This is a genomic window from Paraburkholderia sp. GAS41, assembly GCF_050436545.1.
Lineage (GTDB): Bacteria > Pseudomonadota > Gammaproteobacteria > Burkholderiales > Burkholderiaceae > Paraburkholderia.
The window spans coordinates 227,325-284,995 of sequence record NZ_JBNDMK010000006.1 but is presented as its reverse complement, the minus strand read 5'-3'; the positions used below and the strand labels follow the sequence as shown (position 1 = coordinate 284,995).

The window sequence follows — 57,671 nt, the reverse complement described above, 5'->3', positions numbered from 1 at the left end:
GCGCTCGTCGCGCTGGCTCAGGAGACCGGTCCGGGTCTCACCACCTTCAAGCCGGACCGCGATGCCCTCGGGGCGCGCGTGGCACGCTCGCGCCGCACGATGGAAGACCAGGCGGCTCCGCATGAGGCCGGTTATTTCTTCGTCATGGAAGACACGGCAACCGGCGATGTGGCGGGCGTGTGCGGCATCGAAACGTCGGTGGGTCTGGAGCAGCCGTTCTACAACTATCGCGTGAGTACGGTCGTGCATGCGAGCCAGGACCTGGGCATCTGGACCCGGATGCACGCGCTCAACATTTCGCACGATCTGACCGGCTACGCCGAAGTGTGCTCGCTGTTCCTGAGCCCGCGTTATCGAACGAGCGGTGTGGGCGGCCTGTTGTCGCGCTCGCGCTTCATGTTTCTCGCGCAGTTCCGCGAACGCTTTCCGCAGCGTCTGTGTGCCGAATTGCGCGGCCATTTCGATGCGAACGGCACGTCGCCGTTCTGGCGCGCAGTCGGCTCGCATTTCTACCAGATCGATTTCAACGCGGCGGACTATCTGAGCTCGCATGGCCGCAAGGCCTTTCTCGCCGAGCTGATGCCGCGCTATCCGGTCTACGTCGAACTGTTGCCGCAGGAGGCGCAGGATTGCGTGGGCCTCACGCACAACGACACGATCCCCGCGCGCCGCATGCTGGAATCCGAAGGACTGCGCTACGAGAACCACGTCGATATCTTCGATGCGGGCCCGGTGCTGGAATGCCATATCGCCGACTTGCGCACGGTGCGCGAAAGCGTGGTGGTGCCGGTGGAAATCGTCGCGCTGGGCGCCGCGCCCGCGCCGCAGGATGGGCCGAAATCACTGGTGTCGAACACCTCGCTGGGCGATTTTCGCGTCGGCGCTGCCGCGGGCGTGCCGCAGGACGGCGTGTTCCGGCTGACGGCGGAAGAGGCCGCGGCACTCGACGTGAAGGCCGGCGACCCGGTACGGGTGCTGCCGCTGAAACACAATCAAGGACGATCATGAGCGAGCTTTTCATCGACGGCGAATGGGCCGCCGGCACAGGACCCGTATTTTCGTCGCGCAACCCGGGTACGGGCGCGACGGTATGGGAAGGGCACAGCGCATCGGCGGACGACGTGGAGCGTGCGGTGCGCAGCGCGCGCCGCGCGTTTGCGATGTGGTCGGCGTTGAGCCTCGATGAGCGCTGCGGCGTGGTGCGCCGTTTCGCGGCGTTGCTGACCGAACGCAAGGAAGTGCTGGCCGAGGCGATTGGCCGCGAAACCGGCAAGCCGCTGTGGGAAGCACGCACGGAAGTGGCGTCGATGGCGGCTAAGGTCGAGATTTCGATCCAGTCCTACAACGAACGCACCGGCGAAAAGCGTGCGGCGATGGCCGACGGCACGGCCGTCTTGCGGCATCGTCCGCATGGCGTGGTGGCCGTGTTCGGGCCGTATAACTTTCCGGGACATCTGCCGAACGGGCACATCGTGCCGGCGCTGATCGCCGGTAACGCGGTCGTGTTCAAGCCGTCGGAACTGGCGCCGGGCGTGGCGCGTGCGACCGTCGAAGTGTGGCGCGACGCCGGCTTGCCGGCGGGCGTATTGAACCTCGTGCAAGGCGAGAAGGACACCGGCATTGCGCTGGCGAATCACCGGCAGATCGACGGTCTGTTCTTCACCGGCAGCTCGGACACCGGCACGCTGCTACACAAGCAGTTTGGCGGCCGGCCGGAAATCGTGCTGGCGCTCGAGATGGGCGGCAACAACCCGCTCGTGATCGGACCGGTGGCGGATCTTGACGCCGCGGTGCATCACACGATTCAATCGGCGTTTCTGTCGGCGGGGCAGCGCTGCACCTGCGCGCGGCGCATCTTCGTGCCGAACGACATTGCCGGCGATCGTTATATCGAACGCCTCGTCGAAGTGACCTCGCGCATCGCCGTAGACGAATACAACGCCGAGCCGCAACCGTTCATGGGCGCGGTGATTTCCGCGCGGGCCGCACAGCGCCTCGTGCAGGCGCAGGTTCAACTGCTCGAAGCCGGCGCGAAGTCGCTGCTGACGATGGAGCAGCGCGACCCGCAACTCGGCTTCGTGACGCCGGCGATTCTCGACGTGAGCGGCGTGCAGGATCTGCCCGACGAAGAGCACTTCGGGCCGCTCGCGCAGATCGTTCGTTATACGAACTTCAATGACGCCATCGAGCGCGCCAACGACACCGAGTTCGGTCTGTCCGCCGGCCTGCTCGCCGACGACGAAACCCTGTGGACGCATTTCCAGCGCGCGATTCGCGCTGGCATCGTCAACTGGAACCGGCCGACCAACGGTGCGTCGTCCGCGGCGCCGTTCGGCGGCACTGGACGCTCGGGCAACAACCGCCCGAGCGCGTATTACGCAGCCGACTATTGCGCCTACCCGATGGCCTCCGTCGAAAGCGCGCAACTGCAAATGCCCGCGAGCGTGTCGCCGGGCCTTCATTTCTGAGGATCGACGATGCAAGCCACTGAAGCCAATTTCGACGGGCTCGTCGGCCCGACGCACAACTATGCCGGCTTGTCGTTCGGCAACGTGGCGTCGCAGAACAACGAGAAGTCCGTCGCCAATCCGAAGGCCGCTGCGAAGCAGGGTCTGCGCAAGATGAAGCAGCTGGCGGAACTCGGCTTTCATCAGGGTGTGCTGCCGCCGCAGGAACGGCCGTCCATGCGCCTGTTGCGCGAGCTCGGCTTTTCCGGCGACGACGCCACGGTCATCGCCAAGGTCGCGAAGGATGCGCCCGAGCTGCTCGCCGCCGCCAGTTCCGCCTCGGCGATGTGGACCGCGAATGCCGCCACGGTGAGCCCGTCCGCCGACACCCACGACGGCCGCGTGCATTTCACGCCGGCCAATCTGTGCAGCAAGCTGCATCGCGCGATCGAACACGAGTCGACGCGGCGCACCCTGCAGGCGATCTTCGCCGACCGCCAACGTTTTGCCGTCCATGAAGCGTTGCCGGGCACGCCGGCGCTCGGCGACGAAGGCGCGGCCAATCACACGCGTTTCTGCGCGGAATATGGTGCACGTGGCGTGGAATTCTTCGTCTACGGTCGCAGCGAATATCGCCGTGGACCGGAGCCGAAGCGCTATCCGGCGCGTCAGACGTTCGAGGCGAGCCGTGCGGTTGCGCAGCGTCATGGGCTCGCCGAAGCGGCGACCGTCTATGCCCAGCAAAATCCCGATGTGATCGACGCGGGTGTGTTCCACAACGACGTGATCGCGGTCGGCAATCGCAGCACGCTGTTTTGCCATGAACTCGCGTTCGTCGAGCAAAAAGCCGTGTACGACGATCTGCGCGCGAAGCTCGGCAAGCTCGATGCGAAGTTCGACGTGATCGAAGTGCCGGACGCGCAGGTGAGCGTGTCGGATGCGGTGACGTCGTATCTGTTCAACAGCCAGTTGCTGACGCGGCCGGACGGCAAGCAGGTACTGGTGGTGCCGCAGGAATGCCGCGAAAACGAGCGCGTGGGCGCGTATCTGGAGGGGCTGACATCGCATGGCGGCCCGATCGACGACGTGCTGGTGTTCGATCTGCGCGAGAGCATGAAGAATGGCGGCGGGCCCGCTTGCCTGCGTCTGCGGGTGGTGTTGAGCGAGGCGGAGCGCGCGGCGGTCACGTCCGGTGTGTGGATCGACGACACGGTGTTTGGCCGCCTCGATGCGTGGATCGAAAAGCACTACCGCGATCGTCTCGCACCGGCTGACCTGACCGATCCGAGCCTGCTGCGCGAATCGCGCACGGCGCTCGACGAACTGACGCAGATTCTCGGTCTCGGTTCGTTGTATGACTTCCAGCGCTGAGCGCGGCATGAGCGCGTTACTGGGCGATTTTCTCGGCCACACGCTGGCGGGCACGCGTCCGGCGGCAGGTGACGCGCAGGGCGTATGCGCCAATGGCGTGCACTGGACGTGGCTGGATGAAGGCATTCTGCAACTCGAGCCGGAGGCGGTTGCGGTTCCGGCGAGCAGCGGGCGTTGCCTGCGTAGCGTGCTGGCCTCCGCCGGCGTGCATGGCGATGAAACCGCGCCAATCGAATTGCTGTCGCGGCTGGTGCGCGATATCGCGGAAGGGCAGGCTGCGCTGACGTGCCGGTTGCTGGTGATCCTGGGCAACGTCGACGCAATGCGCGCAGCGTGCCGCTATCTCGACGATGACCTCAATCGTCTCTTCAGCGGCCGGCATGCACACGTGCCGAACAGTCACGAGGCGCCGCGCGCGGCAGCCTTGGAACACGCTGCAACGCAGTTTTTTGCCGACGCTTCGTCTGCGCCTGGCGCGCGCTGGCATATCGATATGCATACGGCGATCCGTGCCTCGGTGTTCGAGCAGTTCGCCCTGCTGCCGCATACCGGTGCGCCGCTTTCGCGCGCGATGTTCGAGTGGTTGCGCGATGCATCCATTGCGGCTGTATTGCTGCACACCACCAAGGGCAACACGTATTCGCATTTCACCGCCCAAGCGTGCGGCGCCGAGGCATGCACGCTGGAACTCGGTAAGGTGAGGCCGTTCGGCCAGAACGACCTGACGCGTTTCGCCGGCTCGGACAAGGCACTGCGACATTTGCTGGCCGGTGTCGAAGGCGATGCGGCGGCGCCGCTGCCGCGTGTGTTCACCGTGATCGATCAGATCACGAAACAAAGCGATGCGTTCGAGTTGCTGGTTGCCGCGGACGTGGCGAATTTCACGCCGTACGAGCAAGGTACGTTGCTCGCGCGCGATGGCGACTATCGGTACGCCGTGCGTCATCCGGAAGAGCGCATCGTGTTTCCGAATCCCACTGTCAAGCCGGGTTTGCGTGCCGGGTTGCTGGTGGTGGAGACGACGCGGGAAACGCTGGCTGGGCTTGCGTGAGCTTGCCTGAGCGTCCATCAGTCCGGCTCCCCCTTGCGCAGCGTCTGTCCATTGAGCCTGTACAATCCTGCCCTCGCAGCGGCTGGGCGACGCCACGTCAGTTGCGCCTGAGGTGGCTGTGCGTGGCCGGTTGTAGCTAAGCGGTCGCGCGTGGCCGGCCGCATCTGGCCGGTCATACCTCGCCGGCCACACCTGGCCGGTCGCATCTAGCCGGTCGCCACAATTCACATCGCAGTTTGGGTGCAGCAATCACGCGGCGCAGATCCAGCTCTGTCTGATTTCAAACGAGTAGAAGAGGAAGGCAAGGAATGAAAATGAATTGGCGAACCACGGCCGCGCTGGCAGTTTTCGCGTCGGCAACCGTGGCGGCAGGGAATGCCTCGGCAGCCGACATCAAGGAAATCCGCTTTGGCGTCGAAGCCTCGTATGCGCCGTTCGAATCGAAGACGCCCACCGGCGATCTGCAAGGCTTCGACATCGATATCGGCAATGCGGTGTGCGCCAAGCTCAAGGCGAAGTGCGTGTGGATCGAGAATTCCTTCGACGGTCTGATCCCCGCGCTGCAGGCACGCAAGTTCAATGCGATCAACTCGGATATGACGATCACCGCGCAACGCCGCGAAGCGATCGACTTCACCGATCCGATCTACACCATCCCCAACCAGATGATCGCGAAGAAGGGCAGCGGTCTGCTGCCGACTCCGGCGTCGTTGCAGGGCAAGCATGTGGGCGTGCTGCAGGGCACGATCCAGGAGACGTACGCCAAGGCAGTGTGGGCACCGGCTGGCGTCGACGTCGTGCCGTACCAGACCCAGGACCAGATCTACGCCGACCTGGCGTCGGGCCGTCTGGATGCGGCGTTCCAGGACGCGGAAGCCGCATCGAAGGGCTTTCTGAATCGTCCGCAAGGCGCAGGCTTCGAATTCGCAGGGCCGGCGGTCAGCGACGCGAAGTTGCTGGGCGGCGGCGTGGGCTTCGGCATTCGCAAGGGTGACAAGGCGCTCAAGGATGCGATCAACGAAGCGCTCAAGGAATTGAAGGCGGATGGGACGATTGATCGCTTTGCAGCGAAGTACTTTAGCGTCAAGGTGGTGCTGAAGTAAGCGACACGTGCATGTGTTTCGCCCGACGCCTGTCGCCAGAAACATGACACATGGCTTCGCAATCACACAGCAGGATAAACGGCCGCCAATGCGGCCGTTTGCACCTGGGCTTGCGCGTGGCTACTCCAGATAATCAAACGCCACTTCCCCCAACCCAAGCGTCAGATCAGCCACCAGATGACGTGCCTCGACGATCTCCAGCACCGGCAATTCGGCCACCGGCGCGAGCGCATGCGGCGAAAGTTGCAACGAAGCGGGGCCGGTCCATGCGCCCTTGAGATCGATGTCCTGCAGGTAATAACGCACCAGTTCGCAGATGCGCGGCGTACCGTCGACATGCGGCATGACCTTCAGCAGGAAGTTCGGCGCTTCGAGGCGCTTCTTCTGTTGCGCGAGATCGAGCTGGCGATGCTTGTAGCCCATCGTGCCGGTGGCGATGCGCACGGGGCCGTAATCGAGCGTACCGACCAGCGTATCCGTATGCACTTCGAGCACCGGTTTGGCGAGCTTCTTGGGAAAGCCCCACAACTCACGGCCGCCCGCGATCGGCGGATGGTCGTCGAGATACATCGCCAGCGTATAGCTGCCGGCGACACCGTCGTAGGTCACCGGAATCACCTGACCGCTTTCCGTGTAATCGCCGAAACCGGTCGAATCGGGCATGCGGATGAACTCGTAGTGCACCAGCGGCTCGCCGACCTGCAGCGGCTCGGGCACGACGGCGCGCAGTTTCGCGGGGTCGGTGCGGTAGGTGATGATCAGGAATTCGCGGTTGATGAACCGGTACGGGCCGATCGGAAATGCCGGGCTCGTAATCGGCATGGCGAAGGCATTGTCGAGCACGCTTTTGACGTCCATGGTTTTCCTTGAGGGTTAAACGCGGGTTGGAACGCTTCTGCACTGCACAAGAGTATCGTCGATTCGCCGGCCGGCGACAGCGTCGGTTTGGGAATTGAATATTTTCCAAAAATGGCGGCGCGTCACGCCTGATCGCGAGCGCCTGCGCTAAAATCTGTGAACGTCGCAAAGCGGCGCCAGGCGGTGCTTGCAGCCGGGCACCGGGCCACATTTCGGGCGCGATCACGCAGCATGTCAGAACAGAAAACAGCATCAAGCGCCGGGGCGCTAATCGGGGGAGTGGAATGACCACCATCGCAGTCGACGATCCTAACCGGGGTGGCGTTACACCCGGTGGGACGGACGACACATCAGTCACAGCCTGTTTTTCCCGCCAGCCGATTCTCGATCGGGACGGGATGCTATGCGGCTTCGAGCTCAAGCTGCATTGCGTCGAGGCCGCGCCGGCAGACGAGGATCCGGCCAGCACGCAAGGCGGGCAACCGGCGCACGCCGCGTCGAACCTCACAGGCGCCGACAGCGAGGCACAGCCCGTTCAACCCACCTTTACGCAAACCGTCGTCGCCGCACTGCTGCAACCGGGCATGCGGAGCGCCTTGAACGGCCATCCGGGCTATCTGGACGTGAGCCGCGAGATGCTGTTCGACGAGGCGCTCGAACTCGTGCCGGCCGAACGCTTCATGTTCGAACTCCAGCCCGATATCGAAGTGGACGATGCCCTGATTGCGCGCATCATCGTGCTGCACGCGCGGCGTTACCGCTTCGTGCTCGACGCCGTGCTGGTGCCCAACGATACCTTTGCGCGCCTGCTGCCGTATGTCGAAGGCGTCAAGATCGACTTTCCGCGCATCTCGCGCGCGTTGCTGCCGAAGCTCTCCACCGTGCTCAAGTCGGCGGGCAAGTTGCTGATCGCCTTGGGCATCGACGCGCAGGCGGATTTCGAAACCGCCCACAACCTGGGCTTCGACAAATTCCAGGGCTATTTCTTCGCTCGCGCCCAGCCCTCGAACTCGCGGCGCATGAGCGCGCCGCGTCACGCATTGCTGAACCTGCTGCAATTGCTGGCCGGCGACCCCACGGTCGCGCAGCTCGAAGCGGAACTGAAGCTGAATCCGGTGCTGGTGATGCATCTGATGAAGCTGGCCAATTCGAGTGGCCTCGCAGTCGGCCACAAGGTGACGACGCTGCGCGAAGCGATCAATGCGACCGGCACGAACCGGATCGCCCGTTGGACCCAACTGCTGCTGTATGCAGATGGACGCAAAGTCGCACTGGAAGACGATCCCTTGCTGCAACTCGCGGCCACTCGCGCACGCTTCATGGAACTGGCGGTGCTGCGCCTGCCGGAAGCCGGCCGCGACGAGGCCGACGCGGCGTTTCTCACGGGCGTGTTTTCGTTCGTCGAGGCGGTGTTCGGCGGTTCGCTGGAAAACACGCTCAACGTGTTGACGTTGTCGAAGCCGATTCAGGCGGCGATCGTGCGGCGTGAAGGCGCACTCGGCTTGCTGTTGTCGGCGGTGGACGCGCTGGAACGCGGCGCGTGGACGGAGATTGAAACGGTGTGTGCGCAGTTGACGCCGCTCACGGTAAGCGACGTCGCCGAGCTGGGGCTGATTGCGGCGGCGTGGGCAGGCGTTGCGGATCGCAGCGCCGAGGCAAGAGGCCTGGAGCGTATCGAGGATAACCCGGAAGACAACCCGGAAGACTAACCCCCAATGAGCCGGTGAAGGGAGGCCGCGTACGGTATGCCGTGCGCGGTGGCTTCAGCCCGGTGAATACCGGACTGCTTACCCCTTCACAGCATCTCCATCTCCTGCATCGGCGCGTGGGAAAAAAAACGTCCTAACTCCCGCGCCAGTTCATTCAACGCCGCCATCTCGCCCTGCGAAATCCGCCGCGGCTCGTCGGCCTGCGACCAGTCGCCGTACAGCAGCGCGACGGTCGACTGATTCTCGCCGATCACCGGCAGCAGCACGAACGAACGGGTATCGAAGAAGCTGCGCCGGAACCATTCGGGCAGTCGTGCCACCATCTTCGGATCGCGGGCATTTTCAATAAAGATGCCCACGGAGTTCGCCACGGCGAGATGAAACACGTCGGGCTCGAAGGCGGTATTGAACGACAGGTTGGGCAGGGCGTCGTCGATCTTCGGTCCGAAGCCCATGCGCGCCCTGAACATACCGCTGCTATGCCGGACGAACATCACCGTGCGCGCAAAGCCGAGGCCCGCGTGCACCGTTTCGGCCGCGAGCGCCAGCGCCGCCGCGAGCGCGCTATCGGATTTCAACGCGCGCAGGTCTTCGACCCCCGCGCCGATGCGCGCCTCCGGAGCGAGCGCTTCGCGTGCGATCGCGTCGGCGTCGGCACGCAGCTCGACGATCTCGCGCATCACCCCTTCGCCGTCTTCCTCGCGCGCGAGCGCGATGCTCATTTCCATCAGCACGTCGGGGTCGGTGTTCAGCGCACGGCCGTAGCGCTGCGCGAGCTCGGCAATGCGCGCTTCGCGCTGCCACTCGGGCAGGTTCGGCGTGGTCAGGACGCTCGCGACGTCGGTCGAGTAGTTGGTGATGGCGCGCAGCCACTGCACCTGGCGCGGCTCTTCGGTGTCGTGCGGATCGAACTCGCCCATGCCCTCGCGGATCATGTCGGGCAGGCGCCAGCGTACTGCGGCTTCGGCGCCGATTTCGTCGAACGTGACGCCGAGCACGGTGCTGCAGGCTTCCACTTCGTCGATATTGGTTTCAATCAGGCGGCGGATCTGGTCCCACTCGGTGTCGAGATAGAACACCACGAGCAGCTTGCCGATCTGCCGCATCAAGGTGCAGACGACCGCCTCTTCGCCCGCGCGCAGGTCGCCGCGCTCGGTCAGTTTGCGGGCCACGCAGCCCGACAGCAGCGTGCGGTTCAGTTCGAGTTTCGCGTCGATGCGGCGCGGCACGCTGTGATGGAAGTGATCGACGATCTTCAGACCGACCACGAGATGGCCGACCGCGTCCATGCCGAGCACCATCAAGGCGCGCGACACGGTGGTGATATTGCCGCCGAAGGCCATGTACATCGCCGAGTTGGCGAGACGCAATACCTTCTGGGTCAGCGCGAAATCCGACAGCACGACCTGCACCAGACCGGAGAAGTCGAGGTCGTCATTGTTCATTGCTGCCATGGTTGTGCGCAGCGATTGCGACAGCATAGGGAAATCGCCGCGCTCGCTCATTCGAGACCAGAGCCTGTCGAGCACCGCTGCCTTTACCATGTGATTCCCGCTAAAGCCATACCTGTTCCAGTGAGTGGCAGACCGGCCTGAGGCCGATGTGCGATGCGCAAACGCCTGTTCTGCCGGGGCTTCATCAGGCCGCTTCGTGCAGATGCAAGGTGCGCGCTTCGAAGCGCTGCGCCAGTTCCTCGGACGGCAGCGCCTTGCAGACGAGCCAGCCCTGAATATGACCACATCCCATTTCTGTCAACAGTGTGCGCTGTGCTTCCGTTTCCACGCCTTCCGCGACCAGTTCGAGGTCGAGTGTTTGCGCGAGACCCACGACAGCGCTGACGATTGCCTGATCGTTCCGCGAGGTTAGCAGATTCTCGACAAAACTCCGGTCGATCTTCAGTTTGGCTAGCGGAAAGCGTTGCAGGTAGGCGAGACTCGAATAGCCGGTGCCGAAGTCGTCGACGGCAAAGCGGATGCCCATGGCCGTCAGCTCTTCGAGCAATCCCTTGGCGTGCGCCGGGTCGTGCATCAGCAGGCTTTCGGTGATCTCGAACACGAGGCGGCGCGGGTCGATCCCGGTCAGTTCGATCGCCTCGCGCACGCTGTCCTTGAAACGCGGGTCGCGAAACTGCTGCGGCGACACGTTGACGGCGACGTACTGGAGCGTGATGCCGCGCGTGTCCCACTGGATCAACTGCATGCAGGCGATCTTGAGCACCCAGTTGCCGAGATAGTTGATGAGCCCGACGGATTCCGCGAGCGGAATGAACATCGAGGGCGGCACCAGACCATGCACCGGATGCGACCAGCGGATCAGCGCTTCGACGCCCACCACGCCGTGGCTCTGGCTGCTGGTGATCGGCTGGAAGTGCAGCGAAAACTCGCCGTTGCGCACGCCGTCGTACAGGTCGGCCTCGAGCTTCAGGCGTTCGGCGTCGGCGGGATTGTCGTCCGGCACATAGAACGCCAGCGTGTTGCCGCCAGCCGCCTTGGCTTGCAGCAGCGCATGGTCGGCCCAGCGCAACAGGTGATTGTCGCGTCCGGCGACATCGTTCACGTGATGTACGTCCGGATACAACGCAATGCCGATGCTGGCCGACAGGTGCACCTGCTGGCCGTTGAAGACATACGGCTGCTGGATCGCGGTGAGCAGGCGCCGAGCCAGCGCCTCGGCGGCCGTGGCGGCATACGTGCGGGTCGTGGCGGTGGGCACCAGAATGGCGAATTCGTCGCTGGCGACCCGCGCGATCCGCTCGCCCTGGGTTGCGGTGTTCGACAGGCGCCGCGAGGTTTCGCGCAGCATTTCGTCGCCCGCGTCGTAACCGAGCGCGCGATTGACCCGCTGATAGTCGTCGATATCGAGCAGCAGCAGAGCGGCGGGCGTGCCGTGCTCGTCGGCCTGCTGCTGGGCGGCGAGCATGGCCGGCATCAGTGCCGACTGATTGGGCAGGCCCGTCAGGCGGTCGTGATGCAAGGCGTGCGTCAGGCGCTCTTCGGTGGCGCGCCAGGCCGACACGTCGAAACCGGCAATCGCAAAGCCTTCCACGCCGTCGTGGCTGCTGCGCACGACGCGCAATTCGACGGTGACCGGATAGGTCAGCGACTTGATCAGGTCGAGCGTGGTCTTTTCGATGGCGCCGGTCGCCGAGGCGCGGGCCAGCAGGGCCTCGAGCCGCTCGACGTGGGCGGGCGCGACGAGGTCGTGCAGCGTGACGGTTTGCAGGTATTCCCGGTGATAGCCGATAAAGCGCAGGCTGGCCTCGGACACATAGAGGAAGTGCTGATCGAGGCCAATGTGGGCAAGCAGGTCGACCGCACCGACGGACTGCTCGAGGGGCGAGCGGCTGGCGCTCGACTGGGGTAAGCCATCCGCGCGGCGGCCCAACGCACGGACCCGGTCAATGACCGTGCGCAAGGAGCCCCGGCGGGGCGCGGTGATCCTGTTCGCTTCCATGTTTCTCGCTGGCAACCTGGTTCGTCTGCAGGCGGCACGGCTCGCTCCGACCTGCGTGGCGCAGATGACCGAGAGCTATGAAGCCGCCTATCAGAACAAGATAACGACCGGCGCGGCGAAATCTTTAGCGGTTACTGCAAAACTAACTGAAAAAACCCGCTGTAATGTGAGGCGGGCGCGGCGCCTGCGCTATGCTTTGCGGATTCGGTTAAAGTGGCGGCGGTCGCTGACCGTTATTGGTAGCAAGCCTGACACTCGAGGCGACCGCGGCAAGGCGCGTCCGCCGCGCAGTCTTTATGAATACATGCACCGATGAGCCATGTCTGAACCGTTTTCTGCCCGCGCCAAGCCCGGGCCCGTCGAGGTGCTTGCACACCCTGCCCAGGATGCCGACGGGGCGGGTGAGGCCCCTTTTGTCTATCTGGGACGCCAGCCCATCCTCGACCGTGACGGCGCGCTGAACGCGTACGAACTGTTGTTCCGCGCCGGTGCGCACAACTACGCCGAGGTCAGCGACGACGCCCAGGCCACGGCTCAGGTGGTGGCGCGTACGATCGGCGGGATCGGCGTGTCGGCGGTGCTCGGCCATCACCGCGGCTATGTGAACATCGGCCGCGACCTGTTATTCGACGATATCGTTCATCTGATGTCGCCCGAGCGCTTCGTGCTGGAAATTCTCGAGACCGTCAGCTTCGACGAGCGGCTGGTGCGCCGGCTCGGCGAGTTGCGCCAGGCCGGCTTCCAGGTGGCGCTCGACGACGTCAGCGAGCTCACGGATGGCTTGCTTGCCGTGTTGCCGCATACCGACATGGTCAAGATCGATTTCCTCGTGACGCCGCGCGGGACCCTGCCGCGGCTGGCTGCGGCGGTGCTTGCCGAGGGCAAGACACTGATCGCCGAGAAGGTCGAGACGCGGGAAGACTTTGCGCTCGCACGCGAGCTCGGTTTCCACCTCTTCCAGGGATACTTCTTCGCCCGCCCACAGGTGCTGGCCGCGCCGCGCCACCGCTCGTCGCGTCCGGCGCTGCTGCGCCTGCTGGCGCTGCTCGCCAGCGACGCCGGCCTGTTCCATCTCGAAGCCGAATTGAAGCTCAACCCGAACGTGGTGGTGCAGCTGCTGCGCCTCGTCAACTCGAGCGCGTTCGGGCTCGGGCGCAATATTGCCTCGCTGCGCGAGGCGATCATCGCCGCGGGCACGCGGCAGATCGCCCGCTGGGCGCAACTCCTGCTGTATGCCGACGGCGGCGACTTGCCGTGGCGCTCCGATCCGCTGGTGCAACTGGCCGGTACGCGCTCGCGGTTCATGGAGCTGGCGGCGCGCTGGCTGTGTCCGAAAGACGAAGAGTTCGCAGACGCCGCCTTCATGACTGGGATCTTTTCGCTGGTGCACGTGGTGCTGGGCACCACGCCTGCCGAGGCGCTCGACAAGCTGGGACTGGCCTCGCAGATCCGCGACGCGATCGTCGAGCAGAGCGGGGCGCTGGGCGCGCTGCTGAAGATCGCGGCGGCCGCCGACCAGGGAGCGGACGCGCGGAGCGATGCCGCGTCGATCGCCGCCAGCGCCGAAGCGCCGGCCGGCTTTGCCGCGCTGACGCCCGAGGTGCTGGCGGAGCTGAACCTGTCCGCGGCGGCGTGGTTCGGCGCGCATGCGGGGCTGGAGTAACAGGCGCTGTTGCCCGGACGCCGGCACGCGTGGAGGCGGCATTTTCCTGGACCTGGGGCATCGCTCCCAGGCCGGCCAGCGTGCTTTCCGCGGACGTGATCCAATAGAGGCCAGCTCATGACCCGTCGTGCCCTCGGGGCCCGGCAGGACACGAATCATTCATTGCACGGACAGACGTGCGTCAACGCTTGAAGGGGCTCGAGATGAAACGAAAGTTCATGCCGGTATTGCTGGCGACCGTATTGTCGGCGGGGTTTGCGTTGCATTCGCTGACGGCGTCGGCAACGCTCAAGCCCGGCGACACGGCACCGGATTTCACGACGCAGGCCTCGCTCGGCGGCAAGACCTACACGTACACGCTGGCCGACGAGTTGAAGAAGGGGCCGGTGGTGCTGTACTTCTACCCGGCGGCGTTCACGAAGGGCTGCACGATCGAGGCGCATGAATTCGCGGATGCGGTGGACGAATATAAGAAGTACGGCGCGACGGTGATTGGCGTGTCGCACGACAACATCGAGACGTTGACGAAGTTTTCGGTTAGCGAATGCCGCAGCAAGTTCCCGGTCGCGGCTGACGCGGACTCCAAGGTGATTGGCGCGTACGATGCAGGGATGCCGATGCATGACTCGATGGCGAACCGGGTGTCGTATGTGATTGCGCCGGACGGCAAGATCATTTACGAATACACGAGCCTGTCGCCGGACAAGCATGTGGAGAATACGCTGGAAGCGGTGAAGCAATGGGCGGCCACGCATAAGGCTCAGTGAGTTCCGCGTATACGCCATCGTTGCTTGCTCAGAATCCCGCCTACGCACTGGACGACGCTGACGGCGGGTTTATTTTGCGGGGTGCTTCGAGATGCCTATCGTAGTGGGTCTGGCGGTACTGGGCGCGCTGATATACGGGGCGGTCTGGTCGTTCGATGCGTTGTCGGCGCATTTTGGCTTGGGTGTGGCGGTTGGCGCTGCTGTGGTGGCTGCTGCGTTGGTGGCGGCGGCGGTGGCGTATTGGCTGCGACGCCGGCGTGAGGTGGCGGCGAATATTCAGGATGGCGACTGGACGCATGAGTTGAAGGCCGAATGGGGGCAGGTTCGGCTGGCCGCCGGGAAGCGGTTATGTAGTCTGGACGTGCATGGCGTGCACGGGGATTATATTTTTGCTGATATTCAGGGAGCTGATGTTCAGCAGGTTAATCAGGGGTTTCAATTGGTCGTCAAGGTTCGGGATGCCAGGTGTCCAGTCTGGAATTTGCCCATGCGGGGCGAGGGGCAGGCTAAGCAGTGGAAGAGGGTTTTTGGATTGGCTATTGAGCAGAGGCTTTAAGGTTTTTTTGCCTGCGGCACTTTAGTGGATTTCTTAGGGCGTTGGCCTTTTCTTGTATTCTTAGTGGTCTATTCGCTTCGCCCCTGTGCGGGGCAGCACTCACTTTCTTTGCCGCCGCAAAGAAAGTAAGCAAAGAAAGCGGGCTCACGCCGCCAGCCGGTAGTGAGCCATCTAAGTGTGCTAGCGGAAACGGCCCAACACGAGACGTGCCCTCGCACCGCGCACGTTCGTGACACAGCACTCATTCATCCCGCCTACGCACTGCGTGCGTAACGGTTGGGCATATCCCGGTGGGCACCTCTCGGTTAAACGCGACGTCAAACACAAAGCACCGCCGCGCATTAATTAGGCATCCAGATTTAAATTTTATGCCCTGGGTGCCCGCAAGACAATTAAACAAACCGCGCGCGGCATGCGCAAGTGCGGTGCTAAGAGCGATCAATGACCGAGCCAACGAACAGGCCCGTGCAGAAGGAGTTGTGCCCGACAGCGGGGCGCGCAGCGCGACGCTGGAACGGATGACTGCCTTGTCACGAACGTGCGCGGTGCGATGACACGTCTCGTCTTGGGCCGTTTCCGGATCAAGGACAGAGATGGCTCACTAAGCGCTGGCGGTGTGAGCCCGCTTTCTTTGCTTACTTTCTTTGCGGCGGCAAAGAAAGTGAGTGCTGCCCCGCACAGGGGCGAAGCTAATAGACCACTAAGAATACAAGGGAAGGCCAACGCCCTAAGAAATCCACTAAGGCGCCGCAGGCAAACATACCGATAACAAGGAAAGGCCAACGCCCTAAGAAATCCACTAAAGCGCCGCAGGCAAAGAGACCAAAACAAGCACCCCTAAGAAAGCCCCCAAACCCGTCAGCCAGACATAAAAAAAACCTCACCGCCCCCCTTGAACCCGCCCCCGACCGCCAGGTCGCTTGCCTCGCGCTTCCCACCCAACCCGAATCCGATCCATATAAAGATAAACAACCGGAGTGGTATAAAGCGTCAGCATTTGACTAACAATAAGCCCGCCAACAATGGCTATCCCCAACGGTGCACGTAGCTCCGCCCCATCTCCATTCCCAAATGCCAACGGCAACGCCCCAAGCAGTGCAGCGCAAGTCGTCATCATGATGGGCCGAAACCTCAGCAAACAAGCCTGATGAATCGCCTCATACGAGGACAACCCCTGCCGCGAGGCCTCGATAGCAAAATCAATCATCATGATGGCATTCTTCTTGACGATCCCAATCAGAAGAATCACCGCAATCAACGCAATAATGCTGAACTCAGTCTGAAACAGCAGCAAGGCCAGCAAAGCCCCCACGCCCGCAGATGGCAACGTCGACAGAATCGTCAAAGGATGGATATAGCTCTCATACAATATCCCCAGCACGATATACACCGCCGCCAACGCTGCCAGAATCAATAGCGGCATGTCCGACAGCGACTGCTGGAACGCCTGCGCCGTCCCCTGGAAGCTGCCGTGAATCGTCCCCGGCATGCCGATCTCCGCCATCGTGTCGTAGATCGCTTTGGTCGCGTCGGACAACGATTTCCCCGGTGGCAGATTGAATGAAATCGTCGACGCCACGAACTGGCTCTGGTGATTCACCGACAACGGCGTGCTACCCGGGCCGAAGCTCGCTATCGCCGACAACGGAATCATCGTCTCCTTCGAAGTCGAGACCGCCGCCCCCGACGACGCGCTCGACTTGCCGCTCGCCGCCAGCGAATTGATCGCCAGGTTGCGCGCCGAATCCGATGCAATCGCCGCCGCACTGGAGGCCGTCGTACCGGCCGTGCCGCCGCTCGAAGCGCTCGTGCCGCTGGTGTTGGCCACCGGCGCCGTCACCGTGCCGGCCGTCGCATTCGTGGTCTGCGCGCCGCTTGCGCTGCCGCCTGACGTGCTGATGTAAATCTGGTTCAGCATGTCGGGGCTTTGCCAGTATTTCGGCGCGACCTCCATCACCACGTGGTACTGGTTGAGCGGGTTATAAATCGTCGACACCTGGCGCTGGCCGAACGCGTCGTACAGCGTGTTGTCGATCTGCGCCGGCTCGATGTTCAGGCGCGCGGCGCTCGCACGGTCGATCGTCACCATCGATTCCAGACCGCCTTGCTGCTGGTCGGAGTTCACGTCGGCCAGTTCGGGACGGGCCTGCAGGGCCTCGGTGAGTTTCGGGCCCCACGTGTAGAGGTCCGTGGTCGCATCGGCCAGCAGCGTGAACTGATACTGCGCGTTCGATTGCCGTCCACCCACCCGAATGTCCTGCACGGCTTGCAGGAAGGTGCGCACACCCGCGACGTTGGAGAGCGGTCCGCGCAATTGCTGGATCACCTGGTCCGCGGACACGTGGCGCCCCGGCTTCGACTTCAGTTGCACGAACATGAAGCCCGAATTGGTCTGCCGTCCGCCCGTAAAGCCCACCACGCCATCCACCGCCGGGTTCTCGCCGACGATCTTCATCATCTCGGCAAACTTGCCCTTCATGGCCTGGAACGAGGTGGACTGGTCGGCCTGGATGCCGCCGACCATGCGGCCCGTGTCCTGTTGCGGAAAGAAACCCTTCGGGATGATCACGTAGAGCCACACATTCAGACCGATCGTGGCGATCAGCACCAGCAGCACCAGCCGCGGATGCTGCAGCGACCAGCCGAGCGTGCGTTCGTAACCGCGCTGCATGGCGAGGAAGCCGCGTTCGAGCCAGCGCGCGAAACGGCCTTCTTCCGCGCGCTCGTGCGGCTCGTTGAGCAGGCGCGAGCACATCATGGGCGTGAGCGTCAACGACACGAGCAGCGACACGGCAATCGCCAGCGAGAGTGTCAGCGCGAATTCGCGGAACAGGCGCCCGACAATGCCGCCCATCAGCAGAATGGGCAGGAATACGGCCACCAGTGAGATGCTGATGGACACCACCGTGAAGCCGACTTCGCGCGCCCCGAGGAAGGCCGCTTTCATGCGCGGCACGCCGTCCTCGATATGCCGCGAAATGTTTTCCAGCACCACGATCGCATCGTCGACCACGAAGCCCGTGGCAATCGTCAGCGCCATCAACGACAGGTTGTCGATGGAAAATCCCATCAGATACATGGCGCCGAACGTGCCGATGATCGAGATCGGCACGGCGACGCTCGGGATCAGCGTGGCGCGCCAGTTGCGCAGGAACAGGAACACCACCATCACGACCAGCGCCACCGCGATCATCAAGGTGTGCTCGGTGTCCTTCAGCGAGGCGCGAATGGTAGTGGAGCGGTCGACCGTCGGGATCACGTCCACGTCCGCCGGCAGCGAGGCCTTCAGTTGCGGCAGCATGCCCTTGACGCGGTCGACGGTATCGATGATGTTCGCGCCCGGCTGACGGTACAGGATCACCAGTACCGAGCGCTTGCCGTTGTAGAGACCGAGATTGCGCAGGTCTTCCACCGAATCGACGACTTCCGACACGTCCGACAGGTGCACAGCAGAGCCGTTGCGATAGGCGATGATCAGGTCTTTATACTGCGACGCCTTGCTCGCCTGATCGTTGGTGTAGAGCTGCACATGGTTCGGGCCGAACTCGATCGAGCCTTTCGGACTGTTTGCGTTCGCCGCGGCCAGCGCCGCCCGCACGTCTTCGAGTCCGATACCGTAGTGGAACAGCATCTGCGGTTCGAGTTCCACGCGCACCGCAGGGTTAGCCGAACCGCTGACGTCGACTTCGCCAATGCCGTCCACTTGCGAGAGCGATTGCTGCAGGACGGTGGCGGCGGAATCGTACAACTGCCCGGCCGTCAGCGTGCCGGACGTCAAGGCGAGAATCAGGATCGGCGCGTCGGCCGGGTTCACCTTGTGATACGTCGGGTTGCTGCGCAGGCTGGCGGGCAGGTCGGCACGGGCCGCATTGATGGCGGCCTGCACGTCGCGCGCGGCGCCGTCGATATCGCGGTTCAGGCCGAACTGCAAGGTGATGCGTGTCGAGCCCACCGAGCTTTGCGAGGTCATCTCGGTGACGTCGGCGATCGAACCCAGGTGCCGCTCGAGCGGACTCGCCACGCTCGTCGCGACGGTCTCCGGGCTCGCGCCCGGCAGGGTGGCCTGCACCGAGATGGTGGGGAAGTCGACCTGCGGCAGCGGCGCGACCGGCAGCTTCGTGAAGGCGAATACCCCCGAAAGCGCAATGCCGACCGCCAGCAGCGTCGTGGCGACGGGCCGGGCAATAAACGGACGCGACAGATTCATCGCTCAGTTCCCCGCGTCGGTGGCGGGCGGTGGAGCGTTGCGGCCGCTTTCGTCATGTCGGTCATGATGAAAACGCGCCCGCACGCGCCGCGCGAGCGAGTCGAACCCGAGGTAGATCACCGGCGTCGTGAACAGCGTCAGCAACTGGCTCACGATCAGACCGCCCGCAATCGCAATCCCGAGCGGGCGGCGCAGTTCCGAACCCGCGCCGCTGCCGAGCATCAGCGGCAGGGCGCCGAGCAGGGCCGCCATGGTGGTCATGAGAATAGGCCGGAAGCGCAGCAGGCACGCCTGGTAGATGGCCTCGCGCGGCGGCTTGCCCTGCTCGCGCTCGGCTTCGAGCGCGAAGTCGATCATCATGATGGCGTTCTTCTTCACGATGCCGATCAGCAAAACGATGCCGATAATGCCGATGATATCGAGGTCATGCCCGGTGATGAGCAACGCCAGCAATGCGCCGACGCCCGCCGAGGGCAGCGTGGAGAGAATCGTGATCGGGTGGATGAAGCTCTCGTACAGCACGCCCAGCACGATATACATCGTGACGATCGCGGCGAGGATCAGAAACAGTTCGTTCGACAGCGACGCCTGGAAGGCGAGCGCCGCACCCTGAAAGCGCGTCTGGAACGAGGCCGGCAAGCCGATGTCCTGTTCGGCCTGATTGATTGCCTTGACGGCCGCGCCGAGCGACGAGCCCGGCGCGAGGTTGAACGACACCGTGGTGGCGGGGAACTGGCTGAGGTGCGTCACCAGCAAGGGCGCCGGCTGCTCGACGAACTTCGCGATCGACGACAACGGCACCTGGCCGCCCGTCGACGTGGAGGAGGGCAGATAGATCGCGTTCAGGGACTCGGTGTAGTGCTGGACTTGCGGCTGCGCTTCCAGAATCACGCGGTACTGGTTCGACTGCGTGAAGATGGTCGAGACGATGCGCTGGCCGAACGCGTCATACAGCGCGTTGTCGACAGTGGCCGGCGTAATGCCATAGCGCGAAGCGCTGGCGCGGTCGATTTCCACATACACCGACTGGCCGTTCTCCTGCAGGTCGGTGGCCACATCGGCCAGTTCCGGCGCCTGCTTGAGCCGCTCGACCAGCTTGGGCACCCAGGTCGCGAACTCGCCGATGTTCGGATCGGTCAGCATGAACTGATATTGGGTCGGGCTGACCGTTGCATCGATCGTCAGATCCTGCACCGGTTGCATGTACAGCGAGGCGCCCGGAATGTGCGCCACGTCTTTCTGCAACTGGCGGATCACGTCGCTCGCGGTGTTGCTGCGGTCGTCGCGCGGCTTCAGGTTGATGAGCATCCGGCCGCTATTCAACGTGATGTTGTTACCGTCCACGCCGATAAACGACGTCAGACTCTCCACATCCGGATTCTTCAGGATTTGCGCCGCCAGTTCCTGTTGACGCTCGGCCATGGACGCGTACGAGACCGACTGCGGCGCCTGGGTGATCGCCTGGATCACGCCGGTGTCCTGCACCGGAAAGAAACCCTTCGGAATGTACACGTACAGCACGGCGGTCAGCACCAGCGTGAGCACGGCGACGAACAGCGTGGCGCGCTGGCGGTCCAGCACCCATGTCAGCGCGACGGCGTAACGGGCGATGATGGTGTCGATGAAGGCATGCGCTTTGGTCTCGAAGCGGTGCGCTTCCTGCGGCGGCGTGTGGCGCAGCAGTTTCGCGCACATCATGGGCACCAGCGTGAGCGAGACCACCGCCGAAATCACGATGGTGACGGCCAGCGTGATGGCGAATTCGTGGAACAGGCGGCCCACCACGTCACCCATGAACAGCAGCGGAATCAGCACGGCGATCAGCGAGACCGTCAGCGAGATGATCGTAAAACCAATCTGTTTTGAGCCCTTGAGCGCTGCTTCGAGCGCGGTTTCGCCCTCTTCGACATAGCGCGCAATGTTCTCGATCATCACAATGGCGTCGTCGACCACGAAGCCGGTGGCGATGGTGAGCGCCATCAGCGACAGGTTGTCGAGCGAGAAGCCGCACAGATACATCACCGCCAGCGTGCCGATCAGCGAGAGCGGCACGGACAGGCTCGGAATAATGGTGGCGTAGAGATTGGCGAGGAACAGATACATCACCAGCACCACCAGCACCACCGACATCAGCAGTTCGAACTGCACGTCGCGCACGGAGGCGCGGATCGTGGTAGTCCGGTCGGTGACGATCCGGACATTCAGCGCGGCGGGCAATGAGGCCTGCAATTGCGGCAGCAAGGCCTTGACGCTGTCGACCACCTGGATCACGTTCGCGCCCGGCTGGCGCTGCACGTTCAGGATGATGGCCGGGGTCGAGTCGACCCACGCGCCGAGCTTGGTGTTCTCCGCGCCCTGCACGATGGTGGCGACATCCGTCAGCATCACCGGGCGGCCGTTCTTGTAGGCGATCACCGCGCTCTTGTAGGCGTTGGCATCGGTCAACTGGTCGTTCGCATTGATCGTGTAGGCGCGCGTCGGGCCGTCGAAGTTGCCTTTCGGGGTATTGACGTTGAGGTTCGAAATGGTGGTGCGCAGATCGTCCAGGTTCAGACCGTACGCGGCCAGCGCACGCGGATTGGCCTGAATCCGCACAGCCGGGCGCTGACCGCCCGACAGACTCACCAGACCCACCCCCGCGACCTGCGAAATCTTTTGTGCGAGACGCGTATCGGCCAGGTCCTGCACCTGCGTCAGCGGCATGGTCTGCGAGGTGAGGGCGAGCGTGATGATCGGCGCGTCGGCCGGATTGACCTTGGCGTAGATCGGCGGCGCAGGCAGATCGGACGGCAGCAGATTACCCGCGGCGTTGATGGCCGCCTGGACTTCCTGTTCGGCGATATCGAGCGGCAGGTCGAGACTGAACTGCAGTGTGATGATCGACGAGCCCGCCGAGCTTTGCGACGACATCTGGTTCAGCGACGGCATCTGCCCGAACTGGCGCTCGAGCGGCGCGGTGACGGATGAAGTCATCACATCCGGGCTCGCGCCCGGATAGAAGGTCTGCACCTGGATGGTCGGGTAGTCGACTTCCGGCAACGCCGAGAGCGGCAGGAAGCGCAGCGCGACGAGCCCGACCAGCATGATCGCCGCCATCAGAAGGGCGGTGCCGACCGGGCGCAGAATAAAGGCGCGGGATGGATTCATGCGAGTTCAGTCAGCCTTTATTCCGAAGCTTGCGCCGCGTGTTTGTGATGATGCGCATGCGCGCCGGATGCGCCCCACGCACCTGACGCCCCGTGTGCGCCAGCAGCACCGCGTGCCCCCGAGGCACCGCGCGGACGGTCAGCGGGAATGGTGATCTTCGCGCCTTCCTTCAGACGGTCGGAGCCGTCGATCACGACCCGCTCGCCCGTTTGCAGGCCCGAGGCGATGCTGGTGCGCTCGCCATCCACGGGGCCGATCTTCACCGGCCGCACGGTGACCGTGCTGTCGTCCTTGACGACATACACGAACTGACCCATCGAGCCGTTCAGCACGGCGGAGGTCGGTACGATCACGGCGTCGTGAATGGTATCCACCAGCAGCCGCGCGTTGACGAACTGATTTGGGAACAGCAGGTTGTCCTGGTTATTGAACATGGCGCGCAGCTTGAGCGTGCCGGTGGTCGTGTCGATCTGGTTGTCCAGCGTCTCAAGTGTGCCGCCCGCAAGCGACGTGGTATTGCTGCGGTCGTATGCGGTCACCGAGAGCTTCGCGCCCGTTTGCACCTGCTTCATGATTTGCGGCAGATTGTCTTCGGAGACGGTGAAGATCACGCTGATCGGCTGCAGCTGGGTAATCACGACAATGCCGTTGGTCAGGCTGGGCGTGACATAGTTGCCCGGATCGACCTGGCGCAGACCGACGCGGCCCGACACGGGCGCGGTGATGCGCGCGTAGATCAGATCGAGCTTGTAGGTGTCGATGTTGGCCTGATCCGACTTCACCGTGCCGATGTATTGCTGGACCAATGAGGCCTGGGTGTCGACCTGCTGGCTCGCGATCGAATCCTGCGCGAGCAGCGTCTGATAGCGTTTCAGATCGAGGCGCGCGGTCTGCAGCAGTGCCTGGTCGCGCGCCAGCGCGCCCTCGGCATTTTCAAGCGAGATCTGATACGGGCGCGGATCGATCTGCGCGAGCAGGTCGCCCTTCTTGACCATCTGGCCTTCCTGGAAGGCGACCGTCTGCAGTGTGCCGCTCAACTGGGTCTGCACGGTGACGGTGGCGAGCGGCGTGACCGTACCGAGCGCCGTCAGCACGACCGGCATCTCGCCTTGCGTCGCCGTCGCGACGTGGACCGGCTGCGGCTGGTTGCCGAACGCGCCGCCGCCGCGGCCGTGCCGGCCACTGCCTTCACTCTGCTGGCTCGCGCCGCCGGCCGGCGCACCCCACGGATGCCAGCGCCACACGACGATACCCGCCACCACCAGTGCAGCGACGATCAGTCCGATAGTGCGCCCCCGATGCCGTTTGCCGCTGCTCCTCATCTGGCCGGCCCCGACGGTGGATGGTTGTGCCGGAGCGGGTGTGCGTGAAGTTTCGGGTTGCTGTTGTTGGTCGTCCATCGGTTCGATCAGGTGGCTGGCTTAAAGTTACGTGAGACGTATGGGATGCAACGCAGATGTTCAGCGCGTAGCGACGCGCGATGCGGGAAAAATCCTGCTGCAACGCGGTTTCGTGACAGTGACGCAGACTGTGACAGCTGCCTGATGGGACCCACACCCTATTGTCTTGTGGCGCGGGCCGGACATAGCAAGCTAGACGAAAGCATGATCCTACGTCCCTGGCTTCCATACCGTCCAGTGGCGTATTTTTCGGTTGGTTACGCGTGTAACACCGTGCCGGCGGTCGCGTGAGACGCGTGCCGGCGACGGTGCTGCGGCTCCACATTCAGAGCCTGGCGGTGCCGCTCAGGTATCCAGCCGGCGGCCCGGCGTGCCGCCGATTTCGAGGGCGATCCTGGAGATGCACTCCAGCAGCAGGGGAGCCGCGCGCGTGATCAGCCAGTCGCGTGGGCACTGTTGTGACGAGCCACCGCAATTGACTGCATAGCGTTCGCCGGATGGCCCGACGAAGCCGGCCGCAATCGCATTGAGTCCCTCGTGCCATTCGCCGGTTGCAATCGCAAAGCCTTGGGCGGCGGTTTCGCGCAGGGACTGGTCGAGGCGGCCGCTTATGTATCCCCACTCGTCGCCTTCGGCTGCCTGCAGTCCGAGCAACAGCTTCTGGCGCTCGGGTTCGGCGAGCACGGCGAGGTACGCGCGGCCCACGGCGGTGCGGCTCAGGTTCATCCGCGAGCCCACCTCGAGTCGCGACACGAGGACGGCCGAGCGTGGCTTGATGGCGTCGATCGCCACCATGTCGAGCCGGTCGCGCACGGCGAGATGCACGGACAGCGAGGTGCGCTCGGCAAGTTCGATCAGAAACGGCCGCGAGCGGGCGCGGATATCGAAATTACGCAGAAAGCCGTTACTCAATTCCAGAACGGACGAAGTCAGCACGAATCGTTCGCTGTCCGGCAGGCGAAACAGGAATCCGGCACTGACCAGCGTGGCGGTGATCCGCGACACGGTCGGCTTGGGGATGCCGGTGAGTTCGGTCAGTTCGCGATTGCTGAGCGGGGAGTCCGCTGCCGCGATACAGCGCAGGACAGTCAAGCCGCGCGCGAGCGCGGTGACTTCGTCTCCTGAGCCATCTTTTTCCCTGACGGGATCGGTACCGCGAGGGAGCAAGGTTTCGTCAGTCATCTCGTTTTTGTGAAACTGCGTTTCAATTTATGCATTCGTGCTGTTCAACCGAACCCAAGGCGGCAGGACCGAACGTGCACCATAGTGACGCATGCTGACCCTATTTCCTAAGACAAATCATTGTAATAGAAGGGTGTGGCCCGGAAGTCCCGCTTTCATTAGATTTTGCTTGACTTAGTCAGCATAACCGTAAAAAATGGAACCACATTTCGAAAGGAAGGCTTGCGTGTGAGCGCGGTTGAGTTGCGCACGCCGGTCTAGCTTTGCCCGACATGCTGTATAGCCCGGGCCAGCAAGGCACCATCGGCAATTTGCGCATGGTGTCCCACCAAGCGGTACTTTCGAATCCCCTCTCTCAGGTTCTAGCACGGCCCTCGGAATGGCTAGAACTTTTTAAGGCGTCACGGTCACGTGACGCCTTTTTTTTCGCCCGCAAACCCGTTACTGGCGGGTTGAAACGAAAACAGCACCATAGATATCACATGGCTGCCTTACTTTATTTAATGCGTAATGAATAGCTTTTGAATAGCTTTGCGCGTTGACGGTTTGCGCGCGTCTAGCGTGTCACGAGCGCGACGGTCGCGATGCCGAGCACCGTCATGATGAGCGAGGTCGACACGTGAATCGCAATTTCGCCTGCGGCCCAGCCTAAACGTCCTTCCTGCAGGCGCTGCACGACTTCGGCGGAGAAGGTCGAAAACGTGGACAGTCCGCCCATCAGCCCGGTAATGACGAAGAGCCGCCACTCGGGTGCGAGTTCCGGCAAGCGCGCAAAAAAGGCTATGGCGACGCCGATGATGTAACCGGCGATCACATTGGAAGCAAGGGTGCCGAGCGGCAGGGCGGGGAACAACCCGTTCAGACGCATACCGAGAAACCAGCGGAACAGTGAACCCAGTGCACCGCCAATACCCACAGCCAGAATAGATAAATACATGAAAGGACGCCCGGCAAGGCCGCAAGGTCGACAAACCGGGGTGAGCGCGAGACAGGTGGTGTCCGCCCTCATCCGGGCATGCAGGCATCATCAGCCACAGGTGGGCGGTTAAGGGAGAATGCCATCTCCAGCGGGCGATTTTATCATCGACGCAGGCATGTGGGGACAGGTGCAACGGCGGTCGGTGGGAGGGCTGTCAATGCGTCACGCATGTGGACCGGGGCGGTCGCAGGGAGGGTAGGCGCAATCCCATGCCACCCGTCTTGGCGCTACGCCGACGGCCTTTGTCATCCATGCCAAACGCCGACATAATGTATCGTTCCCAGCGTGGCCTGCCGGGCTTCCGAACTCTTTCGCGTACGCATGAGACTGACAACCAAAGGGCTGTTGCTGATCGCGATTCCTGCCGTGTTCGAGCTCGCCCTGCTGTCGGGGCTGGTCGGGGCGCAGGTGGACGCTGCGCAGGCCGAGCGTTGGGCGGCCCACAGCGAGGACGTGCTGCGCCAGACCACGGCGATTCTGCAGCCGGTGCTGCTCGATTCGGTGCGCCTGCGCGGGGCGGTGCTCAGTAACAACGCCGATGTCGCGACGCCCGTGGCGCTATGGATGGACGTCGACCGCCGCATCGACCAGTTGGCCGATCTGGTGGCCGACAATCCTGCCCAGGTAGAACGCGCCGTGCAGATCCGTCAATCCGTGCAGGCGTACCGGCAATGGTCGGACCGCGTGCAGGACCTGTTGCATTCCGGGCGCCGGCGCGATGTCATCGAACGTTTCAGCGAACTGGCGAGTACCGATGTGCTCGACCGGTTCCGTTCCCAGATCGCGGCATTCCAGAACGAGGAGCGTCTCCTCGATGCCCAGCGCACGAACGAGGCCGAGGCTGCGCATGAGCGGCAACTGGTGCTGATCGTGGCCGCCGTGCTCGGCTCGCTGCTGTTTGTCGCACTGGCCGTATGGCTCTTCACGCGCGGCGTGCGGGGACGGCTCGCGCTGCTCTCCGACAACGCCGGACGGCTGGCCAGCAACGAACCGCTCGCACCAATCGATCATGGCTCCGATGAAATCGCGCGGCTCGATCACACGCTGCACGAGACGAGCCGGCGCCTGCTGGAGGCGGAACGGATCCATGCGCGCTTTCAGTCCGATCTGGCGCGCCGCGCCAATGAACTGACGGCCATCAATGAGACGCTACGTCAGCAGACCCAGGAAAACGAGATGTTTATCTACAGCGTGTCGCACGATCTGCGCGCACCGCTCGTCAACCTGCAGGGCTTCTCGAAGGAGCTGATCCATGCGTGCGACGATCTGCGTGCGGCGGTGCGGCAGTCATCGCTGACGCCGGCGCGGCGGCAACATATCGAGCGGCTGATCGACGAGGATATCGGCGAGGCCTTGCACTACCTGCAAACCGCGGTGCTGCGCGCTTCGCACATTATCGACGCGCTGTTGCGGCTCTCGCGCGTTGGGCGCGTCGAGTATCGCCGCCAGCAGGTGCGTGTGCGTGACATCGTCCAGCGCGTGACCGATGCGATGCAGGTGTCGATCCGGGCCCGCCGGGCGCGCGTGGTCGTCCACGATCTGCCGTCGGTGTGGGGCGATCCGACTGCGCTCGAGCAGGTATTTGCGAATCTGCTGGGCAACGCGATCAACTACCTCGATGCATCGCGCGACGGGCGCGTCGAAATCGGTACGACGCCGGCTCCGCCAGGCGTTCATTCACTACGCATTTTCTATGTGAAAGACAACGGGCTCGGCATTCCAGCTATTGCGATTCCGCGTCTGTTCAACGCGTTTCAGCGCCTGCACGGCAACGTCGCAACCGGCGAGGGGATCGGGCTGGCGCTGGTGCGCCGCGTGGTGGAGCGGCATGGTGGCCGGGTCTGGGCGGAGTCGACCGAAGGGGTTGGGACGACATTCTATTTTTCGCTTCCGGAAGCGGAGATTCGTGCCGTGCACAGCGAGCCGGAGATGCTGGCGCTAGGCGCGCCGGGGCTTAGTACGCGGTGAAGAGGCGGCGCGGCTTCAGCAGCTTGCTGGCGCGAATCGACCAATAGCAGCCGAATGCCACCAGAATGGTTGCGCCCACAATGACCATGTGCGGTGCGGGCCGCATGCCGAGCAGACCGTCCAGTGCGAACAGACCGCGTACCAGAATCAGCAGGGCGGCCCACAGCGAGAACGCGGCCTGCGCCAGCAAGCGAGTGCCGGTGAAGCGGCGCGCGCGGTTTTCGAGCGACCAGCGGGCCGGTGCGCGGCCACAAAAGAAAGCGATCGCCATGAGTACGATTGCGAGAATGACGACCCAATCTGTCAGTTCCATCGAAAGCTGCTCCAAAGTCAACCGTCGACTATAGGAACGCCGTTCGCCATGAACTATCGGACTAGTCTCAAATGCAGCGGGGTATGCGTTAGGTCAAGGACAGCGACGCGTTGGCAGACGCGCCGGCGTTCTCGCGTGTGGATGTAAGGGAAAGACGATGCGTCGGGCGCCTGCGTGGCGCGCCCGACGTATGAGGACGCTCAGAGTTCGATGCGCGTGCCAAGGACTACGAGGAATTGCCGCAGCCATTCAGGGTGCGCCGGCCATGCGGGCGCCGTGACGAAGTTGCCATCGGTGACGGCTGCGTCGACCGGAATGTCGGCGTAGTCGCCGCCTGCAAGTTTCACTTCCGGCGCGCACGCCGGATAAGCAGAAATTCGCTTGCCGCGAATCACGTCGGCCGCTGCCAGCAGTTGGGCGGCATGGCAGATCGCGGCGATCGGCTTACGCTGTTCCGCGAACTGGCGCACGAGGTCGATCACTTTCTGATTCAGACGCAGATATTCAGGGGCACGGCCGCCGGCTATCGCCAACGCGTCGTATTGACCGGGATCGACGTCGTCGAAGCTCGCATTCAGGGTGAACTGGTGGCCCGGCTTTTCCGTGTAAGTCTGGTCGCCTTCGAAATCGTGAATGGCTGTCTTGATGCGCTCGCCGGCCGACTTGCCGGGGCACACCGCGTCGACCACATGGCCGACCGCCTGAAGCGCCTGAAAAGGCACCATTGTTTCGTAATCCTCGGCGAAATCGCCAGTCAGGAACAGAATCTTCTTTGCTGCCATCGTATGCCTCCTGTTGAACTGCGGAACACATCGAACGTCCAGCGAGTCTACTCCAACGTGTTTGACAGTAGAGCGACTAACGCGTGCAGGATGCGCCGACGCTCGTATTGGCGTCTATATCTGCGTCCATTCGCGCTGAGGCCAGCGTCTCGCGCGCGGTCGCTTGACAGCCTGAAGTGCAGGGCGGGCAGCGCCAGGGCGTATCATGGGCTCGTTTACGTATGCGGAAGCCGCTCGTCGTGGCTCAGATTCCATAATGATTTCATTTAACCATCGCCCTCTCGTCCGCCGGCTTGTGTTTGCCGGGATCCTGCTGGGCGCGCTGGCCGCGTGCCAGAAAAATGACGCCTCGGCAGGGCAACTCGCCGGCAAGATGAACGATGCCGCGCAACAGGCCGGCCAGTCGCTCAACCAGGCCGCGAGCTACGTCGGCCAGCAGGTCGACACGGCGAAACAGAACGTCGAATCGGCCGCATCGGCGCCGACCATCACCATCGATCCTTCCGCACTCGCCTCGGGCGCGCAAGCCAATCTGCAGAACGCCGCCAGCGCGAGCAGCGCGGAACTCGACAAGGCTGCGTCGCTGACGGGCGCGGGCCTGCAGAATGCGGGCCGCAAACTGCAGCAGTGGTCCGACAGCACGGCGGGCTCGTCCGCATCCGCCGCGTCGAATGACAGCGGGAACGACAGCAGTGACGCACAAAAGCAGATGGACAAATGACCCCGAGCGGTCGTATGGCTGATGTGTCCATGACACGCGGCACGTGATTCGCCCGCGCGGTTTCATCAGCCTGGGTTTGACAGTGCAATTAAATGTAATTACTATGGTTACATATTGTCGTCGCCGGGCAGGTGTGTCTTGAATACGAGTAGCCGGTTTGCTTTTGCGGTCCATGTGCTGGCGTTATTGTCATTGCAGGAAGGTGTGCCGCTTTCGTCGGAGATGATTGCGGGCAGCGTAAATACGAATCCCGCGCTGATTCGCCGCTTGCTGACGATGCTCGCCGAAGCCGGGCTTACCACATCGCAGCTCGGTGCCGGCGGTGGGGCATTGCTGGCGCGTCCCGCCGCAACAATCACGCTGCTCGAGGTCTATCGCGCGGTCGACGATGCGCAAATGTTCGCGCTGCATCGCGAAGAGCCGAATCCGGCTTGCATGGTGGGGCGCAATATCCAGGTGGTGTTGCGCGGCATCATCGGGGAGGCGCAGCGGGCCATGGAGGCGTCGCTGGCGGGGCGGACTCTGGCCGACGCCACGGGTGACCTGATCAAGGCCGAGCGCCAGCGCGAACGTAAGCGGCGGCCGGCGGGATAGGACGTCAAGGATCATGCATGCGGTGCGCGTGACTTCGGACGAGGCGCGTGGGAGGCAGAATCAGTACGTAGGGGCAGGTAAAAGCAGCGACAAACGGGGGCAGTACCCCTCTTTTTTCCACTCTATATGTAATCAACACAGTTACATATAAGTCAATCACAGGAATATGCAAAATGAGCAACGCATTGAAGATCGCACTGTTTGGCGCAACGGGCATGATCGGTTCGCGGATCGCTGCGGAAGCGGCGCGGCGCGGCCATCAGGTAACGGCACTCGCGCGTAATCCCGAGCGCGTCCCGGCGGACGTCGCCAATCTGACGGCAGTGCAGGCCGACCTCCTCGACGCTGCCAGCGTTGCCGCGGCAGTGCGCGGACATGATGTCGTGGCCAGCGCGTATGCGCCGCCGCGCGAGGACGCCAGTCGTGTCGCGACCGCGACGCGCACGCTGGTGGAAGGCGTGCATGCGGCAGGCGTGAAACGCCTGGTGGTGGTCGGCGGGGCAGGCTCGCTGGAAGCGGCGCCCGGCAAACAACTGGTCGATATGGAAGGCTTTCCGGACGCTTATAAGGCAGTGGCGCTCGCACACCGCGATGCGCTCACGTTTTACCGCACGCTCACCGATCTCGACTGGACGTTCTTCGCCCCCGCAGCCCTGATCGCCCCGGGCGAGCGCACCGGCGTATTCCGCACGGCCGCCGACGTGCTGCTGGCCGACGCCAGCGGCAACAGCCACATTTCGGCGGAAGATTACGCGGTTGCATTCGTCGACGAACTGGAGCAGGGTCGCTTCATCCGCAAGATCGCGACGGCCGCTTACTGAGCGCGGCGGACTGCGGCAGATCGGGGTCGAGCCGGACGGCCCGACCCGCGCCGCGGTTGAGCGGTTCGTCACATCCCACCTGGACGCGCAAGTGTCCTAACATTCCGTTACGCATGGTCACGCGCGGCCGCGGCAAGTGCGGCTACACTTGCCGTCTCCCGTTTTTGCTACGAATTGCCATGAAATCATGCCAAAAGCGGTGTGAGTCCGGGGCTGCGCCGTCTACCGGCGGGCCATCGGCGTTTCGTACTGCCGCGCATTATTTCCATCTCCTGGATTCCGACCCCCGGCCTGACCGCGCCGGGCGCCTGCGGCTGCGGGCGTCCAGCTGGCCGCTATGCGTATGGTTGACCGGCTTGATCGTGCTGGCGTGCTTCGCGACGGTGCCGCGAGCCGCTCATGCGGCCGGCGCTGCCACCCCGGTCATTCCGGCCTTGCAGAGCCTGATCAATAGCGCCACCGTGACGGCGACACCCGCGTCGGATGCCGCATCGGCCGCTGAAGCGGCGTCCGCGCCGTCACCGGCGAGTCAGGCCGAACTCGCACGCTCGCTCGACAGTGTGATCTCGACGCTCGACAACGACCGTCAGCGCACGGCGCTCGTCGCCCAACTCAAGAAGTTACGCGAAGTCAGCCGCACGGTCGCACCGGCGCCGCCCGCGCAGCCAAATCCGGGTTTGCTGGGGGCGATTGCGTCGGGGATCGCGTCGTTCGAGTCCGGTGTGCATCAGGGCCGCACGCCCCTGCGTTATTGGGCGGGGCGCTTCAACGCGGCCGGCAACGAACTGTTCACGATCGTGACGAGCCAGGGCCCCGAGAGCCTCGGCAAAATCCTGCTCGACATGGCCGGCATGCTGGTCGGCTGGGGCCTCTGCGCGTGGGCCCTGATCTATGTACAACGCCGGCTGCACCAACGCTATCGCGTGGTGGTCGGACTCAAGCCCAATCCGTCGACCGGTGAACTGCTGATCTTCACGCTGCGGCGGGCCGGTCCATGGATTGTCGCGTTCGTGGCCGCACTGGTATTTGCGCGGGCCATGCCCGATTCGCTGGGTCGCACGCTGGGCATGGTGGTGGCCTATGCGATCGTCGCCGGCGCGGTGTTTTCCGCCATTTGTCTCATCATGTTTTCGTTGTTCGGCTCGGGTCATCGGCGCGTCGCGGTGCGCGTGCTGATCGAACATGCGCGCCGCCTGCTGTTCGTGATCGGCGTGTGCGCCGCGCTGGGCGATGCCGCGGTGAACTACGATGTCGAACACCAACTCGGTCCGAATCTGGCCGAACTGGTTTCGATGGTAGCGAACATGGTCGCTGCCATCCTGACCGCGTATTTCGCGCTGGTGTTTCGCCGGCCCATCGCGCATCTGATCCGCAATCGGGCCTACGAACCGCGGCATCAGCATAAAGCCGCGACCGACGCTTTCGATGTGCTCGCCTCGCTCTGGCATGTGCCCGTGCTGCTGCTGACGAGCGCGTCGGTGATCGCCACCATCGGCGGTTCGGGTTCGAACGAGAACGTGCTGCAGATTTCCGTGGTGACGGCGCTCTTCCTGGTGCTGGCATTCTTCCTGTCGGCCATCGTGTTGCGTGTGTCGCGGCCGCGCAATATCCGCCGGCACCGTCGCTCGCCTTATCTGAGACGGCTGCTGCAGTTCGTCGGGACCCTGGCAACGCTGTTCATCTGGCTCGGCTTTTTCGAACTGGCGGCGCGCCTATGGGGCGTATCGCTCGCGAGCGTGATCGAGGAAAACGTTGCGGCGCGCGGCATCGCGCATGCTGTCATGGCGATTCTCACCACCTGGTTCGTCGCCTGGCTGCTGTGGATCCTGTTCGATACCGCGATCAGGGAAGCGCTCACGCCAAGCCCGACACGCGGCAAATCGCGCAACGCCAGCACGCGCGCCCGCACCATGCTGCCGCTTGTGCGCAATGCGCTCCTGGTGATGCTGGTGACGGCGGCGGGCATCGTCACGGCCGCCAACCTCGGTATCAACGTGACGCCGCTCTTGGCCGGCGCGGGGGTAATCGGTCTGGCAATCGGCTTTGGCGCGCAGTCGCTCGTCACCGACCTGATCACGGGCTTGTTCATCATCATCGAGGACACCATCTCGGTCGGCGACTGGATCGACGTCGACGGTGGCCACGCGGGCACGGTCGAGCATCTGTCGATTCGCACCGTGCGGCTGCGCGACGGGCAGGGCGCGATCCATGCCATTCCGTTTTCGCAGATCAAGATCGTGAAAAACCTGTCGCGCGATTTTGCCTATGCTGTGTTCGAGGTGCGGATGAGTTTTTCCGCGGACGTCGATCAGGTCACCCAACTGATTCGCGAGGTAGGGGCCGATCTGATGGCCGATTTCCGCTATCGGCGTGAAATGCTGGGGCCGATCGAGGTTTGGGGACTGGACCGCTTCGACCCGAACTGGATGGTCGTGAAAGGGCAGATCAAGACGCGGCCGCTGCAGCAGTGGAGCGTGGCGCGCGCTTTCAACCTGCGTCTGAAGCGCAAGATGGACGAGGCGGGTATCGAGATTCCGGTGCCGCAAATGCGCATCTACACGTCGGCAAAGGATAGCGAGGGGCAGCCGCTGCCGGACGATGACCTGTCCGTGCCTGCCCACGCGCAGGAGCAGGTTACAACGCCACGTGGTGCGACGAGCGGCGTGCGTTCCGCCAGTCTGGCCATGGCGGCGCGCGACGTCTCGCATGAGCCGAGGCCCGCGCCGCCCTCAACCGGCCCCGAGCCGGTTGCGCCGCAGATTCCTACTGCCGGTGAGGTGGGAAAAAGCTAGCCGCGTATCGGCCGTCTCAGACGACGGCCGCTTCCGCGTGAGAAGGCGCGCGAGTAGCGGCAGCGAGCAGATCGTTCACATGCGTGGCGATCCGTGAACCTGCGACGCCGTAGATATGCAACGAGACGGCGGGCGCGTCGCTCGTGTTGCCGAGCCGATGAATGCCGCCGCGGCCGGCGCGCACGAACGACACGGCGCCGCGCGTGCGCGCATGCGTGCGAGTCTCGACCGCAAGCTGCTGCGGCTCATTCCAGTCATACACCGTTTCCGACAGGGCGCCGTCCAGTACCGCGTAGCCGCACCATGTCTGATGGGCATGCACGGGACTGGCCTGGCCGGGCATCCAGACCAGCGCGGCGATGGCGTAGCGGCCGAGTGGATCGGCGGCAAGCAGATGGCGCCGGTAGCACTCGGCCGATCCTTCGCGTTGTTGCGGCGTGAGTAGCGCCGGGTCGGCGCACGCTGCGCCAAGCGCCGCTCTGACGCGGCGTGCGAAGGCCGCACCGTGTGACGGGTCGACGCCGCCGGCGGCCGGCGCGAAGGCGGCATCGAGCGCGTCGCACAGACGTTCAAGTGAGCAGCCCGCGCGCGGCGATATTGCAGCTGATGCAGGCAAGACCCGGGCGGCTTCGGGCGGCATCGAAAAGTGCGGATGCGAGGTCGCGGAGCGGTCGACGGCGGACAGGGAAGTATCGTGGCTCATAGGGGCGGCGCAGGCGCGGAGATCGGTTAGCGGACAGGAATATTTATACCGGTTTGCGCGAAGAAAGAGTTTTCCTATAATTCCCCCATAACTGGATAAAGTAGAATAATTTTCTACTTGGGGGTGCTCATGGGAATGGATATCATCGATCGGAAGCTGCTGGAGTTGCTCCAGCAAGACGCGACCATGCCGATCGCCGAACTCGCGCAACGCGTGAATCTGTCGCAGACGCCGTGCTGGAAGCGCCTGCAGCGGCTCAAGGAAACCGGCGTGATCCGCGCCCAGGTGGCGCTGTGCGATCCGCGCAAGCTCGGCGTGGGCGCGACGGTATTCGTCGCGGTGCGGACCAACCAGCATACGGAAGCGTGGGCGGCCACGTTCACACGCGCCGTAAAGGACATTCCCGAAGTGGTGGAGGTCTATCGCATGAGCGGCGAGACCGATTATCTGCTGCGTGTGGTGGTCTCGGATATTGACGACTACGATCGGGTCTACAAACTGTTGATCGCCGCGGTGCCGCTCTATGACGTGAGTTCGAGCTTCGCCATGGAGCAGATCAAGTATTCGACGGCGCTGCCGGTGCGGGCGTCGGCGGTGACGGAAGGGCGCTAAAGCAGCAGACCTCTGGCGAGCCGCAAGCTGGCGTTTTGCAATGGGCGATTACGTTGCGGGCAGCGTGAACTGAAACGTGACGCCCCGCCCAGGGACACCGGCAACCCACAGGCGTCCACCATGCGACTCGACAATCGAACGGCTGATGCGCAGTCCCATGCCGGTGCCGTGTGGTTTGGTGGTGAAGAACGGATCGAAAATCTGTTCCGCCAATTGCGGCGGAACCCCGCTGCCGGTATCGCTGACTGAAACCAGAATCTGCTCTTTTTCAGCGCGCCGCGACCGGATCACCATCTCGCGTGTGCCGTCGACGTCCTTCATCGCTTCGATGCTGTTGACGATCAGATTCATCGCCACCTGCTGCAACTGCACCCGATCGCCGACGATCTGCGGCAGGTCGGCGGCCAGTTCCGTGCGCACCGATATGTTGTACCGCATCGCTTCGCCGCGCAGGAGTCCGACGGTTTCCCGAATGATCTCGCTGACACCGAAAGCCTCCCGATTCAGCATGCCTTTTTCGAACTGGCTGCGGATTCTGGCGACGATCTGCGCAGCGCGTTCTCCATCTCGCACCATGTTGGCGGCAGCCGCCCGCGCTTCATCGAGGTTGGGTTGCGCGCGATCGAGCCATCGTACGCAGGCGTTGGCATACGTGATGGCACCGGTGATCGGTTGATTGATCTCATGCGCGAGCGATGCCGTGAGTTCGCCCATGGTCGTGACGCGGTTGATACGGGCGAGATCGGTCAGCGCCTGGCGCAGGGCCTCTTCCGCGCGCGTGCGTTCCGTGATGTCGCGCACGGCGCCGACAAAGTCGAGATTGCCGATCTGCACCGCCCGGCCCGTGGCGTGGACGTGTTTGATTCGGCCGTCCGGCATCATCAGACGATGTTCGCTGTCGAAAGCCTTCTTTTCCCTGATCGCTGCGTCAAGCGCCAGTCGGACCGCATCCCGGTCTTCTGGATGCATGCGTTGCAGGGCGAGATTCACCGAAGCCTGAACGCCCCGGTCGTATTCGAGGATGTTGTAGCTTTCCTCCGACCAGTAATACTCGCCGCTTGCGATACTCCAGCCGAAACTGCCGGTGTGGCTGATCCGTTGCCCTTGAGCGAGGAAGGCTTCGCTGCGTTGCAAATCGGTATACAGGGCGGCATTTTCCAGCGAAATAGCCGCTTGCGATGCCAGCAATTGCAGCACGGCGACCCGGTCCGACGTGAAGACACGGGGTGCCAGATTGTTCTCCAGATACAGTGCGCCCACCAGCTTCGCCTGTCTGACGATGGGCAGGCACAGCACGGATCGCGAACGGTTGTGCCGCACATACGCGTCTTCGGAATACACGCTATCGCCCGAGGCATCGTCGAGCAGGACGCCCGTCTGTGTCCGCATCACGTAGTGCAGGGCGGATTGCGGCAGGTCAGACGGCGTGATGGCGGCTTGCCGAACCGCCACCTCGATCTTGCCGGGTCCGCAGGTCGCCTCCGCTTCGATCTGCGGCTCGCCGCCCTGCGTGCCACCGCGCAGAAGAATGAGGAGACCGCGCCCGGCGCCGGCGTTCTCAACCGCGAGCCGCAGCAGCTTTTCGATCAGCCGCGGCAGGACGATCTCGCTCGACAATGCCTGGGATACCTTGATAACCGTGGCCAGATCGAGCAGCCCGGCCGGCGCCACGATCATGCCCGTCGATCCCGTCGATGCGTGTTCGTCCCTGATTTGCGGATACATCTGGTCGAGCTGCCTGACTTTGCCATCGGCTCCCCAGTTGAGATAACCGTGACGGGCATCGCGCAGGTAGGCACGCGCAGTCTTGTCGAATCCTCTCGACGCATAAAAGCGCGCCGCCATTTCATTGGCGACCGCTTCATTGTGCACAAAGCCATTCGCCCGCGCCGAGCGGATGGCTTGTTCATAGAGTTGCTCGGCGTTGAGACAACGCCCTTCGATACGGGCGATTTCCGCGCCCACCAGGGCCGCGCGATTGTCGAAGTTTTCCGGGCAATGCTCTGCCCATATTTCGAGCTGCTTATGGTGATCCACTAGCGCCTCGAAGTGCGCCTGCCGCGAGCCGCCCGTTGCAGAATCGAAGGCGGCAGCCCGGGCGAGCGCGCTGTAAAAGTGATGCTCCGCGACTTCAAAGTAGGAGTGCGATGTCGCGAGGAGTCGTTCGGCATTCAACGATGCCTGGATCGCCGCAGGATAGTCTTCCGCAAAGAAGCGTGCCTGCAATTTGCGAATCCAGTACCAGCACTCCGGCCTCGCCAGGATCGCGTTGCCTGATAGATGACGCTCGAACTGGCGCTCGTCGAACTGATCGTCATTGAACGAGCCGAACTGGCTCGTCAAACCGCGAAGCGTGCGGATGAGCGCGAGCTGTGTAGTGATGTGGTCGATGACCCGGCCAAAGCGCGCATTTTCTGCGAACGCGAGGCCGGCCTCGGCCTCGCGCTGCACCTCGGCCAAAGGGTCTCCCGTAGCGAGCAGATTGGTGTTCAGGTGGTGGCAGCTATACGCCGCAAAAGTCAGATCACCGCTTCTGTTCGCGGTGTCGAAGGTGCGCCGTACGAGCGCTCGCCCGGTCTTGACATGTCGCTTCCAGGGCATGACACAGTTGCCAAAACGCAGATAGACGCGTGCCTGATAACGGTGCAATCCGTGCTTCTCAACCAGATCGTAGCCGAGCTTGCCAAACTGGAAGCCGGTTTCATAGTCGCCGAAACGCGGCCCGGCGAGCATCCCCAACGACACGTACGCGAAGCACGATGCGTCGCTGTTGCCGTGCTCGAGGCTCATGCCCACGATCCGGCACAGCACGAGCGCATACAGGTTCGCGTCGGTGAACATCGCCGACATGGCGACCTCGGTGAAAACATCCAGAACATCGAGGACGTCCGCATCGGTAATCAAGGGCAGATCGACCAGCTCGCCAATTCTTGGGGGTTCCACCAGTGAGCGGATCTGAGCGTATTCCCGCGATACTTCCTCTCGGCTGGGATGAGGCGTCCACGCCTTGCCGTGACCGGTCTGATAGTCGATGAATACTTCCACGCCGCGATCGCTGCGGCCCAGCAGGTCGTAGAGCGTCAGGCGCAAACGGGTGACGAGTGCGGTATCGTGCGCGCCGGTTGCCCGCTCGGCCAGCATGGAGAGCCGGCGTTCCGCGGGCGCCATATTGGCGCTCAGCAATTCGCACTCGGCCAGCAGACATTCGAGCGGGAAAACAAGGCCGTAATTGCGACTCCAGATATCGTCGGTCAACAAGGCGCGTCCGGCATGCAGGTACGTGAGTGCCGAGGCGTAAGCCGTGGAAATCTTGGCGCGTCTACCGGCGATGAGATCCAGTTCGGCAATGCGCTCACGCTCGGCAACGGAGGTGATCAGATGAGCGCCACGGTTGAGCTGGTTGACGATCTCGAAGATGCCTTCCTCGAGTTTGTCTGGCGCGGTATGCGAGGCCATCAGCATGCCGATGCGCAAATGCGTTTGCGCCTGCAGTTCTTGAGGAATGAGCGAATAGGCCGCTTCCTGCACGCGGTCGTGGAGGAACCGGTAAGCGTCTTCCGAGCGGAAAATGAGGCCCGTTCGGACTGCTTCCCATAGCTGTTCATGCATGGTCTCGCTCGAGTCCTCGCACACCCTGCGCAGCATGGCGAAGTCGGCGCTGTTGCCGAGGCAGGCAAGCTGCTGCAGGGCTGTTTGCGTGTCGACGGGCAGGCGGTTCAGCTTCCCCACCATGAGGTCGACGACATTGTCGGTGTAACCCTTGGCGTGAATCCGGCTCAGGTCCCAGCGCCATTGCCCTGCGGTGTGGTCGAAAACGAGCAGTCCCTCTTCGAAGAGCGCCGACAAAAACTGAATGGCGAAAAACGGATTGCCGGAGGTTTTCTTCTCGACCAGTTCCGCCAATGGACCCGCATGGTCCGCTTCACAATGAAGCGAATGGGCAATGAGCTGCTGCAGGTCATACCGGGTCAACGGCGTGAGTACGATGTTCTGCCAGACCGCGCCGGCCTCGCGCATGGCTTGCAGCTTGCGCATCAACGGATGGGTGGAGGCGACTTCGTTGTCCCGGTACGCGCCGATCAGCAGCAGATTTTTCATGTCTGGATGCGTGAGCAGATCTTCCATCAGATCCAGCGTGGCCGCATCGAGCCATTGCAGATCGTCGAGGAAGAGGGCAAGCGGATGCTCGCGCGTGAACACGCCGATCAGGCGGCGGAAGACGAGCTGGAAGCGGCTTTGCGCATCCTGTGGCGGCAGGGTTGGAACCGGCTGCTGCTCGCCGACGATGAGCTTCAACTCCGGGACGAGATCCACCATGAGCTGTCCATTCGGACCGAGTGCCTCGCGGATGGCATCGCGCCAGCGGCCCAGCTCGGCTTCGCTCTTCGCAAGGATGGGACGGATGAGACTCTGGAAGGCTTGCGCGAGCGTTGCATACGGGATGTCGCGCTTGTACTGGTCGAATTTGCCCGACACGAACAGACCTCGCGGCGCAACGAGCGGCTTATGCAGTTCATTGACCACAGCGGATTTGCCGACACCTGGATAGCCGGAAACGAGCACCAGTTCCGGCCGGCCTCCACCTACCACACGATCGAACGACGCCAGCAGCGTATCGATCTCGGAGGCCCGTCCGTACAGTTTCTCGGGAATCAGCAGCCAGTCCGGCGTGTCATGCGCGCCTGGCGGGAATGCGTCGATGCGGCCACGCGTTTCCCATTGCGCGAGACACCGCTCGAGATCGCGCTGCAGGCCTACGGCCGTCTGGTATCGCTCCTCGGCCGTCTTGGCGAGGAGCTTCATGATGATGGCCGAGACCGGAGCGGGCATATCGGGCGCCCGTTCGAGAGGCGGCACGGGCTGCCTTGCGATCTGGCAATGCACCCATTCCATCGGATCAGAAGCGGTAAACGGCAGGCTGCCCGTTGCCAGTTCGTACAACGTGACACCCAGAGAATAGAGGTCGCTGCGCGAATCGATCGAGCGGTTCATGCGCCCGGTCTGTTCGGGCGACATGTAGGCGAGGGTACCGGCAATGATCTCGGGTGAGACGGGCGGCAGACGCTCGCGGGGGAGCCGTGACGCGATGCCGAAGCCGGTGAGCCACACGCGCCCGGCACTGTCGGCGAGCGCGTTGGCAGGTTTGATGTCCTTGTGGATGAGGCCTTGCCGATGCACTTGGCCCAGTGCTACCGCCAGACCGATGGCGATCCGCAGGAAGCGGATGGTGTCGAGCGGGCGCCCGTTGTGCTGTTCGACGAGTCGATCCAGCGGTTCGCCGCCTGGATCCTTGAGGATGAGGGCTGCTCGCCCCTGGTGGCGGGTCAGCGCAAGCGGTTGGGCGGCCCAGGCCGCATCGAGTTCGGCCGCCAGCGACCATTCGTGTTCAAGGCGCCGCAGGCACTGCGGAGACGGCTGTTCGGCGGCCAGCACCCGCGCCAGGACCGGCATCGCGTTGCCGGGGGCGCTGCCGCGATAAAGCGTGAAATCCGCCTCCTCGCGAAGCGGCGCCAACCTGTACTCGGAATTCTCTGCCATTGAGCACACCCGTGTTGTCAGGAAGAAAAGCCGCATCCTTCACACCGCGAGGAACGGGCTCCTGAAATTCCGCCATCGTGAGCCATGCTATCGTCAATTCAACGGACGCGCCGATATCGGGTGCGGCGGGCGCCTGATCACGAGGCATGAGGCGTGTCGCATACCCGTACGTCATCCCCGTCCGCCTCGGAGCGACACGCTGCCGAAGCGGGGCCGGTGGCTCCCCGCGGGTATCCGCGTGACGCAGGCGGGGGTCGCTTGGCACGCTGCGCCAATCAATGGCACTATGGGGGCCACTTGCTAGGTTCCTACTCAGCCGCATCATTGATCGGGAGAGAGAGCGATGGCCGAACGACCGACTTCCAGCGCGTCCCCAGTCCGTTCGCTGGTCCTGATTGCCGTGGTCGTGGCCGCGCTGGTCGCGGCCTTTGCCTTTACGGCCGGCTGGCTTTCGCCCACACGCCTGACACCGGCCAAAATCGTCGACGCGCTGGCGCCCCCAGGTGGCCCAGCTCTCGGGTTCCGGCGCAATCACGCCAAGGGCATCTGCTTTACCGGCACCTTCGAATCGAATGGCGCGGCGGCGGCCTTGTCCAAAGCACCGATGTTTGCCGCGGGCTCCTATCCTGTCACCGGACGTTTCAATCTTGCTACGGCAGACCCCAAGGCGCCGGACGCCACGGTTCGGGTGCGGGGCCTCGGGTTGCGCATCGTCGGGCCGGATGGCAGCGAATGGCGCTCGGCCATGATCGACGCACCCATCTTCGCGGTCTCCACGCCGCAGGCTTTCTACGCGCTCCTCAAGGCCGCAGCCGACAAGAGCGATCCGGACGCCATGAAGCATTTCATCGGCGCTCATCCGGAGTTCGGCGCCTTCGCGGCGTGGGCGGGCAGCGCGCCGTGGACGGCTTCGTTTGCGCAGGAGCAGTACAACAGCCTCAACAGCTTCATCTTCACCAATGCCGAGGGGCAGGACCAGGCCGTGCGCTGGTCCTTCGTGCCTGCCGAAAAGCCCGAAGCCGTCACGCCCGACCAGTTGAAGGCACGCGGCGACGGCTTCCTCGACGCGGATATCACGCAGCGCGTGCACAACGCACCACAGAAATGGACGCTGGTCGTCACGGTGGCCAATCCCGGCGACCCGACCGCCGACCCCACCAAGGCCTGGCCGGAAGATCGACGCAAAGTGGAGGCGGGTACGCTGGTGGTCAACGCGATCGAACCCGAACCTGACGGCCCGTGCCGCGATCTCAACTTCGATCCCACCGTCTTGCCGGCCGGCATGCACGTCTCGGACGATCCGTTTCCCGCCGCGCGCTCAGCAGCCTATTCCGTCTCGTTCAACCGGCGCACCGCTGAGGATAAGGACTATCCGCACCATCCGGCGGCAGGAGACACGCCATGACCCCGATCCACGACCGCTTTACACCATTGCAGCGTGCGCTTCACTGGCTCATGGCAATCTGTATTCTGGCGATGCTGTTCATTGGTGTCGGAATGGTGTCCACCGTGCGCCCGGACTATCTTTCGCTGGTGTCGATCCATAAGCCCCTGGGTGTGGTGATTCTCGTGCTGGCGCTGATCCGGCTGGTGGTCAGGCTGATGCGCGGCGCGCCGCCGTTGCCGGCCTCAATGCCGGAGCCCATGAAGCTCGCCGCCTACCTTTCGCATATCGCGTTCTATCTGCTGATGATTGGGCTGCCGCTGATAGGGTGGGGCATGCTGTCGGCCGCGGATTATCCCGTGGTGGTGTTCGGGATCACGCTGCCGCATATCCTGCCGCACAGCAATGGATTGCACACGCTGCTGTGGAACGCGCACAGGGTCCTCGCGCTGTGTTTCTTTGCGCTGATCGTGGTGCATCTGGCAGCGGCGCTGCTGCACGCGCTGGTCAGACGTGACGGGGTATTCCAGGCGATGTCGCCCTGGCGGTGACGCAAAAAGACGGATGCCTGCGGCGGTGAACAGGGACCACTCGAGGTGGTCCCTTCGCTTTTGCATTTCTGCGGCGTGCATGAACGAGCGCCGCTCATCGGCGCACCGTGCAGGCTGTCAGCCGGCGAGGAAGGCGGCGTAGCGCTCCATATCGACGTTGCCGCCGCTCACGATCACGCCGACGCGCTTGCCTTTCAACCGGTCCTTGATGGCGCGCGCAGCGGCGAAGCCAAGACAACCTGTCGGCTCGACCACCATTTTCATACGTTCTGCGAAGAATCGCATGCAGGCCACCAGCTGCTCGTCGGTGACGGTAAGGATGTCGTTGACATCGCGCTTGATGATCGGAAACGTGTACTGGCCCAGATGCTGGGTCTGAGCGCCATCCGCGATGGTTTTAGGCGTCTCGATGTGAACGATCGAGCCGGCTCTGAACGATTGCTGACCGTCATTGCCGGCTTGCGGTTCGACGCCATAGATCGTGCAGCCCGGCGCGAGCTCACGCGCCGCGAGTGTCGATCCCGCCAGCAATCCGCCGCCGCCGAGACAGACGAACAACGCGTCGAGCGTGCCGACTTCTTCGATGAGTTCCTTGGCGGCCGTGCCTTGTCCGGCGATGACATCCGGATGATCGTAGGGCGGAATCAGCGTCATGCCGTGTTTCTCGGCGAGATTGCGGCCGATCTCTTCGCGGTCTTCCGTGTAGCGGTCGTAGGTCACGACGTTTCCGCCATAACCTTTGGTGGCGGCGACTTTCGCGGCCGGCGCATCCAGCGGCATGATGATGGTGGCGGGAATGCCCAGCAGCTGCGCCGATAGCGCGATGGCCTGGGCATGATTGCCGGATGAGAACGCCACCACGCCCGCCGCGCGCTGACGGGCGTCGAATCTCGACAGCGCGTTCATGGCGCCGCGAAACTTGAACGCCCCCATCCGCTGGAAATTCTCGCATTTGAAGAAAATCTCCGCGCCCGTCTCTTCGTTGGCAGTGCGTGAAGTCATGACCGGTGTGCGGTTTGCGAGGCCCGCGATTCTCTCGGCGGCGGCGGCAACGTCCGTGTAAGTCGGAAGAGTCAGCATGATTTGTCCATCAATAGTTCAGTGCGTCGGACGACGCGTGATTGCGGGCCTGTTACCACGGCCATGAAAGGGCGAAGCCAAGATTCGCCTGGCAAGCGCGATCAAACAGCATGCGGGCAACCTTCAGGTCTTGAAGCGCGAGGCCGGTCATGTCGAATACGGTAATGTCGTCGCGTCCACGCGTGAATGGAGCCTGGCTGGTCAGCAGATCGCCGAGCTCCGTGCACGGCGTTTCCGGCGCCCATTGCAACTCGCCCAACTGGCTCGCTTGCGGGCGATCGTCGACGAACAGGCGAGCGCGTTGCACGAGGCCGGCGGGAAGTTCGCGCTTTCCTTGGGTATCGGCACCGACGCAGTTCAGATGCGTGCCTGCTTGCACCGCGTCCAGATCGAACAGCGCGCCGGCGCCTGGCGTCGCGGTAATCACGATGTCGCTGTCTGCTACCGCGGCGTTGCGATCAGATGCGGGCGCGATGTTGCAGCGGTTAAAGAAGAGCGCTTCAAAAGCCGGAACGGGCTGACCCGTGGCGCTCACATAGCGCACGTTGTCGAGCGCGGGCATCAGCCGGAGAGCGAAGCTCAATTGCACGCGGGCTTGCACGCCCGTGCCGAACACGCAGACGCGCGAACTGTCCGGGCGGGCCAGTTGCCGTAACCCCAGGCCGCCTGCGGCGCCGGTGCGCATGGTCGTGACCGCGTTGCCGTCGACAATGCAGACCGGGCGGCCGGTGGCTGGGTCGATCAGTACGATGGTGGCCTGGTGCGGCTCGCCACCCAGCCCGCGATTGCCGGGCCAGAAACCTGCCGCCTTGAAGCCGAGCAGCGCTTGCGCCGGTACGTCGCCCGACTTGATGCCGAATACGCCGCCCGGCGCGAGCGTCTCACGCACGACCGGAAAAACACGGCCTTCCCGCTTGCTATGGAGAACGAAGGCTTCGCGAACTGCCGCGAGCACATCGTCAGGAAGCAACAGGGACTCGACGACGTTTTTGTCGAGCAGAACTAAACGCGCGTCATTTGGCATCGTTGTATACCGTCGCTCGTGATACGCCCAGATGCAGCGCGACCACTTCCATGGCGCGGCGTACTTCCATGCTGCCTGACTCCCGCAGTTCGCTCATGAGCGCGCGCCGCTCGGGCGCCTTCAGTGCCCGCGGCGTGGTGGCGAGGCGGGCCGCAAACTGATCGATCCGCAGTCTGATGCCGTCCGCTCCAGGCGGGTCGAGCGACTCCCTGATGCCAGCCGTGTCATCGGTGCTGACGAACTGGCCGATCATGTTCTGCAAGCCGCCGAATAACGTGAGATCCACATTGACGCACAGCGCCGCGACATAGCGGCCCGCCGAGTCCTTGATGCCGATCGAGGTGCTTTTGACCTGCCTGCCGTCGGCGAACTGGTTGGCGTAGTTTGCGATGACCTGGGGATACGACTCGTCCGCCATACGTGCCAGTCCCAGCTCGGTGGCGGGGTCGCCTTCCTCCCGGCCCGACAGGTTGTTGTGGATCGCGACGATAGCGTGGTCAGCCTGCAGCAGGTCGTGAACGACCACTTCGCAGAAGGGCGCGAAGGTTTCGGCCAGGCCCTTCGCGACCTGCTTCAACTGGTCGACGAGGCATTGCTGTTCTTTCGATGGATTCGGCATATAGACAGAATATGTAGTATTGGATATTTTGTCAAATCTGGCGCCGCTGCGACATTCACGCCGACCTCGATACAATTAGCGAACTATGCAGTTACGCAGTGCGTCCTGAACCGAATCGGAGTGCTTAATGTTGAAACCTGTAAGGCTTGTGGTTGCCGCAGTCGCGGTTGCGTTGTCGGGTATGGCCGTGGCGGCGCAGCAGCCGGCGCCCACTTACCTGCCTGCTTCTGCTGCCGCGACATTCGAAAACGCGCCGGCGATCGTCGAGGGGGCTTCGGGCGCAAGCGTCAAAGCGACGATCTACGTCTTTATGGACCCCAACTGCATCTTCTGCCACTACGCGTGGAAAGCCTTCCAGCCATACGAGGCGGCGGGCTTGCAGGTGCATTGGATACCAATGGGTTTCCTGAAGCCGGATTCGGCCGGCAAGGCCGCAGCCTTGCTGGAGGCGCAGGATGGTCCGGCATTGCTGCACGAACTCGAAACGAAATTCTCCGAGAAAGACGAGTCCGGTGGCATCAAGCCGTTGGCGAAGGTGCCGTCCGCGACGCAAACGAAGCTGGACGGCAACGTCAAGACGTTCCAGGACCTCGGCTTCGACGGCACGCCGACCATCATCTACAGGGCGAGCGGCGGACGCTGGGCCGATGTCAGCGGCCTGCCGGCTTTGAGTTCATTGCCGGGCATGCTGAATCTGCCGGAACAGCCGATTACGGATCCGGCGTTGCAACGGTTTCGCTAGCATGCACGTGGATCTGATTACGCTTTATTTCCTCGCCATTGGAACGCTACTCGCCAGTTCCGCCATGACGCTCTGGGAGCGTCGGGCGTATCCCACGCGCAACAGGGAACTGACGATCCTGGCCGCGGCCTACGCCACGCTTGCCGTGGGTTGTGCGGCAGCGCCGTTTCGTCACGCCTTGCCGGGGGCGACCGGCTCTGCGTTGGGCAATCTGGTCATCGTTAGCGGTTATCTGCTGGTTCTGCATGGCGTCGCCGCGCTCAGCGGGCGGCAATACCGTGCAGCGTCGCTTGGCATCCTCCTCGTGCTAACGGCGAGCTGGGCGACTGGCGGTGTGCGCTGGCAGGAAGTCTGGTGGAGCTATGTGAGCGCGGTTCCCATCGCGCTGGTGTGCGGCATGACGAGCTGGGAGCTATTGCGAAGCGACAGGGTGGAGTCGTTGCGCTCGCGGCACATCGTCGTGCTGGTGTCGGGTGGCCACGCACTCCTGTATGCCGTCAGAGCGTGCGTGCTGCCCTGGCTGGTGAGCGTGTATGGACAAGAAGTGCTGTCGGTCGCCGGCAAGATCACGATCTATGAGGCCGTCCTGTATTCGGTCGTTCTGCCCATGACCTTGCTGATGCTGGTCCGCGAGGAAGCCCAGGGCCAGCTTCTGTACGAATCGCGCACGGATTATCTGACCGGCCTCGGCAACCGCCGGTGGTTTTTCGAAGAAGGCACGCGTGTCCTGCGCAACGCGGCAGCATCGCGGCCCGTTTCGCTGCTTGCGTTCGACCTCGATCAATTCAAGGCGATCAACGATCGATACGGTCACGAGGCCGGCGACAAGGTCCTGAAGTCATTTGGCAACATTGCCAGCAGTTCGGTGGGGCCGGAGGCGCTGCTTGCGCGCATCGGTGGCGAAGAATTCGCTGCTCTGCTGCCAGGCCATGACAGCCGGCGTGCCCAGGCGATCGGCGAGGGGGTGATTCGACATTTCGCCGGCACGATCTCGCACAAGATCGACGATGTCGAGATACGGGCCACGGTGAGCATCGGTCTGGCGCAGTCCGACAGCGAAGCTGTCGCGCTTGCCGATCTGCTCGCCGCCGCCGACCAGGCGTTGTACCGCGCGAAGTCGCTGGGTGGCAATCGCCTTGAACTGGCGCATACCACGGCACTGAGCCAATCAGTCTAAAAGCGCACACCGCACACCGCACACCGCGCGCCACGCGCCAGATGTTGCGCTCAGGTTTTCGCGGCGCGCTGCGCCACGGCTGGGCGATTGCTGATCTCGGTCGGCTCGCGCCAGTTCGGCTCCAACCCCATGAACTTGTCGAAGAAGGCAATCGCGAGGCCGGGCTCTTCGACCATGTTTTCGCGAAACGATTGCCAGACGGCCGGTTGCGAGAATGCATCGGAAGGGCGGACTTCCACGGCGCATTGTTCGTGCAGCGTCGCTTTGAGCGTGCCGATGCAAAAGTAGGTCAGCACGTAACCGGTCGGCCACCAGTCGGCGATATTGCCGGGCGAGGGACGCAACTGCGTCGACGCGTCTTTCTTCACGTGGATGGCTTTCTCGCGCAGCAGGTCACGCAACAGCACGCCAAAGACATACTGAAAATAATCGGGCGCGTTCTGCCGCTGATAATCCGCATTGCGCTCGACCACTTCGATCCAGGCAAAAAACGCAGTCGTGAATTGACGGTCGTCGATTTCAATCTGCAACGCGTGACGTTCACCGTATTCGTCGCAGCACTGCTGCAGCAACTGGCGGCATAGCGTGAGCTTGCGCACGCGTTTCCACGTCGGTAGTTCCTGAACGTCGAGACTACAGATTGGTTGGCCCATCGCACTACTCCTCGCAGGCATGCAGCGGCGGTATCAGCAAAGATGCGTGATCACGTATTCGAGTTCGTCGCGCAACGCATGCAGCGGCTCCGGACCTTTGAGCGCCTGCCTGAACGCCGCCTCGCGCGCGCCCACCACGTCGGAAAAGAACCGCACGGCGGCGTCGGGGTCGGTGGGAATGCCGGACGGGCAGGTATCTTTCGCGAGCGAGGTGAGCGAGAGCATCAGGAACACATACGCGTTGGGTTCGGTGACGAGCCACCATGGCGCGTTGGCATCCGGCAGCGTCTCGAAGCGGGTGCTGCGGATTGGCTGCATCTCGATCAGCGACAGCGCGAGTTGCGCGCCGGCCAGGCACAACGCGCTGCGTGTCGTCGTCGCACTGGCGGTGTGCGGTGCCGATGACGCGGCGCCCATGTGTTCAAGCGTCGCGCAGATGCGGTGCTCGAAGATCAGCACATCGGTGGCGCCGCTTTGCATGATCATGCGCTTGGCCGCTGCGTAATACGCCATCGAAAATTTGCGCCGCGTTTTTGCGGAGCCGCGCGAAAGTTCGAGGTAAGCCGTGAGCGGCTGCAGCGGGACCGGCGATTTCCAGTGATCCTGCAGCGTTGGAACAGCATGACCCGCAAATGACTCGGCTGTTTCGATCAGGTCATCCGCAAGATGCGCGACCGATTCCAGCGACAGATACGAGGGCGGCTTGAGGGGTGTGGCGGAAGACGGGCGCGGCGCCAGCGGGCGGTCGCTGCGGATCGGCCCCGGGACATTGCGCGCCGCGTAACGGAGTTGACGCGCACAATCGCGCAGCGCCAGCCCGAGTTGGCTAATGTCGCGGCTCAGGTGCTGCGGCAAGGGCGATTTCGACTCCATGAGCATCTCAATGTTGCAACATTTGAAGTTAAGATAGCACAAGTGTTCAGCAGTCAGACCGACTTTTTTCATGATAGGGGCCGAGGTTGCAGAAAGCGAGCGTTGACACGGAAAGCGTCGAAAACGACGAGCAGAATCCCGCGCGGCGCTTGCGTTTGCGGGCCGCGTGGATGTATTTCGTCGAGGAAATGACGCAGAACGAGATCGCCCTGAAACTGGGGGTCGGACGCGTGACGGTCGTCCGTCTCTTGGCGGCGGCACGTGAGCGCAACGAGGTAAAGATCACGATCGGCGATCGTCTGGCCGAGTGCGTCGGGGCGGAGCGTCTGCTCGAAAGCCGCTTCGGCGTCGAGGAGGCGATCGTGGTGCCGCTGTCGGCGCGCGGTGCCGATGCTACCGGGCCGGTGGCGGCGGCAACCGGTGCCTATGTGTCGTCGCTGGTGCGCGCGAATATGCGGATTGGCGTGGGATGGGGACGCACCCTCGTCAGTTCGCTCGCCTTCATGAGCGAGCGCAACGTCGAGAATCTGTCGGTGGTGTCGCTGCTTGGCGGCATCATGAAAGCGCGCAAATTCAATCCCGCTGAGTTCGCCTGGCGCTTTGCGTCGCTGTTTCAGGCGGACTGCTATCTCATGACGGCGCCGCTGGTGGTGGACAGCGCGGCCACGCGGCAGACGCTGATCGAACATTGTGGTCTCGGCGATATTTTCGAACTCGCGAAGTCGCTCGACGCGGTTGTGCTCGGCGCCGCCGGCATGGGGGCGGATGCGACGGCGCATCTGTCGAAATTCATTTCCAACGCCGACCGCGCGTCGCTGGTGAAGGCGGGTGCGGTGGGCGACGTGCTGTTCAACTTTTTCGATGCGGGTGGCAAGCTGGTCGATCACCCGATCAATGAACGCGTGATGTCGGTGCCGCTCGATATCATCAGGAAGGTGCCCGTGCGCGTGCTGGCCGCCGGCGGGACCAACAAGGTCCAGGCACTGGCTGGGGCGCTGGAGATGGTCAAGCCGACGGTCCTCATCACGGACGAGTACACCGCGAAAGATGTCCTTAAGCTCGCGGGGCCGGGCTGAATGGCGTGTTGCCGCGCCGGGTTGTCGCGTTTTGTTTTATTCCTTCCCTTGGTGAACGTGCGCGCTTGCCCGCGAATTCGTTTGTTGTCCTGTCGACTAGAGTTAGCGCTTCAGCGCGTTACTCTAGTCCCATGCAAAGCGGTCGACCCGAGTTAACGCTTTAGCCCGCTCTCCGGGTCCCCCGCAAGTCCGCAATCCCTCCCTCGAATAAAACCCCCACCACGGCTATCGCCCTCTCTCGGGCGCCGCTCGCATACGGGTAAATCCCAAGCCCAAAACGTCCTTTTTGGCGAAACTCGACCTTGTCCCTTGCGTGAACAAAGTGCTATTGTGAAATACAAAAGTGCTATTCAACGCGGAACAGGACGAACCGCCTGTCTCTGCGCTGCCGATGCCTCTTCGCGCGTTCGCGCGCTGAATCTCAGGAGCTATGCCCATGCATAACATCACTCCCAGCGGCCTTGCGGCCGACCTCGAAAAGCGCGCCGCATCCGGACGTCCGATTCGCATTGGTCTGATTGGCAGCGGCGAGATGGGCACGGACATCGTGACCCAGGTGCGGCAGATGCACGGTCTGAGAATCGGCGCGATTGCCGATCTGCGCCCTGAAGCGGCACGCGCCGCGGTGCGCGTCGCGAACGGCGCGGACACCGGCTATCGGATGGCGGACACGCGCAGCGCGGTCGAACAGGCGATCGAAGCCGGCGACATTGCGATCACCCAGGACGTCGACGCGGTCTGCACGAGCGATCTGATCGATGTAGTGATCGACGCCACCGGCAAGCCGGCGGTCGGCGCGCAGATCGGTCTCGTCGCCATGCAGCACGGCAAGCATCTGGTGATGATGAACGTGGAAGCGGACGTGACCATCGGCGCTTATTTGCGGCGCGAAGCGGAGCGCCTCGGCGTGGTTTATTCGCTCGGCGCCGGCGACGAACCCAGTTCCACGATCGAGCTGATCCAGTTCGTCAGCGCGCTCGGCTATCCGATCGTCGCGGCGGGCAAGGGCAAGAACAACCCGCTCAATATCGAGGCGACGCCCGACCTCTACCAGGACGAAGCGCGCCAGCGCAACATGAACCCCCGCATGCTGGTGGAGTTCGTCGACGGCTCGAAGACCGCCGTCGAGATGGCCGCCATCGGCAACGCAACTGGCCTCACGCCGGACGTGCCTGGCATGCACGGCCCGGCGGCACTCCTCGATGAACTGCACAAGGTGCTGTGCCCGGTGGCCGACGGCGGCATCCTGTCGCGCAAAGGCGTGGTCGACTACACGATCGGCAAGGGCGTGGCGCCTGGCGTGTTCGTCGTCGCGGAGCTGGCGCATCCGCGTTTGCGCGAACGCATGGAGGACCTGAAGCTCGGCAAGGGGCCGTACTACACGTTCTATCGTCCGTATCACCTCACCAGTCTCGAAGTGCCGCTCACGTGCGCGCGCTCGGTGCTTTACCGGCGTGCCGATATGGAACCGCTGCCGGTGCCGGTCGTCGAGGTGTGCGCCGTGGCCAAGAAAAACCTGCAGCCCGGCGAGCGGCTCGACGCGATTGGTGAGTACACCTATCGGGCATGGGCCATGACGGTCGGCGACGCGCGCACGGAGGATGCGGTGCCATGCGGGTTGATCGAAAACGGTCGCGTCACGCAGCCGATTCGCCGTGGCGAACTGCTGACCTATCGCAACTGCGCCGTGGACTGCGACTCGCCGATCGTCGCGTTGCGTCGTTTGCAGGACGAAATGGTGTACGGCAAGCCGCTCGCCGTCGCTTGATGAAGGTCGAACGGTGGGCGTCCCAACCGGGAGGATAGACATGCAGGACATCATCGAAGCAGTGCCCACGAGACCGGCCACGGCGCTGCGCGGGGTATTGTTCCAGTACGATGCAGCGACGCTGCGCGAAGCCTTGCGCAAGATGCTTCTGGTGCGGCGTTTCGAGGAGAGCGCCGAGCAGGCGTATATGCGTGGTCTGATCCACGGCACCATGCACCTTTCCATCGGCCAGGAGGCGAGCGCGATTGGCGCGACACTGCCGCTGACGGACGACGACTACATCACCTCCACGCATCGCGGCCACGGTCATTGCATCGGCAAAGGCGCGGACCCCAAGCGCATGTTCGCGGAGTTCTTCGGCAAGGAGACCGGCTATTGCCGCGGACGCGGCGGCTCGATGCACATAGCCGACGTGAGCCGCGGCAACCTGGGGGCGAACGGTATCGTGGGCGGCGGTATGCCGATTGCGGTCGGCGCCGCGCTGTCGCTCAAGCGGCAGCGTAAGAACGGCGTGGTGATGTGTTTCTTCGGCGACGGCGCCAATAACGAAGGCGCGTTCCACGAGTCGTTGAACTTTGCTTCCATCTGGAAGCTGCCGGTGATCTTCGTGTGCGAGAACAACCGCTACGGAATGTCGATGTCGGTCGAGCGCTCCACCGCGGTGTCGCACATCGCGCAGCGCGCGCTGGCCTACGACATGCCGGGCGTGACCGTCGACGGCAATAGCTTCACCGAAGTGCTGAACGCTGCGCAAGAGGCCGTCGCCCATGCGCGCAGGGGCGACGGACCGACGCTGCTCGAATGCGAGACCTACCGTCTGCGCGGCCATTCGAAGAGTGACCGCAACCGGTATCGCACGCGCGAGGAAATCGACGCGTGGTCGGCGCGCGACCCCATCGTGCGTTTCGAGAACGAATTGTTGCAGTGCGGCTTGCTCGACGCCGCCAGTGTCGCCAGGCTGCGGGAAGAAGTCGAAGCGCAGATCGAGGCGGGCCTCGAGTTTGCGCAGAACAGTCCGTCGCCGCAGCGCGCCGAACTGACACGTTACGTGTATGCACCAACCAGCGGGAGCGGGCAATGACGGCAGACGTGCTGGAGAACGTGCAGGCGGCGCAGCAGCAACAGACGCACGACGCAGTGCGCGAGTTGACGTACGCGCAGGCCATTCAGGAAGCGATGGCCATCGCCATGGAGCGCGACGAACGCGTGTTTCTGATGGGCGAGGATATCGGCGTCTACGGCGGCGCATTTCAGGTCACCGGCGACCTGTATCAGCGCTTCGGCCCGGAACGGGTGATGGACACGCCCATTTCGGAACTCGGCGGCGCCGGTCTCGCAGTGGGCGCGGCGATGACGGGCTCGCGGCCGATCTACGAATTCCAGTTCTCCGACTTTGCCACGCTGGCGATGGAACAGATCGTCAATCAGGCGGCCAAGATGCGCTTCATGCTGGGTGGCGAAGCATCGGTGCCGCTCGTGATGCGTTTTCCGGCGGGCTCCGGAACGGGCGCGGCCGCCCAGCACAGCCAGAGTCTGGAAGCCTGGTTTGCTCACGTGCCAGGTCTGAAGGTGGTGCAGCCGAGCACGCCGCACGATGCGAAGGGTCTGTTGCTGGCGGCGCTGGACGATCCGGACCCGGTGCTGATCTTCGAGCACAAGCTGCTGTACAAGAGCAAGGGGCCCGTGCCGGAAGGCTATTACACGGTGCCGATCGGCAAGGCGGCCGTGCGTCGCGCGGGCCGCGACGTCACGATCGTCGCCACCTCGATCATGGCGATCCGCGCGCTGGAAGCCGCAACGCAACTCGAACAGGAAGGTGTGGATGCCGAAGTGATCGATCTGCGCAGCATCCGGCCGATCGACCGCGCGGCGATCGTCGCCAGCATTCGCAAGACCTCGCGGCTGATCTGCGTCTACGAAGGCGTGCAGCAACTGGGGATTGGCGCAGAGATTGCCGCCATTGCCTGTGAAAGCGAGGCTTTCGATTATCTCGACGCGCCGGTGATCCGCCTGGGCGGTGCCGACTGTCCGCTGCCGTACAACCCCGAGCTGGAAAAAGCGGCGGTCCCGCAGGTCGACGATATCGTCGCAGCGGCGCGGCGCATTGTCGGCGGGAGAGGCTGATATGCCGACGGAAGTGATTTTGCCGCGCGTCGACATGGACATGAGCGAGGGCATGATCGCCGCCTGGCATGTCGAGGAAGGCGACGAGGTTCGTGAAGGAATGCTGATCTTCGAAATCGAGACCAGTAAGGCGACGATGGAAATCGATGCGCCGGCCAGCGGCATCATCCGGCAGATCAGTGCGCCGGTGGGCAAGACGGTGCCGGTCGGCACCGCGGTCGCGTGGATTTATGCGGCGGGCGAGGCGTTGTCTGTGCAGGCTGAGGTTGGCTTGACCACCGCGCAGGACGAGCCGATGTCCGTGACTGGCTTGAACGCTGTGCAGAACGTGCCGATGCCCGTGACTGGCTTGAACGCCGCGCAAAACGTACCGATACCCGTCGCCGATGCAGCGCTGCAAGAGACGGCGCAAGCGCGGGCTATCGAAGCGTATCAGCTTGCCGCGCTGTGCGCCCCGCACGCGTGTGCGCGTGAGGGCAGCGCATCGAACCCGCAAGAACCGTTACGGGCGACTCCGGCTGCGCGGCGTCTCGTGCGTGAACGCGGGCTGCGGCTAGTCGACATAGCAGGGTCCGGACCGCATGGGCGAGTGGTTGCGCAGGATGTGTTGCGGACGGTGGTGCAGCCGGATGGTTCAGGTCCGGCACGCCACGCTGCATCGCGCGCGTGCCTGCACAGCGTCACGTTGCGCAAGGGCAGTGGCGATCCGTTGGTGCTGTTGCACGGCTTCGCGGCGGAGTCCAATAGCTGGCGACCGTTTTCGCAAGCCGTGGCAAGCGTGAGCGGTGCCGAGCCGGGCATGCTGGCGGTGGACCTGCCCGCGCATGGAAAATCCACGGCGCAGGCGGCGGGCTCGCTGGACGACATGGTCGCGGTGCTCGAGCATACGTTGCTCGACGCAGGCATCACGCGGTGCCATTTAGTGGGACATTCTTTCGGCGGCGCGCTGGCATTGGCGACCACGGCGAGAGCGTCGCGCGTGGAGGTGCGCTCGTTGGCGTTGCTGGCGCCTGCGGGTCTGGGTCCCGGAATCGACGGTGCGTTCCTGCGTGGTCTCACCGAGGCGAGCAGTCGCGCGAGTCTCGCGGTATGGCTCAGGCAGTTGTTTGCCGATCCAACGCGAATGGACGACGGCTTCGTTGCCACTGCGTGGCAACAACTGGAAAGCGCGCAAGTTCGCAACGCTCTCGCTGCGGTGGCGGATAGGTTTTTTCCGGACGGCACGCAGTTGCTGGATCTACGGCAACTGCTCACCGGTCTGACGCTGCCTGTGCGCGTGGTTTGGGGCGAGCAGGACAGAATAGTGCCTGTCAGGCATGCAGATGAATTGCCCGGCCATGTTGCCGTGCATCGGTTCGCCGGCGTGGGGCATTTGCCGCATGTCGAAGCGCAGGCGCAGGTGGCCGCGTTGGTCGTGCAGAACATCGCAGCTGCGACAGCCGGGCATACGCAAGCGTGTAGCGTGTCACGATGACGCTGCAAGTGGCCTGTCCAACACTGCAGTGGATGGCTTGATGAGAGAGCGGCAAGGGAACGACTGGCGTTTCCCCCAATGAATTTACAAATGAACAATCGTAATATGCAAGGCTAAACATGTTCATATTCCTAATTAAATAGGCTGGAGTCAGACGGCCATCCGGATGACGGTTTTGCATGGCACGTGAGTAAGCGCTGAAGCGCTAACTGCCACCGACAGCTTTGCATGGGAGACGACGATGGACTTTGTGCGCGGTGCGTTACTCGCCCTGGCAGTGTTCTGGGCGTTGCAACTGGTCGGCTCATGGTTTCAGATGCGCCGCTATACGGATGCGGTCCGCGATGCCACCCGGCGTTGGCATAGCGGCTTTCTCGGCGTCGGCTCCTGCAAGGTCAAGCTGGGACGAGGCGCGGTTGCCATCGTCGTGCTGTCCTCCGATCTACGCGTCTGCCAGTTCCTCAGCATGTCCGGCCTCACGGTCTTCACGCGGTTTCATCCACACGACGGTTTTACCGGCCTGTCGGCCAGCGAGTTCAGCGCCCGTCTGAAGACCTCGAAGTTGCGCCGCAGCATTGCGCAGGCTGCGACCGACGCATTCGAGCGCGCCCAACGCGCCGCCGAAGCACCCGCCTGATTTCCGTCTACGTACGCAGTCGAGCAAGCTGTTTTGTCCGGTTCCGCTGGGTCACGCTGAGTCACGCCTTGTGGAGCTTTTCGCGATCGTTTCGGTTTATCTGGGAGATTCGCCATGTTCGTTCTTGATTGGCTCACGCAGGTCGCTGAAGGATTCATCGGCATCTTCAATGCCGGCGGTAAAACGTTCGTGGGCTTCGTCGTCGGTATCCTGCCCACGCTGATCGTGCTGCTGACCGCGGTGTACACACTGATCGCGCTGATCGGCGAGCAGCGCGTGCAAGGTCTCGCACGCTTCTTTTCGAAGAATGTCATCACCCGTTACACGCTATTGCCGCTGCTCGCGATGTTCTTCCTGACCAATCCGATGGCCTACACGTTCGGTGTATTTCTTGAAGAGAAGCACAAGCCCGCGTTTTACGATTCCGCTGTTTCGTTGTGCCACCCGATTACCGGACTCTTTCCACATTGCAACCCAGGCGAACTGTTTGTCTGGCTCGGTGTGGCGGCCGGCCTCACCAAACTGGCGGAAACCCACGCCTTGACGTTTTCCATTCCTAAGCTCGCGTTGTTCTATTTGATCGTCGGTCTTGTCGTGAATCTGCTGAAAGGCATCCTCACCGAGACGTTGACCCGGATTCTGGCTCACCGGGAAAACATTGAACTGTGATGCACTGCCGTTGCCGGTAATCCAACATCGAGGCTGAGGAGACAAGACATGGATACGAGAGCATATAGAACGGTGAAGGTCGAGCGCGGACCCAACGGATGGGGTGGCCCGCTGCTGATTCAACCCACGCCCGAGCGCAACAAGATCGTCGCCGTGACGGGCGGCAGCATCCCGGAACTGGCCAGGGTGCTCGCCGAAATGACGGGGGGCGTGCTGGTCGACGGCTTCCGCACGCCACCGCCCGAATCCGAAATGGCGGCCGTGGTGATCGACTGCGGCGGCACGGCCCGTTGCGGTGTCTATCCGCGCAAGAAGATTCCGACCATCAACCTGACTTCGGTCGGTCAATCGGGGCCGCTGGCTCAGTTCATTACCGAGGATACCTATGTATCCGGTGTGACCCCGGACCACCTGACGGCGGTCGACGACGACGCGGTGGGCGCCGCTGCGTCAGGCGCCACGAGTGCGCGTGCGGCCTCGGCCTCCACCTCGCCGTTCGCCGCGCCGGGTGGCGTGGTCGGCGCCGCCACGCGCGAGGCCGAGCACTCGGGCGGCCTGATCGGCTTTATCACGTCGATCGGGCGCGGCATGGGCGGCGTCGTCAACGTGCTGTTCAATAGCGGCCGCAAGGCGATCGACACGGTGATTCGCAACGTGCTGCCGTTCATGGCCTTCGTGACCATGCTGATCGGCGTCATCAACTCGACCGGGATCGGTACGGGGCTCGCGCATCTGTTGTCGCCGCTGGCGGGCAACATCGTCGGCCTGATCGTGCTGTCGGCGATCTGCGGCTTGCCGTTCCTGTCACCGGTGCTTGGCCCGGGCGCGGTGATCGCCCAGGTGATCGGCGCGGCGATTATCGGACCGGCCATCGGCAACGGCACGATTCCGCCGCAGATGGCGCTGCCGGCCCTGTTCGCTTACGACACCCAGGTGGGCTGCGATTTCGTGCCGGTCGGGATGGCGCTTGGCGAAGCCAAGCCGGAGACGATCCGCATCGGCGTGCCGGCCGTCCTGATCAGCCGGCAGATCATGGGGCCGATTTCGGTTCTGATCGCGTGGGCAGCCAGTTTTGCACTTTGA

Annotated in this window: 45 protein-coding genes and 1 riboswitch (1 of these 46 only partly in view); of the genes, 28 read left to right on the top strand and 17 right to left on the bottom strand. The window is 63.4% G+C overall.

Going from position 1 to position 57,671, the window contains the following annotated elements:
- From astA to P3T43_RS12075, 5 genes are all read left to right on the top strand, one after another.
- On the top strand, positions 1-1,008 hold the 3' portion of the coding sequence (gene astA, locus P3T43_RS12095; RefSeq protein WP_429281272.1) for an arginine N-succinyltransferase. The gene continues 39 nt to the left of window position 1, outside the view; 1,008 of the gene's 1,047 nt are visible here — the last part of the coding sequence; its start codon lies beyond the left edge, outside the window; its stop codon occupies positions 1,006-1,008.
- Positions 1,005-2,468, top strand: coding sequence for a succinylglutamate-semialdehyde dehydrogenase (gene astD, locus P3T43_RS12090; RefSeq protein WP_429281271.1), 1,464 nt, complete (start codon positions 1,005-1,007; stop codon positions 2,466-2,468). The genes astA and astD overlap by 4 nt, the downstream gene beginning before the upstream one ends.
- Before the next feature lie 9 nt (positions 2,469-2,477).
- On the top strand, positions 2,478-3,818 hold the full coding sequence (astB, locus tag P3T43_RS12085; protein WP_429281270.1) for an N-succinylarginine dihydrolase: 1,341 nt from the start codon (positions 2,478-2,480) through the stop codon (positions 3,816-3,818).
- On the top strand, positions 3,802-4,869 hold the full coding sequence (astE, locus tag P3T43_RS12080; protein WP_429281269.1) for a succinylglutamate desuccinylase: 1,068 nt from the start codon (positions 3,802-3,804) through the stop codon (positions 4,867-4,869). The genes astB and astE overlap by 17 nt, the downstream gene beginning before the upstream one ends.
- 308 nt (positions 4,870-5,177) lie before the next feature.
- Complete coding sequence (locus tag P3T43_RS12075) at positions 5,178-5,972, top strand: ABC transporter substrate-binding protein (protein ID WP_429281268.1); 795 nt, start codon at positions 5,178-5,180, stop codon at positions 5,970-5,972.
- A 120-nt stretch (positions 5,973-6,092) separates the two neighbouring features.
- On the opposite strand, the gene P3T43_RS12070 is transcribed toward P3T43_RS12075, so the two are convergent.
- The gene (locus P3T43_RS12070; protein ID WP_429281267.1) at positions 6,093-6,830 is read right to left on the bottom strand and encodes an acetoacetate decarboxylase; all 738 of its coding nucleotides are present in this window, start codon (positions 6,828-6,830) and stop codon (positions 6,093-6,095) included.
- A gap of 284 nt (positions 6,831-7,114) precedes the next feature.
- Between P3T43_RS12070 and P3T43_RS12065 the strand changes: the two genes are divergently transcribed.
- Positions 7,115-8,539, top strand: coding sequence for an EAL and HDOD domain-containing protein (locus P3T43_RS12065; protein ID WP_429281266.1), 1,425 nt, complete (start codon positions 7,115-7,117; stop codon positions 8,537-8,539).
- Between the two features lie 86 nt (positions 8,540-8,625).
- On the opposite strand, the gene P3T43_RS12060 is transcribed toward P3T43_RS12065, so the two are convergent.
- On the bottom strand, positions 8,626-10,083 hold the full coding sequence (locus tag P3T43_RS12060; RefSeq protein WP_429281265.1) for an HDOD domain-containing protein: 1,458 nt from the start codon (positions 10,081-10,083) through the stop codon (positions 8,626-8,628).
- A 94-nt stretch (positions 10,084-10,177) separates the two neighbouring features.
- Positions 10,178-11,992 carry a putative bifunctional diguanylate cyclase/phosphodiesterase gene (locus P3T43_RS12055; RefSeq protein WP_429281264.1) on the bottom strand — a complete coding sequence of 605 codons (1,815 nt, stop codon included), beginning with the start codon at positions 11,990-11,992 and terminating at the stop codon, positions 10,178-10,180.
- Here P3T43_RS12055 and P3T43_RS12050 point away from each other — a divergent pair.
- From P3T43_RS12050 to P3T43_RS12035, 4 genes are all read left to right on the top strand, one after another.
- A complete protein-coding gene (locus tag P3T43_RS12050) occupies positions 11,940-12,308 on the top strand; it encodes a hypothetical protein (protein WP_429281298.1) in 369 nt (122 codons plus the stop codon). The genes P3T43_RS12055 and P3T43_RS12050 overlap by 53 nt on opposite strands.
- Positions 12,309-12,311: 3 nt before the next feature.
- On the top strand, positions 12,312-13,655 hold the full coding sequence (locus tag P3T43_RS12045) for an EAL and HDOD domain-containing protein (protein WP_429281263.1): 1,344 nt from the start codon (positions 12,312-12,314) through the stop codon (positions 13,653-13,655).
- Positions 13,656-13,858: 203 nt separating this feature from the next.
- Positions 13,859-14,422 (top strand): peroxiredoxin, encoded by a 564-nt coding sequence (locus P3T43_RS12040; protein ID WP_429281262.1) that lies wholly within the window; start codon positions 13,859-13,861, stop codon positions 14,420-14,422.
- A gap of 91 nt (positions 14,423-14,513) precedes the next feature.
- A complete protein-coding gene (locus P3T43_RS12035) occupies positions 14,514-14,978 on the top strand; it encodes a hypothetical protein (protein ID WP_429281261.1) in 465 nt (154 codons plus the stop codon).
- 880 nt (positions 14,979-15,858) lie between these two features.
- Here the strand turns inward: P3T43_RS12035 and P3T43_RS12030 are convergent.
- The 5 genes from P3T43_RS12030 to crcB all read right to left on the bottom strand — a co-directional run bounded on the left by P3T43_RS12030 (position 15,859) and on the right by crcB (position 25,851).
- On the bottom strand, positions 15,859-19,185 hold the full coding sequence (locus P3T43_RS12030) for an efflux RND transporter permease subunit (RefSeq protein WP_429281260.1): 3,327 nt from the start codon (positions 19,183-19,185) through the stop codon (positions 15,859-15,861).
- A gap of 3 nt (positions 19,186-19,188) precedes the next feature.
- The gene (locus P3T43_RS12025) at positions 19,189-22,332 is read right to left on the bottom strand and encodes an MdtB/MuxB family multidrug efflux RND transporter permease subunit (protein WP_429281259.1); all 3,144 of its coding nucleotides are present in this window, start codon (positions 22,330-22,332) and stop codon (positions 19,189-19,191) included.
- A 17-nt stretch (positions 22,333-22,349) separates the two neighbouring features.
- Positions 22,350-23,732 carry an MdtA/MuxA family multidrug efflux RND transporter periplasmic adaptor subunit gene (locus P3T43_RS12020; RefSeq protein WP_429281258.1) on the bottom strand — a complete coding sequence of 461 codons (1,383 nt, stop codon included), beginning with the start codon at positions 23,730-23,732 and terminating at the stop codon, positions 22,350-22,352.
- Between the two features lie 345 nt (positions 23,733-24,077).
- Complete coding sequence (locus tag P3T43_RS12015) at positions 24,078-24,914, bottom strand: IclR family transcriptional regulator (protein WP_429281257.1); 837 nt, start codon at positions 24,912-24,914, stop codon at positions 24,078-24,080.
- 556 nt (positions 24,915-25,470) lie between these two features.
- The gene (gene crcB, locus P3T43_RS12010; protein ID WP_429281256.1) at positions 25,471-25,851 is read right to left on the bottom strand and encodes a fluoride efflux transporter CrcB; all 381 of its coding nucleotides are present in this window, start codon (positions 25,849-25,851) and stop codon (positions 25,471-25,473) included.
- A 74-nt stretch (positions 25,852-25,925) separates the two neighbouring features.
- A riboswitch (Fluoride riboswitch) is annotated at positions 25,926-25,989 on the bottom strand.
- A gap of 225 nt (positions 25,990-26,214) precedes the next feature.
- Between crcB and P3T43_RS12005 the strand changes: the two genes are divergently transcribed.
- Positions 26,215-27,861, top strand: a complete 1,647-nt coding sequence (locus P3T43_RS12005; RefSeq protein WP_429281255.1) for a sensor histidine kinase — start codon at positions 26,215-26,217, stop codon at positions 27,859-27,861.
- On the opposite strand, the gene P3T43_RS12000 is transcribed toward P3T43_RS12005, so the two are convergent.
- Together P3T43_RS12000 and P3T43_RS11995 are read right to left on the bottom strand one after the other, a co-directional pair.
- Positions 27,848-28,174 carry a hypothetical protein gene (locus P3T43_RS12000; protein ID WP_429281254.1) on the bottom strand — a complete coding sequence of 109 codons (327 nt, stop codon included), beginning with the start codon at positions 28,172-28,174 and terminating at the stop codon, positions 27,848-27,850. The genes P3T43_RS12005 and P3T43_RS12000 overlap by 14 nt on opposite strands.
- A 200-nt stretch (positions 28,175-28,374) precedes the next feature.
- Entirely contained in the window at positions 28,375-28,956 is a 582-nt protein-coding gene (locus P3T43_RS11995; RefSeq protein ID WP_429281253.1) for a DJ-1/PfpI family protein, read from the bottom strand.
- 256 nt (positions 28,957-29,212) lie between these two features.
- Between P3T43_RS11995 and P3T43_RS11990 the strand changes: the two genes are divergently transcribed.
- The 4 genes from P3T43_RS11990 (at position 29,213) to P3T43_RS11975 (ending at position 33,884) form a co-directional block, all read left to right on the top strand.
- On the top strand, positions 29,213-29,677 hold the full coding sequence (locus P3T43_RS11990; protein WP_429281252.1) for a hypothetical protein: 465 nt from the start codon (positions 29,213-29,215) through the stop codon (positions 29,675-29,677).
- A gap of 138 nt (positions 29,678-29,815) precedes the next feature.
- A complete protein-coding gene (locus tag P3T43_RS11985) occupies positions 29,816-30,271 on the top strand; it encodes an Rrf2 family transcriptional regulator (RefSeq protein WP_429281251.1) in 456 nt (151 codons plus the stop codon).
- A gap of 173 nt (positions 30,272-30,444) precedes the next feature.
- The gene (locus tag P3T43_RS11980; protein ID WP_429281250.1) at positions 30,445-31,092 is read left to right on the top strand and encodes an NAD(P)-dependent oxidoreductase; all 648 of its coding nucleotides are present in this window, start codon (positions 30,445-30,447) and stop codon (positions 31,090-31,092) included.
- A 179-nt stretch (positions 31,093-31,271) separates the two neighbouring features.
- Positions 31,272-33,884, top strand: a complete 2,613-nt coding sequence (locus tag P3T43_RS11975) for a mechanosensitive ion channel family protein (protein WP_429281249.1) — start codon at positions 31,272-31,274, stop codon at positions 33,882-33,884.
- Between the two features lie 16 nt (positions 33,885-33,900).
- Here the strand turns inward: P3T43_RS11975 and P3T43_RS11970 are convergent, their stop codons facing one another.
- Positions 33,901-34,587, bottom strand: a complete 687-nt coding sequence (locus P3T43_RS11970; RefSeq protein ID WP_429281248.1) for a cysteine dioxygenase — start codon at positions 34,585-34,587, stop codon at positions 33,901-33,903.
- 129 nt (positions 34,588-34,716) lie between these two features.
- Between P3T43_RS11970 and P3T43_RS11965 the strand changes: the two genes are divergently transcribed.
- Entirely contained in the window at positions 34,717-35,199 is a 483-nt protein-coding gene (locus P3T43_RS11965) for an Lrp/AsnC family transcriptional regulator (protein WP_429281247.1), read from the top strand.
- 48 nt (positions 35,200-35,247) lie between these two features.
- Here P3T43_RS11965 and P3T43_RS11960 read toward each other — a convergent pair whose 3' ends face one another.
- A complete protein-coding gene (locus P3T43_RS11960) occupies positions 35,248-40,737 on the bottom strand; it encodes a trifunctional serine/threonine-protein kinase/ATP-binding protein/sensor histidine kinase (protein ID WP_429281246.1) in 5,490 nt (1,829 codons plus the stop codon).
- Positions 40,738-41,080: 343 nt separating this feature from the next.
- Here P3T43_RS11960 and P3T43_RS11955 point away from each other — a divergent pair, with 343 nt between their 5' ends.
- Positions 41,081-42,142: a catalase family peroxidase gene (locus P3T43_RS11955; protein WP_429281245.1), complete on the top strand. Its 1,062-nt coding sequence runs from the start codon at positions 41,081-41,083 to the stop codon at positions 42,140-42,142.
- Positions 42,139-42,672, top strand: coding sequence for a cytochrome b (locus tag P3T43_RS11950; RefSeq protein ID WP_429281244.1), 534 nt, complete (start codon positions 42,139-42,141; stop codon positions 42,670-42,672). Before P3T43_RS11955 ends, P3T43_RS11950 begins: the two co-directional genes overlap by 4 nt.
- Before the next feature lie 117 nt (positions 42,673-42,789).
- Here the strand turns inward: P3T43_RS11950 and P3T43_RS11945 are convergent, their stop codons facing one another.
- The 3 genes from P3T43_RS11945 to P3T43_RS11935 are packed head-to-tail and all read right to left on the bottom strand — an operon-like array spanning position 42,790 to position 45,395.
- Positions 42,790-43,752 (bottom strand): threo-3-hydroxy-L-aspartate ammonia-lyase, encoded by a 963-nt coding sequence (locus P3T43_RS11945; protein WP_429281243.1) that lies wholly within the window; start codon positions 43,750-43,752, stop codon positions 42,790-42,792.
- 52 nt (positions 43,753-43,804) lie between these two features.
- Complete coding sequence (locus P3T43_RS11940) at positions 43,805-44,776, bottom strand: ornithine cyclodeaminase family protein (protein WP_429281242.1); 972 nt, start codon at positions 44,774-44,776, stop codon at positions 43,805-43,807.
- A complete protein-coding gene (locus P3T43_RS11935; RefSeq protein ID WP_429281241.1) occupies positions 44,766-45,395 on the bottom strand; it encodes a helix-turn-helix transcriptional regulator in 630 nt (209 codons plus the stop codon). The genes P3T43_RS11940 and P3T43_RS11935 overlap by 11 nt, the downstream gene beginning before the upstream one ends.
- Before the next feature lie 127 nt (positions 45,396-45,522).
- Here P3T43_RS11935 and P3T43_RS11930 point away from each other — a divergent pair, with 127 nt between their 5' ends.
- Both P3T43_RS11930 and P3T43_RS11925 read left to right on the top strand, forming a co-directional pair.
- Complete coding sequence (locus P3T43_RS11930) at positions 45,523-46,137, top strand: thioredoxin fold domain-containing protein (RefSeq protein ID WP_429281240.1); 615 nt, start codon at positions 45,523-45,525, stop codon at positions 46,135-46,137.
- Between the two features lies 1 nt (position 46,138).
- On the top strand, positions 46,139-47,314 hold the full coding sequence (locus tag P3T43_RS11925) for a diguanylate cyclase domain-containing protein (protein WP_429281239.1): 1,176 nt from the start codon (positions 46,139-46,141) through the stop codon (positions 47,312-47,314).
- A gap of 50 nt (positions 47,315-47,364) precedes the next feature.
- Here the strand turns inward: P3T43_RS11925 and P3T43_RS11920 are convergent, their stop codons facing one another.
- Both P3T43_RS11920 and P3T43_RS11915 read right to left on the bottom strand, forming a co-directional pair.
- Positions 47,365-47,967 (bottom strand): hypothetical protein, encoded by a 603-nt coding sequence (locus tag P3T43_RS11920; RefSeq protein ID WP_429281238.1) that lies wholly within the window; start codon positions 47,965-47,967, stop codon positions 47,365-47,367.
- Between the two features lie 33 nt (positions 47,968-48,000).
- The gene (locus P3T43_RS11915; RefSeq protein ID WP_429281237.1) at positions 48,001-48,840 is read right to left on the bottom strand and encodes a hypothetical protein; all 840 of its coding nucleotides are present in this window, start codon (positions 48,838-48,840) and stop codon (positions 48,001-48,003) included.
- 86 nt (positions 48,841-48,926) lie between these two features.
- Here P3T43_RS11915 and P3T43_RS11910 point away from each other — a divergent pair, with 86 nt between their 5' ends.
- The 8 genes from P3T43_RS11910 (at position 48,927) to srlE (ending at position 57,671) form a co-directional block, all read left to right on the top strand.
- Positions 48,927-49,916, top strand: coding sequence for a sugar-binding transcriptional regulator (locus tag P3T43_RS11910; protein ID WP_429281236.1), 990 nt, complete (start codon positions 48,927-48,929; stop codon positions 49,914-49,916).
- A gap of 436 nt (positions 49,917-50,352) precedes the next feature.
- Complete coding sequence (locus P3T43_RS11905) at positions 50,353-51,684, top strand: NAD(P)H-dependent oxidoreductase (protein WP_429281235.1); 1,332 nt, start codon at positions 50,353-50,355, stop codon at positions 51,682-51,684.
- A 40-nt stretch (positions 51,685-51,724) separates the two neighbouring features.
- Positions 51,725-52,765 carry a thiamine pyrophosphate-dependent dehydrogenase E1 component subunit alpha gene (locus P3T43_RS11900; RefSeq protein ID WP_429281234.1) on the top strand — a complete coding sequence of 347 codons (1,041 nt, stop codon included), beginning with the start codon at positions 51,725-51,727 and terminating at the stop codon, positions 52,763-52,765.
- 56 nt (positions 52,766-52,821) lie between these two features.
- Entirely contained in the window at positions 52,822-53,808 is a 987-nt protein-coding gene (locus tag P3T43_RS11895) for an alpha-ketoacid dehydrogenase subunit beta (RefSeq protein ID WP_429281297.1), read from the top strand.
- 1 nt (position 53,809) lies between these two features.
- Positions 53,810-55,282, top strand: a complete 1,473-nt coding sequence (locus P3T43_RS11890) for an acetoin dehydrogenase dihydrolipoyllysine-residue acetyltransferase subunit (RefSeq protein ID WP_429281233.1) — start codon at positions 53,810-53,812, stop codon at positions 55,280-55,282.
- 241 nt (positions 55,283-55,523) lie between these two features.
- Positions 55,524-55,919 carry a transcriptional regulator GutM gene (locus P3T43_RS11885; RefSeq protein ID WP_429281232.1) on the top strand — a complete coding sequence of 132 codons (396 nt, stop codon included), beginning with the start codon at positions 55,524-55,526 and terminating at the stop codon, positions 55,917-55,919.
- Positions 55,920-56,033: 114 nt separating this feature from the next.
- Positions 56,034-56,588 carry a PTS glucitol/sorbitol transporter subunit IIC gene (gene srlA / locus P3T43_RS11880; protein WP_429281231.1) on the top strand — a complete coding sequence of 185 codons (555 nt, stop codon included), beginning with the start codon at positions 56,034-56,036 and terminating at the stop codon, positions 56,586-56,588.
- A gap of 48 nt (positions 56,589-56,636) precedes the next feature.
- Positions 56,637-57,671 (top strand): PTS glucitol/sorbitol transporter subunit IIB, encoded by a 1,035-nt coding sequence (gene srlE / locus P3T43_RS11875; protein WP_429281230.1) that lies wholly within the window; start codon positions 56,637-56,639, stop codon positions 57,669-57,671.

Coding starts and splice junctions, on each gene's coding strand:
- crcB (WP_429281256.1), bottom strand. CDS start 25,851: ATGTATTTATCTATTCTGGCTGTGGGTATTGGCGGTGCACTGGGTTCA.
- P3T43_RS12005 (WP_429281255.1), top strand. CDS start 26,215: ATGAGACTGACAACCAAAGGGCTGTTGCTGATCGCGATTCCTGCCGTG.
- P3T43_RS12035 (WP_429281261.1), top strand. CDS start 14,514: ATGCCTATCGTAGTGGGTCTGGCGGTACTGGGCGCGCTGATATACGGG.
- P3T43_RS11940 (WP_429281242.1), bottom strand. CDS start 44,776: ATGCCAAATGACGCGCGTTTAGTTCTGCTCGACAAAAACGTCGTCGAG.
- P3T43_RS11885 (WP_429281232.1), top strand. CDS start 55,524: ATGGACTTTGTGCGCGGTGCGTTACTCGCCCTGGCAGTGTTCTGGGCG.
- P3T43_RS12030 (WP_429281260.1), bottom strand. CDS start 19,185: ATGAATCTGTCGCGTCCGTTTATTGCCCGGCCCGTCGCCACGACGCTG.
- P3T43_RS11890 (WP_429281233.1), top strand. CDS start 53,810: ATGCCGACGGAAGTGATTTTGCCGCGCGTCGACATGGACATGAGCGAG.
- P3T43_RS11975 (WP_429281249.1), top strand. CDS start 31,272: ATGAAATCATGCCAAAAGCGGTGTGAGTCCGGGGCTGCGCCGTCTACC.
- P3T43_RS12025 (WP_429281259.1), bottom strand. CDS start 22,332: ATGAATCCATCCCGCGCCTTTATTCTGCGCCCGGTCGGCACCGCCCTT.
- P3T43_RS11965 (WP_429281247.1), top strand. CDS start 34,717: ATGGGAATGGATATCATCGATCGGAAGCTGCTGGAGTTGCTCCAGCAA.
- P3T43_RS11945 (WP_429281243.1), bottom strand. CDS start 43,752: ATGCTGACTCTTCCGACTTACACGGACGTTGCCGCCGCCGCCGAGAGA.
- P3T43_RS11960 (WP_429281246.1), bottom strand. CDS start 40,737: ATGGCAGAGAATTCCGAGTACAGGTTGGCGCCGCTTCGCGAGGAGGCG.
- P3T43_RS12040 (WP_429281262.1), top strand. CDS start 13,859: ATGAAACGAAAGTTCATGCCGGTATTGCTGGCGACCGTATTGTCGGCG.
- P3T43_RS11915 (WP_429281237.1), bottom strand. CDS start 48,840: ATGGAGTCGAAATCGCCCTTGCCGCAGCACCTGAGCCGCGACATTAGC.
- P3T43_RS12055 (WP_429281264.1), bottom strand. CDS start 11,992: ATGGAAGCGAACAGGATCACCGCGCCCCGCCGGGGCTCCTTGCGCACG.
- P3T43_RS12065 (WP_429281266.1), top strand. CDS start 7,115: ATGACCACCATCGCAGTCGACGATCCTAACCGGGGTGGCGTTACACCC.
- P3T43_RS11935 (WP_429281241.1), bottom strand. CDS start 45,395: ATGCCGAATCCATCGAAAGAACAGCAATGCCTCGTCGACCAGTTGAAG.
- P3T43_RS12015 (WP_429281257.1), bottom strand. CDS start 24,914: ATGACTGACGAAACCTTGCTCCCTCGCGGTACCGATCCCGTCAGGGAA.
- P3T43_RS12070 (WP_429281267.1), bottom strand. CDS start 6,830: ATGGACGTCAAAAGCGTGCTCGACAATGCCTTCGCCATGCCGATTACG.
- astB (WP_429281270.1), top strand. CDS start 2,478: ATGCAAGCCACTGAAGCCAATTTCGACGGGCTCGTCGGCCCGACGCAC.
- P3T43_RS11990 (WP_429281252.1), top strand. CDS start 29,213: ATGATTTCATTTAACCATCGCCCTCTCGTCCGCCGGCTTGTGTTTGCC.
- P3T43_RS11980 (WP_429281250.1), top strand. CDS start 30,445: ATGAGCAACGCATTGAAGATCGCACTGTTTGGCGCAACGGGCATGATC.
- P3T43_RS12020 (WP_429281258.1), bottom strand. CDS start 23,732: ATGGACGACCAACAACAGCAACCCGAAACTTCACGCACACCCGCTCCG.
- P3T43_RS11920 (WP_429281238.1), bottom strand. CDS start 47,967: ATGGGCCAACCAATCTGTAGTCTCGACGTTCAGGAACTACCGACGTGG.
- P3T43_RS11905 (WP_429281235.1), top strand. CDS start 50,353: ATGCATAACATCACTCCCAGCGGCCTTGCGGCCGACCTCGAAAAGCGC.
- P3T43_RS11930 (WP_429281240.1), top strand. CDS start 45,523: ATGTTGAAACCTGTAAGGCTTGTGGTTGCCGCAGTCGCGGTTGCGTTG.
- astD (WP_429281271.1), top strand. CDS start 1,005: ATGAGCGAGCTTTTCATCGACGGCGAATGGGCCGCCGGCACAGGACCC.
- astE (WP_429281269.1), top strand. CDS start 3,802: ATGACTTCCAGCGCTGAGCGCGGCATGAGCGCGTTACTGGGCGATTTT.
- srlE (WP_429281230.1), top strand. CDS start 56,637: ATGGATACGAGAGCATATAGAACGGTGAAGGTCGAGCGCGGACCCAAC.
- P3T43_RS12050 (WP_429281298.1), top strand. CDS start 11,940: ATGACCGTGCGCAAGGAGCCCCGGCGGGGCGCGGTGATCCTGTTCGCT.
- P3T43_RS12000 (WP_429281254.1), bottom strand. CDS start 28,174: ATGGAACTGACAGATTGGGTCGTCATTCTCGCAATCGTACTCATGGCG.
- P3T43_RS11925 (WP_429281239.1), top strand. CDS start 46,139: ATGCACGTGGATCTGATTACGCTTTATTTCCTCGCCATTGGAACGCTA.
- P3T43_RS11955 (WP_429281245.1), top strand. CDS start 41,081: ATGGCCGAACGACCGACTTCCAGCGCGTCCCCAGTCCGTTCGCTGGTC.
- P3T43_RS12045 (WP_429281263.1), top strand. CDS start 12,312: ATGTCTGAACCGTTTTCTGCCCGCGCCAAGCCCGGGCCCGTCGAGGTG.
- P3T43_RS11950 (WP_429281244.1), top strand. CDS start 42,139: ATGACCCCGATCCACGACCGCTTTACACCATTGCAGCGTGCGCTTCAC.
- srlA (WP_429281231.1), top strand. CDS start 56,034: ATGTTCGTTCTTGATTGGCTCACGCAGGTCGCTGAAGGATTCATCGGC.
- P3T43_RS11995 (WP_429281253.1), bottom strand. CDS start 28,956: ATGGCAGCAAAGAAGATTCTGTTCCTGACTGGCGATTTCGCCGAGGAT.
- P3T43_RS12075 (WP_429281268.1), top strand. CDS start 5,178: ATGAAAATGAATTGGCGAACCACGGCCGCGCTGGCAGTTTTCGCGTCG.
- P3T43_RS11970 (WP_429281248.1), bottom strand. CDS start 34,587: ATGAGCCACGATACTTCCCTGTCCGCCGTCGACCGCTCCGCGACCTCG.
- P3T43_RS11900 (WP_429281234.1), top strand. CDS start 51,725: ATGCAGGACATCATCGAAGCAGTGCCCACGAGACCGGCCACGGCGCTG.
- P3T43_RS12060 (WP_429281265.1), bottom strand. CDS start 10,083: ATGGTAAAGGCAGCGGTGCTCGACAGGCTCTGGTCTCGAATGAGCGAG.